The 55701-nt window shown below is 68.2% G+C and carries 56 protein-coding genes and 2 pseudogenes (1 of these 58 only partly in view); 40 read left to right on the plus strand and 18 right to left on the minus strand.

The genetic code is table 11. The annotated features are described in order from the left end of the window. The 3 genes and pseudogenes from ACFWN7_RS13690 to ACFWN7_RS13700 all read left to right on the plus strand — a co-directional run. Positions 1–635, plus strand: a pseudogene (locus tag ACFWN7_RS13690) (hypothetical protein); the annotation flags it as partial. Positions 636–638: 3 nt separating this feature from the next. Further along, positions 639–1235, plus strand: a complete 597-nt coding sequence (recR, locus tag ACFWN7_RS13695) for a recombination mediator RecR (RefSeq protein WP_376939374.1) — start codon at positions 639–641, stop codon at positions 1233–1235. 59 nt (positions 1236–1294) lie between these two features. Continuing rightward, the gene (locus ACFWN7_RS13700) at positions 1295–1651 is read left to right on the plus strand and encodes a nuclear transport factor 2 family protein (protein ID WP_376939376.1); all 357 of its coding nucleotides are present in this window, start codon (positions 1295–1297) and stop codon (positions 1649–1651) included. A 24-nt stretch (positions 1652–1675) separates the two neighbouring features. On the opposite strand, the gene ACFWN7_RS13705 is transcribed toward ACFWN7_RS13700, so the two are convergent. Beyond that, complete coding sequence (locus ACFWN7_RS13705; RefSeq protein ID WP_376939377.1) at positions 1676–2170, minus strand: hypothetical protein; 495 nt, start codon at positions 2168–2170, stop codon at positions 1676–1678. 168 nt (positions 2171–2338) lie between these two features. On the opposite strand from ACFWN7_RS13705, the gene ACFWN7_RS13710 reads away from it, so the two are divergent. From ACFWN7_RS13710 to ACFWN7_RS13720, 3 genes are all read left to right on the plus strand, one after another. Continuing rightward, positions 2339–3613: an aspartate kinase gene (locus ACFWN7_RS13710; protein WP_376939378.1), complete on the plus strand. Its 1275-nt coding sequence runs from the start codon at positions 2339–2341 to the stop codon at positions 3611–3613. 188 nt (positions 3614–3801) lie between these two features. After that, complete coding sequence (locus ACFWN7_RS13715; protein ID WP_376939379.1) at positions 3802–4881, plus strand: aspartate-semialdehyde dehydrogenase; 1080 nt, start codon at positions 3802–3804, stop codon at positions 4879–4881. Positions 4882–4895: 14 nt separating this feature from the next. Beyond that, positions 4896–5582 carry an SGNH/GDSL hydrolase family protein gene (locus ACFWN7_RS13720; protein ID WP_376939380.1) on the plus strand — a complete coding sequence of 229 codons (687 nt, stop codon included), beginning with the start codon at positions 4896–4898 and terminating at the stop codon, positions 5580–5582. A 67-nt stretch (positions 5583–5649) separates the two neighbouring features. On the opposite strand, the gene ACFWN7_RS13725 is transcribed toward ACFWN7_RS13720, so the two are convergent. Then, positions 5650–6264 carry a MerR family transcriptional regulator gene (locus ACFWN7_RS13725; RefSeq protein WP_376939381.1) on the minus strand — a complete coding sequence of 205 codons (615 nt, stop codon included), beginning with the start codon at positions 6262–6264 and terminating at the stop codon, positions 5650–5652. Positions 6265–6347: 83 nt separating this feature from the next. Between ACFWN7_RS13725 and ACFWN7_RS13730 the strand changes: the two genes are divergently transcribed. The 4 genes from ACFWN7_RS13730 to ACFWN7_RS13745 all read left to right on the plus strand — a co-directional run bounded on the left by ACFWN7_RS13730 (position 6348) and on the right by ACFWN7_RS13745 (position 10928). Then, the gene (locus tag ACFWN7_RS13730; protein WP_376939382.1) at positions 6348–6773 is read left to right on the plus strand and encodes a hypothetical protein; all 426 of its coding nucleotides are present in this window, start codon (positions 6348–6350) and stop codon (positions 6771–6773) included. 122 nt (positions 6774–6895) lie between these two features. Next, on the plus strand, positions 6896–7165 hold the full coding sequence (locus tag ACFWN7_RS13735; protein ID WP_376939383.1) for a hypothetical protein: 270 nt from the start codon (positions 6896–6898) through the stop codon (positions 7163–7165). 84 nt (positions 7166–7249) lie between these two features. Next, a complete protein-coding gene (locus ACFWN7_RS13740) occupies positions 7250–8728 on the plus strand; it encodes a malate:quinone oxidoreductase (RefSeq protein ID WP_376939384.1) in 1479 nt (492 codons plus the stop codon). 430 nt (positions 8729–9158) lie between these two features. Next, positions 9159–10928, plus strand: a complete 1770-nt coding sequence (locus ACFWN7_RS13745) for an ABC-F family ATP-binding cassette domain-containing protein (protein WP_376939385.1) — start codon at positions 9159–9161, stop codon at positions 10926–10928. A gap of 53 nt (positions 10929–10981) precedes the next feature. On the opposite strand, the gene ACFWN7_RS13750 is transcribed toward ACFWN7_RS13745, so the two are convergent. Both ACFWN7_RS13750 and ACFWN7_RS13755 read right to left on the minus strand, forming a co-directional pair. Beyond that, the gene (locus tag ACFWN7_RS13750; RefSeq protein ID WP_376939463.1) at positions 10982–11458 is read right to left on the minus strand and encodes a putative toxin-antitoxin system toxin component, PIN family; all 477 of its coding nucleotides are present in this window, start codon (positions 11456–11458) and stop codon (positions 10982–10984) included. Further along, on the minus strand, positions 11455–11730 hold the full coding sequence (locus ACFWN7_RS13755; protein ID WP_376939386.1) for a hypothetical protein: 276 nt from the start codon (positions 11728–11730) through the stop codon (positions 11455–11457). Before ACFWN7_RS13755 ends, ACFWN7_RS13750 begins: the two co-directional genes overlap by 4 nt. A 104-nt stretch (positions 11731–11834) precedes the next feature. On the opposite strand from ACFWN7_RS13755, the gene ACFWN7_RS13760 reads away from it, so the two are divergent. From ACFWN7_RS13760 to ACFWN7_RS13775, 4 genes are all read left to right on the plus strand, one after another. After that, entirely contained in the window at positions 11835–13538 is a 1704-nt protein-coding gene (locus ACFWN7_RS13760) for an Rv2578c family radical SAM protein (RefSeq protein WP_376939387.1), read from the plus strand. Between the two features lie 92 nt (positions 13539–13630). Next, positions 13631–14464 carry a response regulator gene (locus ACFWN7_RS13765; protein ID WP_376939388.1) on the plus strand — a complete coding sequence of 278 codons (834 nt, stop codon included), beginning with the start codon at positions 13631–13633 and terminating at the stop codon, positions 14462–14464. Continuing rightward, positions 14465–15118: a thymidine kinase gene (locus tag ACFWN7_RS13770; protein WP_376939389.1), complete on the plus strand. Its 654-nt coding sequence runs from the start codon at positions 14465–14467 to the stop codon at positions 15116–15118. Between the two features lie 13 nt (positions 15119–15131). Beyond that, complete coding sequence (locus tag ACFWN7_RS13775) at positions 15132–16235, plus strand: heparan-alpha-glucosaminide N-acetyltransferase domain-containing protein (RefSeq protein ID WP_376939390.1); 1104 nt, start codon at positions 15132–15134, stop codon at positions 16233–16235. A gap of 288 nt (positions 16236–16523) precedes the next feature. Here ACFWN7_RS13775 and ACFWN7_RS13780 read toward each other — a convergent pair whose 3' ends face one another. After that, the gene (locus ACFWN7_RS13780; RefSeq protein ID WP_376939391.1) at positions 16524–17921 is read right to left on the minus strand and encodes a DUF222 domain-containing protein; all 1398 of its coding nucleotides are present in this window, start codon (positions 17919–17921) and stop codon (positions 16524–16526) included. A 139-nt stretch (positions 17922–18060) separates the two neighbouring features. Here ACFWN7_RS13780 and ACFWN7_RS13785 point away from each other — a divergent pair. The 14 genes and pseudogenes from ACFWN7_RS13785 to ACFWN7_RS13850 all read left to right on the plus strand — a co-directional run bounded on the left by ACFWN7_RS13785 (position 18061) and on the right by ACFWN7_RS13850 (position 33596). Then, a pseudogene (locus tag ACFWN7_RS13785) lies at positions 18061–18476 on the plus strand (sugar transferase). A gap of 224 nt (positions 18477–18700) precedes the next feature. Next, positions 18701–20596 carry a DUF4012 domain-containing protein gene (locus ACFWN7_RS13790; protein ID WP_376939392.1) on the plus strand — a complete coding sequence of 632 codons (1896 nt, stop codon included), beginning with the start codon at positions 18701–18703 and terminating at the stop codon, positions 20594–20596. Between the two features lie 135 nt (positions 20597–20731). After that, a complete protein-coding gene (locus ACFWN7_RS13795; RefSeq protein ID WP_376939393.1) occupies positions 20732–22156 on the plus strand; it encodes a polysaccharide biosynthesis tyrosine autokinase in 1425 nt (474 codons plus the stop codon). Next, the gene (locus ACFWN7_RS13800) at positions 22153–22788 is read left to right on the plus strand and encodes a low molecular weight phosphatase family protein (RefSeq protein WP_376939394.1); all 636 of its coding nucleotides are present in this window, start codon (positions 22153–22155) and stop codon (positions 22786–22788) included. The genes ACFWN7_RS13795 and ACFWN7_RS13800 overlap by 4 nt, the downstream gene beginning before the upstream one ends. An 18-nt stretch (positions 22789–22806) precedes the next feature. Next, the gene (locus ACFWN7_RS13805) at positions 22807–23751 is read left to right on the plus strand and encodes a hypothetical protein (RefSeq protein ID WP_376939395.1); all 945 of its coding nucleotides are present in this window, start codon (positions 22807–22809) and stop codon (positions 23749–23751) included. A 101-nt stretch (positions 23752–23852) separates the two neighbouring features. Beyond that, positions 23853–25607: a polysaccharide biosynthesis protein gene (locus ACFWN7_RS13810; RefSeq protein WP_376939396.1), complete on the plus strand. Its 1755-nt coding sequence runs from the start codon at positions 23853–23855 to the stop codon at positions 25605–25607. Continuing rightward, on the plus strand, positions 25604–26740 hold the full coding sequence (locus tag ACFWN7_RS13815; RefSeq protein ID WP_376939397.1) for a DegT/DnrJ/EryC1/StrS family aminotransferase: 1137 nt from the start codon (positions 25604–25606) through the stop codon (positions 26738–26740). The genes ACFWN7_RS13810 and ACFWN7_RS13815 overlap by 4 nt, the downstream gene beginning before the upstream one ends. Further along, positions 26737–27357: a sugar transferase gene (locus ACFWN7_RS13820; protein ID WP_376939398.1), complete on the plus strand. Its 621-nt coding sequence runs from the start codon at positions 26737–26739 to the stop codon at positions 27355–27357. The genes ACFWN7_RS13815 and ACFWN7_RS13820 overlap by 4 nt, the downstream gene beginning before the upstream one ends. After that, positions 27344–28621, plus strand: coding sequence for a lipopolysaccharide biosynthesis protein (locus ACFWN7_RS13825; RefSeq protein ID WP_376939399.1), 1278 nt, complete (start codon positions 27344–27346; stop codon positions 28619–28621). Before ACFWN7_RS13820 ends, ACFWN7_RS13825 begins: the two co-directional genes overlap by 14 nt. Next, entirely contained in the window at positions 28618–29433 is an 816-nt protein-coding gene (locus ACFWN7_RS13830) for a glycosyltransferase family 2 protein (protein ID WP_376939401.1), read from the plus strand. The genes ACFWN7_RS13825 and ACFWN7_RS13830 overlap by 4 nt, the downstream gene beginning before the upstream one ends. Further along, positions 29430–30695 carry a hypothetical protein gene (locus tag ACFWN7_RS13835; RefSeq protein ID WP_376939402.1) on the plus strand — a complete coding sequence of 422 codons (1266 nt, stop codon included), beginning with the start codon at positions 29430–29432 and terminating at the stop codon, positions 30693–30695. The genes ACFWN7_RS13830 and ACFWN7_RS13835 overlap by 4 nt, the downstream gene beginning before the upstream one ends. Before the next feature lie 3 nt (positions 30696–30698). Then, the gene (locus tag ACFWN7_RS13840; protein WP_376939403.1) at positions 30699–31937 is read left to right on the plus strand and encodes a glycosyltransferase family 4 protein; all 1239 of its coding nucleotides are present in this window, start codon (positions 30699–30701) and stop codon (positions 31935–31937) included. Next, positions 31934–32962 (plus strand): ATP-grasp domain-containing protein, encoded by a 1029-nt coding sequence (locus ACFWN7_RS13845; RefSeq protein ID WP_376939404.1) that lies wholly within the window; start codon positions 31934–31936, stop codon positions 32960–32962. Before ACFWN7_RS13840 ends, ACFWN7_RS13845 begins: the two co-directional genes overlap by 4 nt. Beyond that, a complete protein-coding gene (locus ACFWN7_RS13850) occupies positions 32952–33596 on the plus strand; it encodes an HAD family hydrolase (protein WP_376939405.1) in 645 nt (214 codons plus the stop codon). Before ACFWN7_RS13845 ends, ACFWN7_RS13850 begins: the two co-directional genes overlap by 11 nt. Positions 33597–33626: 30 nt before the next feature. On the opposite strand, the gene ACFWN7_RS13855 is transcribed toward ACFWN7_RS13850, so the two are convergent. Next, the gene (locus ACFWN7_RS13855) at positions 33627–34499 is read right to left on the minus strand and encodes a VanZ family protein (RefSeq protein ID WP_376939406.1); all 873 of its coding nucleotides are present in this window, start codon (positions 34497–34499) and stop codon (positions 33627–33629) included. Positions 34500–34570: 71 nt separating this feature from the next. Here ACFWN7_RS13855 and ACFWN7_RS13860 point away from each other — a divergent pair, with 71 nt between their 5' ends. Next, positions 34571–34792, plus strand: a complete 222-nt coding sequence (locus tag ACFWN7_RS13860; RefSeq protein ID WP_376939407.1) for a TraY domain-containing protein — start codon at positions 34571–34573, stop codon at positions 34790–34792. Beyond that, a complete protein-coding gene (locus ACFWN7_RS13865) occupies positions 34789–35055 on the plus strand; it encodes a type II toxin-antitoxin system RelE/ParE family toxin (RefSeq protein WP_376939408.1) in 267 nt (88 codons plus the stop codon). Before ACFWN7_RS13860 ends, ACFWN7_RS13865 begins: the two co-directional genes overlap by 4 nt. A 108-nt stretch (positions 35056–35163) precedes the next feature. On the opposite strand, the gene ACFWN7_RS13870 is transcribed toward ACFWN7_RS13865, so the two are convergent. The 3 genes from ACFWN7_RS13870 to ACFWN7_RS13880 all read right to left on the minus strand — a co-directional run bounded on the left by ACFWN7_RS13870 (position 35164) and on the right by ACFWN7_RS13880 (position 36170). Continuing rightward, the gene (locus tag ACFWN7_RS13870; protein ID WP_376939409.1) at positions 35164–35469 is read right to left on the minus strand and encodes a hypothetical protein; all 306 of its coding nucleotides are present in this window, start codon (positions 35467–35469) and stop codon (positions 35164–35166) included. Next, the gene (locus tag ACFWN7_RS13875) at positions 35466–35765 is read right to left on the minus strand and encodes an AbrB/MazE/SpoVT family DNA-binding domain-containing protein (RefSeq protein ID WP_376939410.1); all 300 of its coding nucleotides are present in this window, start codon (positions 35763–35765) and stop codon (positions 35466–35468) included. Before ACFWN7_RS13875 ends, ACFWN7_RS13870 begins: the two co-directional genes overlap by 4 nt. A 180-nt stretch (positions 35766–35945) precedes the next feature. After that, on the minus strand, positions 35946–36170 hold the full coding sequence (locus ACFWN7_RS13880; protein ID WP_376939411.1) for a helix-turn-helix domain-containing protein: 225 nt from the start codon (positions 36168–36170) through the stop codon (positions 35946–35948). 397 nt (positions 36171–36567) lie between these two features. On the opposite strand from ACFWN7_RS13880, the gene ACFWN7_RS13885 reads away from it, so the two are divergent. Further along, the gene (locus tag ACFWN7_RS13885; RefSeq protein WP_376939412.1) at positions 36568–36777 is read left to right on the plus strand and encodes an antitoxin MazE5; all 210 of its coding nucleotides are present in this window, start codon (positions 36568–36570) and stop codon (positions 36775–36777) included. Further along, complete coding sequence (locus ACFWN7_RS13890) at positions 36774–37103, plus strand: type II toxin-antitoxin system PemK/MazF family toxin (RefSeq protein ID WP_376939413.1); 330 nt, start codon at positions 36774–36776, stop codon at positions 37101–37103. Before ACFWN7_RS13885 ends, ACFWN7_RS13890 begins: the two co-directional genes overlap by 4 nt. A gap of 46 nt (positions 37104–37149) precedes the next feature. Here ACFWN7_RS13890 and ACFWN7_RS13895 read toward each other — a convergent pair whose 3' ends face one another. Next, entirely contained in the window at positions 37150–37713 is a 564-nt protein-coding gene (locus ACFWN7_RS13895) for a VanZ family protein (protein WP_376939414.1), read from the minus strand. 175 nt (positions 37714–37888) lie between these two features. Here ACFWN7_RS13895 and ACFWN7_RS13900 point away from each other — a divergent pair, with 175 nt between their 5' ends. Further along, a complete protein-coding gene (locus ACFWN7_RS13900) occupies positions 37889–39172 on the plus strand; it encodes a hypothetical protein (RefSeq protein WP_376939415.1) in 1284 nt (427 codons plus the stop codon). A 34-nt stretch (positions 39173–39206) separates the two neighbouring features. Here ACFWN7_RS13900 and ACFWN7_RS13905 read toward each other — a convergent pair whose 3' ends face one another. From ACFWN7_RS13905 to ACFWN7_RS13925, 5 genes are read right to left on the minus strand one after another with little or no spacing between them, the layout of a single operon-like run. Continuing rightward, entirely contained in the window at positions 39207–40277 is a 1071-nt protein-coding gene (locus ACFWN7_RS13905; protein WP_376939416.1) for a glycosyltransferase family 4 protein, read from the minus strand. Then, on the minus strand, positions 40274–40804 hold the full coding sequence (locus ACFWN7_RS13910; RefSeq protein ID WP_376939417.1) for an acyltransferase: 531 nt from the start codon (positions 40802–40804) through the stop codon (positions 40274–40276). Before ACFWN7_RS13910 ends, ACFWN7_RS13905 begins: the two co-directional genes overlap by 4 nt. A 5-nt stretch (positions 40805–40809) precedes the next feature. Beyond that, a complete protein-coding gene (locus tag ACFWN7_RS13915; RefSeq protein WP_376939418.1) occupies positions 40810–42123 on the minus strand; it encodes a wax ester/triacylglycerol synthase domain-containing protein in 1314 nt (437 codons plus the stop codon). Continuing rightward, a complete protein-coding gene (locus ACFWN7_RS13920; RefSeq protein ID WP_376939419.1) occupies positions 42123–43058 on the minus strand; it encodes a glycosyltransferase family 2 protein in 936 nt (311 codons plus the stop codon). The genes ACFWN7_RS13915 and ACFWN7_RS13920 overlap by 1 nt, the downstream gene beginning before the upstream one ends. Continuing rightward, complete coding sequence (locus ACFWN7_RS13925; RefSeq protein WP_376939420.1) at positions 43042–44274, minus strand: glycosyltransferase family 4 protein; 1233 nt, start codon at positions 44272–44274, stop codon at positions 43042–43044. The genes ACFWN7_RS13920 and ACFWN7_RS13925 overlap by 17 nt, the downstream gene beginning before the upstream one ends. A gap of 269 nt (positions 44275–44543) precedes the next feature. Here ACFWN7_RS13925 and ACFWN7_RS13930 point away from each other — a divergent pair, with 269 nt between their 5' ends. From ACFWN7_RS13930 to ACFWN7_RS13960, 7 genes are read left to right on the plus strand one after another with little or no spacing between them, the layout of a single operon-like run. Next, entirely contained in the window at positions 44544–45383 is an 840-nt protein-coding gene (locus ACFWN7_RS13930; RefSeq protein WP_376939421.1) for a hypothetical protein, read from the plus strand. Between the two features lie 7 nt (positions 45384–45390). Continuing rightward, positions 45391–47019 carry an O-antigen ligase family protein gene (locus ACFWN7_RS13935; RefSeq protein ID WP_376939422.1) on the plus strand — a complete coding sequence of 543 codons (1629 nt, stop codon included), beginning with the start codon at positions 45391–45393 and terminating at the stop codon, positions 47017–47019. Beyond that, positions 47016–47876 (plus strand): glycosyltransferase, encoded by an 861-nt coding sequence (locus ACFWN7_RS13940; RefSeq protein ID WP_376939423.1) that lies wholly within the window; start codon positions 47016–47018, stop codon positions 47874–47876. Before ACFWN7_RS13935 ends, ACFWN7_RS13940 begins: the two co-directional genes overlap by 4 nt. Then, positions 47840–49435 carry a lipopolysaccharide biosynthesis protein gene (locus ACFWN7_RS13945; protein WP_376939424.1) on the plus strand — a complete coding sequence of 532 codons (1596 nt, stop codon included), beginning with the start codon at positions 47840–47842 and terminating at the stop codon, positions 49433–49435. Before ACFWN7_RS13940 ends, ACFWN7_RS13945 begins: the two co-directional genes overlap by 37 nt. Next, complete coding sequence (locus ACFWN7_RS13950) at positions 49435–50307, plus strand: SGNH/GDSL hydrolase family protein (protein ID WP_376939425.1); 873 nt, start codon at positions 49435–49437, stop codon at positions 50305–50307. Before ACFWN7_RS13945 ends, ACFWN7_RS13950 begins: the two co-directional genes overlap by 1 nt. 5 nt (positions 50308–50312) lie before the next feature. Beyond that, positions 50313–51236, plus strand: coding sequence for a glycosyltransferase (locus tag ACFWN7_RS13955; RefSeq protein WP_376939464.1), 924 nt, complete (start codon positions 50313–50315; stop codon positions 51234–51236). A gap of 50 nt (positions 51237–51286) precedes the next feature. Further along, on the plus strand, positions 51287–52240 hold the full coding sequence (locus ACFWN7_RS13960) for a glycosyltransferase family 2 protein (protein WP_376939426.1): 954 nt from the start codon (positions 51287–51289) through the stop codon (positions 52238–52240). Here the strand turns inward: ACFWN7_RS13960 and ACFWN7_RS13965 are convergent. The 3 genes from ACFWN7_RS13965 to ACFWN7_RS13975 form a co-directional block, all read right to left on the minus strand. Then, positions 52189–53352 carry a glycosyltransferase gene (locus tag ACFWN7_RS13965; protein WP_376939427.1) on the minus strand — a complete coding sequence of 388 codons (1164 nt, stop codon included), beginning with the start codon at positions 53350–53352 and terminating at the stop codon, positions 52189–52191. The genes ACFWN7_RS13960 and ACFWN7_RS13965 overlap by 52 nt on opposite strands. A gap of 25 nt (positions 53353–53377) precedes the next feature. Then, a complete protein-coding gene (locus tag ACFWN7_RS13970; protein WP_376939428.1) occupies positions 53378–54895 on the minus strand; it encodes a sugar transferase in 1518 nt (505 codons plus the stop codon). Positions 54896–55145: 250 nt separating this feature from the next. Next, positions 55146–55701, minus strand: partial view of a glycosyltransferase gene (locus ACFWN7_RS13975; protein WP_376939430.1) — the end only. Its footprint extends 641 nt past the window's final position; the window shows 556 of its 1197 coding nt (coding positions 642–1197); the start codon falls outside the window, past its right edge — the gene reads right to left on this strand; it ends in the stop codon at positions 55146–55148.

Consider the following 55701-nt stretch of genomic DNA (forward strand, 5'->3'; position numbering starts at 1 on the left):
GTTCCGCGGTGCCCGGAGCTCCGGCTCGCGATGGCGCACCGCGCCCGTCCGCGTCGAGGGGCGTACCCGCGTCGACCGCGTCCGTCGACACGTGGGCCACGGTCGCGATTCCCACCGACGATCCCGTCGCCGAATCGTCGGGCTCCTCGATGGGCGACTCTGGGCCGTCGTGGTCGGCCGGCGAGACTGGCGGCGCCGCGACGGCGACGGCCGTCGCCGCACCGCCCGTCGTGGCATCCGACCCGGTCGGCGACCTGCCCGTCGTGGCATCCGACCCGGTCGACGACCTGCCCGACGACGCCGACGCACCGCCCGAAGACCTCGAACCGCCGTTCGATCCCGGGCCGGCACCCGACGTCGTGGGATCAGCACCTGTGCCGACACCGAAGTCGGCATCCGCACCCGCACCCGCACCCGCGCCGCAATCGGAATCGGAATCGGCATCGGCCTCGGTACCCTCATCGGCATCGGCATCGGCATCCGCCGCGGCACCGGTGCGGCGAGGCGGATCGGGCGGCGCGTCCGCCGACGGCATCCAGCGCTACGGCGAGGCCGTCGTGCGCGAGGTGCTCGGGGCGACGTTCCTCGAGGAGGTCGAGGCGCCCGGCCGCCCCGGTTTCGGGGAGCGCGGGTAGCCGGTGTACGAGGGCATCGTCCAGGAACTGATCGACGAGCTCGGGCGCCTGCCCGGTATCGGTCCGAAGTCCGCGCAGCGCATCGCGTTCCACATCGTGCAGACCGAGCATTTCGACGTGACCCGTCTCGCCGAGATCCTGTCTGAGGTGCGCGACAAGGTGCGGTTCTGCGAGATCTGCGGCAACGTGTCCGAGCAGGAGACCTGCTCGATCTGCCGCGACCCGCGGCGCGATCCGAGCCTCATCTGCGTGGTGGAAGAAGCGAAAGACGTCGTGGCGATCGAGCGCACCCGCGAGTTCCGCGGGCTCTACCATGTGCTCGGCGGCGCCATCAGCCCGATCGACGGCATCGGCCCCGACGAGCTCCGCATCCGCCAACTCATGCAGCGCCTCGCCGACGGCACCGTCGTCGAGGTCATCATCGCCACCGACCCCAACCTCGAGGGCGAGGCCACGGCCACCTACCTCAGCCGGCTGCTGACGACGCTCGAGATCCGGGTCACCCGTCTCGCCTCTGGGCTGCCGGTCGGCGGCGACCTCGAGTACGCCGACGAGGTCACGCTCGGCCGGGCGTTCGAGGGCCGGCGCACCGTCGGCTGAGCGACCCGCGGCCCCATCCACCCTTGACGCTCCGGCGTCGCCCGCGTAGAACGGGAGCCATGGCGAGCGCAGGTGCGGAATGGGTCGCGGGGTACGTCGCGGCGTGGGAGTCGAACGATCCCGAGCAGATCGGGGCGCTGTTCACGGATGACGCGGTGTACGAGTACCGCCCCGACGATCCCGAGGCGGCCCGCGGGCGAGATGCGATCGTGGCGTCCTGGCTCGAGGGTCGCGACGAGCCGGGCTCCTGGAGCTTCGATTGGACGCTGCTCGTCGATGCATCCGACCTCGTGGTCGTACGGGGCGTGACGAGGTATCCGGCGACGAAGGACTACGACAACCTGTGGGTCGTCCGGCTCGACGCCGATGGCCGCGCGACGGCGTTCACCGAGTGGTACATGGAGCGCAAGCGCTGACAGCCGACGTGCGGCGAAGAACAGTCACCGCAACACCTCGACGAGCACGACCCACGCCATGAGCAGCGCCGCGACGATGCTGAGCACCGAGCCGATCGCCATCGCGATCAGGCCCGCCTCCACCGCGCCGGCGAGGACGAGTACCGCGCCCACGAGGAACCCGCCGATCGGGAGCAGCCCCACGATGCCCTTCGCGATCCGGTCTCGCGTGGAGACGCTGTCTTCGCGCATCACCACCCTGATCGCGTGCCACTGGAACAGGCCCGCGAGCACCGCCGCGACCAGCACCTCGATGCCGTAGGCCAGTACGGACTGCCCCGGTACCAGCCCGAACGCGCCGGCCGTGATCGCGAGCACGAGCGCCGCGATCGACGACGCCGCGCGCGGCGGCAGGGTCGGCGACTTCATGATCTCGGCGATGTTCACGGACATCGCCACGATCAGCAGGCCAGCCAGGGCCGCGGTCGCGCCGACCATGGCGACATTGAACTCCGACCACTGCTCGAGCGCCTCAGGCATGAGGGCACTCTACGGCGCGTCGGCGCGCAACCCGAGGGAGCCGCCCCGGGATTCGCGCAGCTTCACCCGTTCGTCACATTGCCGGAGCCGCATGAACGCCGCCGTATGATGGTGCTTCCGGCGCCGGGCGCACACCTCCCCGGCCGCAATCCTTTCGGGAGCGCCTACGTGAGCTTGATCGTGCAGAAGTTCGGCGGGTCATCCGTCGCCGACGCAGAGAGCATCAAGCGGGTCGCGAAGCGCATCGTCGAGACCCGCAAGGCCGGCAACGACGTCGTGGTCGCCGTCTCGGCGATGGGCGACACGACCGACGAACTGCTCGATCTCGCGAACGAGGTCACGCCGATCCAGGCGCCGCGCGAGCTCGACATGCTCCTCTCCGCCGGCGAGCGCATCTCGATGGCGCTCCTCGCGATGGCGATCAAGAGCATGGGCCACGAAGCGCGATCCTTCACCGGCAGCCAGGCCGGCATGATCACGGATGCCACGCACGGCGCCGCCCGCATCGTCGACGTCACCCCGGTGCGCCTCCGCGAGGCCCTCGACGACGGCGCCATCGTCATCGTCGCCGGATTCCAGGGCTTCAGCCGCGAATCGCGCGACATCACCACCCTCGGACGCGGCGGCAGCGATACGACGGCCGTCGCACTCGCCGCGGCGCTCGACGCCGACGTCTGCGAGATCTACAGCGATGTCGACGGGGTCTTCACGTCGGATCCGCGCATCGTGAAGAAGGCACGCAAGCTCGACCGCATCACCAGCGAGGAGATGCTCGAGCTCGCGGCATCCGGGGCCAAGGTCCTGCACATCAGGGCGGTCGAGTTCGCCCGGCGCCACGGCGTCACCCTGCACGTGCGTTCGTCGTTCAACAACAGCGAGGGGACCATCGTCTACGACCCCTCGCGTCTTCCCGAAGGAGCCGAAGTGGAAGAGTCCGTCATCGCTGGCGTCGCGGTCGACCTGACCGAGGCGAAGATCACGGTCGTCGGCGTGCCCGACGTGCCCGGTGTCGCCGCGAAGATCTTCAAGATCGTCGCGGGCACGAACGCCAACGTCGACATGATCGTGCAGAACGTCTCGGCTGCGTCGACGGGGCGCACCGACATCTCGTTCACCCTGCCGAAGTCCGACGGCGAGAAGGCCCTCCTGGCGCTCTCGCACGAGCAGGAGGCCGTCGGCTTCACGTCGCTGCAGTACGACGACCAGATCGGAAAGCTGTCGCTCGTCGGCAACGCCATGCGATCCGCCACGGGCGTGTCGGCGCGGCTCTTCGAGGCGCTGTACGAGGCCGGCATCAACATCGAGATGATCTCGACGAGCGAGATCCGCATCTCGGTGGTCACCCGTGCCGACAGCGTGCACGCCGCGGCCATCGCCGTGCATCGGGCGTTCGACCTCGACGGCGAGGAGGACGCCATCGTGCACGCGGGCACTGGTCGCTGAACGATTCCCTGCCGGTTTGCATGACATTCCCGCCTTCGTATGACGCTGCGCGCGCTCACGCGTCCTACAAACCCGCCGATGTCATGCAAACTGGATGAAGGCGCGCGATGCAGGAAGGCGCGCGACGCCGCATTGATTCGTGCGGGCGACGGCGCAAAGCGCCGAACCCGAGAAGTGAGGAACACGACATGGCAAGCAACGGAGTGAACATCGGCGTCGTCGGCGCGACCGGGCAGGTCGGCAAGGTCGTGCGGCGCCTCCTCGAGGAGCGCGACTTCCCGGTCGCGCAGATCCGCTACTTCGCGAGCGCGCGCTCGGCCGGCACGACCCTCCCGTGGAAGGGCGAGGACATCGTCATCGAGGATGCCTCGACGGCCGACCCGACGGGCCTCGACATCGCGATCTTCTCCGCAGGCGCCACGACCTCGAAGGTGCAGGCGCCGCGCTTCGCCGCGGCCGGCGTCACCGTCATCGACAACTCGAGCGGCTGGCGCATGGACCCCGACGTGCCGCTCGTGGTCAGCGAGGTCAATCCGCACGCGATCGACGAAGCGACCAAGGGCATCATCGCCAACCCGAACTGCACGACGATGGCCGCGATGCCCGTGCTGAAGGTGCTGCACGACGAGGCCGGGCTCGAGCGGCTCATGATCTCGACGTACCAGGCCGTGTCGGGCGCGGGCCTCGCGGGCGGCGAGGAGCTGCTCGAGCAGGCGCGGGCAGCGGTCGAGCAGGACACGATCGCGCTCGTGCACGACGGGGCATCCGTCGCCTTCCCCGAGCCGCAGAAGTTCCCTCGCACGATCGCGTTCGACGTGATCCCGCTCGCCGGCTCGATCGTCGACGACGGCGATCTCGAGACCGACGAAGAGAAGAAGCTGCGCAACGAGAGCCGCAAGATCCTCGAGCTGCCCGGCCTGCGCGTCGCGGGCACCTGCGTTCGTGTGCCGGTGTTCACCGGCCACTCGCTCTCGATCCACGCCGAGTTCGCGAACCCGATCACGCCCGAGCGGGCCACCGAGCTGCTGGCGGATGCCCCGGGCGTCGCGCTCTCCGACGTGCCCACGCCCCTGCAGGCCGCCGGCACCGACCCGAGCTACGTCGGACGCATCCGCCAGGACCAGAGCGCGCCCGACGGCACGGGCCTCGTGCTGTTCGTGTCGAACGACAACCTGCGCAAGGGCGCGGCGCTGAACGCGGTGCAGATCGCGGAACTCGTGGCGGGTCGGGTGGCGCAGCGTATCGAGACCTCGCCCGCGGCGGTGTAGGGGCCGCTCGAGCGGTGTCCCGTCGTGGCATCCGGCCGGGCGCGGCGGCGATCGTCGTCGCGGTCGGCTGCCTCGTGCTCGCCGCATGCTCCGGACCGGTGACCTCGGCGCCGGGGCAGGCGTCTTCGCCGTCGCCGGGCCAGGTCGTCGTCGCGTTCTACGGCGACTCCTACACGCGGGGGACCGGTGCGAGCTCGCCCGAACGGCGGTGGTCGACGATCATCGCCACGGAGCGCGGCTGGTGGGAGTTCAACCCGAGCGTCGACGGGCTCGGGTTCGTGAACAACCGCGGCCTCGGCGGTGACCTCATCGACCTGATCGTCGACCACGAGCCGCCGCCCGACATCGTCATCGTCACGATGGGGCTGAACGACAACTTCTCGATGCCGGCCGGGGCCGACGACATCGAGGCAGCAATCGGTTCCGATCTCGAGCGGCTGCGCGAGGAGCTGCCCGGCGCGCGCCTCATCGTGGTCGAGCCGTTCTGGTACACCGACGACCGGCCCGAGTCGGTCGACCGCATCGGCGGATGGGTCGAGACGGCCGCCGAGCGCGTGGGCGCCGACTACATCGACGGCGCGTCACGCTGGCTCGAGGGTCACCCCGAGTGGATGGCCGCCGACGTCATCCACCCGAACGACGACGGGTACGCCGAGATCGCGCGACGCATGGATGAGGAACTGCAGCGGCTCGGGCTGTGATCTCCTGCCGGGATCACTTGCCGTAGAGGAGGCCGCGAAGCGACCGTCTCGTGACCCCTGCGCGCCCTCAGCCGCCGAGCTCGCGCCGCGCCGCGACATCCTGATGCGCGAGCCGCCGCAGGGCGAGCAGCACCGGTTCGTAGAGCGCGGTGCCGAGCACCGTGTACTCGACCGCCGCGTGCGGCTCCGGCGGCATCCGCTCGAGGTCGAAGGCCGCGATCTCGCGCAGGTGGCGCCCGTACTCGAGCAGGCGTTCGTCGCTGATCGGCACCCCCGCCGCCTCGGCCGCCGCGAGCGCCGATTCGAGCTGGGCGACCGCGACGAAACCCGGGTCGTAGACCTGTCCGAGCGCCTCGAGCGCGGCGCGGGCGCGAGGGTAGGGGTCGTCGCCGGATGCCTCGTGCACCGCCGGCGGCAGGGCGCTCACCGCGCGACCGAGGGTGGCGTAGAGGTCATCGCCCGGATCGTCGACGAGCCCCAGGATCGTGCGGGCCTGCTGCACGCTGAGCCCCACCGCCCCCGTGAGCGCGCGGATGAGGCGGAGCCGCCGCACGTGCGACGCGTCGTAGCTCGCCTGCGTGGCCGACGTCGCGACGCCCGGATGCAGCAGTCCCTCGCGGAGGTAGAACTTCACGGTCGCCAGGGGAAGTCCCGCCTCGGCGGCGAGGGCCGAGATGCGCATGCCCGACTCCTTGCATTGGATAGTAGAACTCTCTATTATCGGAGAGTACCACTATCCAATCACACCGACCGGAAGGACCGCTCATGCCGTCCCCGAACGACATCATCCTCATCGGCATCCTCCTGCTCGCGCTCGTCACCGTCGAGAGCGGCGGCTACTTCCTGACCCGCGTGGTGCGCGGCCACGTCGAGGCGAACCGCCTGCAGCAGAACTTCTTCCGCGCCGGCCACGCGCACGCGGCCGTGCTCCTCGTGCTCTCCATCGCGATTCTCGCGGTGATCTCGTACGCGGCACTCGACGGATTCTGGATGTGGCTGGCTCGCACGGGCGTGCCGATCGCGGCCATCCTGATGCCCGCGGGTTTCTTCCTCTCGGTGCTCGGCAAGGACCCCCAGCGTCCGAATCGCCTCATCGTGTTGCTCTGGGCCGGCGTCGTCTCGCTCACCGCGGGCCTGATCGCGGCGGGCATCGGCCTCATCGCCGGGGGAGTGGCGGGTCTGGCGGGCTGACGTCCTCGAGCGCATCTCCGACCCCTGGTCCGGGGTTCCCTCTCCGGTCCGGCGGGTCGCGCCGTCTGCGGAGTGTTTCCGTATTCGCCATGCCAGTTCCCCCTCATTGAGGGGGAACTGGCATGACCAGATCGAAGACTGCCGCCGTCATTCGGCGGAATCCTGCACACCGGCGGCGCCTCGGGCAGAGCCAGTCGACGCACTCCGTCGAGGGCGCCACGTTCTTCGCGACGCCCGGCCCGATCATGGCGCTCTGGTCGAGCGCAGAGCTCGCGGTCGACGTCGGCAGGGCGAGCGCAGCGGATGCCCCATCGCCCCTGCGTTCCGAGCTGTCGCCCTCGCCGTCAAATTCGACTCGCGCGACGAGGTCGACGGCGGCGAGGTGGAGTTGAGTCGCGCCCTTGGCGCGGGCCGCGACGACGGCCGCGATCGGGCCCGGTCAGGGGCACCTTCGGAACGCACCTAGACTGGAATCCGTGAATTCCGAGGAAACCGTCGACGTCGTGCTCATCGGCGGGGGCATCATGAGCGCAACGCTCGGCTCCCTCATCTCCCAACTGGAGCCCGACTGGAGCATCCGCGTCTACGAGCGACTCGGAGAAGTCGCGCAGGAGTCCTCCAACGCGTGGAACAACGCCGGCACCGGCCACGCCGCACTCTGCGAGCTGAACTACATGCCCGAAGCGGCAGACGGCACGGTCGACGCGGCCAAGGCCGTGTCGATCAACGAGCAGTTCCAGGTGAGCCGGCAGTACTGGGCGTACCTCGTGTCCACGGGCGCGCTGCCCGAGCCGCACAACTTCATCAACTCGACGCCGCACATGACGTTCGTCAAGGGTGCGGCGAACGTCGAGTACCTGAAGAAGCGCGTCGAGGCGTTGAAGGGCCAGCCGCTCTTCCCCGACATGGAATACACCGAAGACCTCGAGCGCATCGCCGAGTGGACGCCGATGCTCGCGAAGAAGCGCAACCCCAAGCAGAAGGTGGCCGCGACCCGCATCGTCGCGGGCACCGACGTCGACTTCGGTGCGCTCACGCGGTATCTCTTCGCCGACATCGAGCGTCGCGGGGCGTCGGTGCAGACGAACCACCAGGTCACGTGGCTGCGGCGCCGGAAAGACGGCACGTGGAGGCTCCGCGTGCGCCACACCGTCGGACAGACGCCCAAGACGATCACGGCCAGGTTCGTGTTCGTGGGTGCGGGCGGCGGTGCCCTTGCGCTGCTCCAGCACTCCGGCATCCCCGAGATCAGGGGGTTCGGCGGTTTTCCGATCTCGGGCCAGTTCCTCCGCACGACGAATCCCAAGATCGTCTCCCAGCACCAGGCGAAGGTCTACGGCAAGGCGGCCGTCGGGGCGCCGCCGATGTCGGTGCCGCACCTCGACACCCGTGTGGTCGACGGCGAGACCGCGCTGCTGTTCGGGCCCTACGCGGGCTTCACCCCGAAGTTCCTGAAGATGAGCACCTGGTTCGACCTGCCGTTCTCGATCCGCGCGCACAACCTCGGCCCCATGCTGCAGGTCGCGTTCAAGAACTTCGACCTCATGAAGTACCTCGTCGGCGAACTGCTCGCCACGCGCGCCAAGAAGATGGCGGCCCTGCGCGAGTTCATGCCCACGGCGAAAGATCGCGACTGGGAGCTCATCACCGCCGGCCAGCGCGTGCAGGTCATGAAGAAGGACCCCGAGAAGGGCGGCATCCTGCAGTTCGGCACCGAGGTCATCACGGGTGCCGACGGCACGATCGCCGGACTCCTCGGCGCCTCGCCCGGCGCCTCGACCGCGGTGCCCATCATGCTCGACGTGCTCTCCCGCTGCTTCCCCGGCCGCTTCGCGGCGTGGGCGCCCAGGCTCCGCCAGATGATCCCGAGCTTCGGCACGACCCTCTCGAAGGATCCGGATGCCGCGACCGCCTCGCTCGCCCACACCGCCAACGCGCTCGAGCTCACCGCGTAGCTCCTCCATTCGCAGGGTGCTTTCCGGCCAACTCTGTCGGGGCGCCCCGGCCGGCGTGGCCGGAAAGCACCCCGAGAACGCGCCATGGCCTACCGAACCACCCGCGCGCACCAGGCGGGCGTATGGCGGCGGCGGCGGCCTTGGCAGGCCGGCGGATCTCTGCTACGGTCGATCCCGCTATGAAGTGAGCACATCCCATCGTCCCGCGCCTGAGGCGCCGTTGTCTCCGGGTGTGCTCGTTCCCTGATCGCGACAGTGTCGCGCGCACCCCTTCACGACGGCGAATGCCCGGCGGGATCCTCTCTCCGCTCCCGGGCCGCCGCCCGCGCCGCCGTGCCGCGTGCGTGCCGCTCGATGCATCGTTCGCGCGCGCCCGCCCTCGGCGGTGTCGGCCGGCGACCCGGGAGCCCTTCGCGAAGGGAAACCTCGCATGGCTGTACACGTCTTCCATTCCCTCCATCTCCGTGCCGAAGGGATCTCGGTCTCCTATCCCGACCGGCGCATCTTCACCGACCTCGGGTTCACCGTGGCGCCGGGCCGGCGGCTCGGCCTCATCGGCGAGAACGGCGTCGGCAAGTCGACGCTGCTCCGGCTCATCGCGAGCGGGTTCGAGCGAGCGGATGCCGCATCCGCCATCGGGTTCGAGCGAGCGGATGCCGCATCCGCCGCCGCCCTCGGGTACGCCGTCGTCGACGGGCGCATCGCCCGGCCTGTCCGCACGGGACTCCTCACCCAGGAGTTGCCGTTCGAGCCGCACGACCGGGTCGGCGACGTGCTCGAGACGGCGCTCGCCGAGGTGCGCGCGATCGAGCGCGAGCTGGACGCGGCGGCCGCCTCGCTCGCGCACGCCGTCGTCGAACGCGCGGCCGAGGCATCCGCTCGCTATGCCGACGCGCTCGACGCGGCCGAACGCGCCGCGGTGTGGTCGGCCGAAGCGCGCCGCGACGAGCTGCTCGAGGGGCTCGGCGTCGCCGGCCTCGGGATGGATCGGCGCATCGACGAGATCTCGGGCGGCCAGCGCAGCCGGTTCGCCCTCGCGGCGCTGCTGCTCAGGGCACCCGATGCGCTCCTGCTCGACGAGCCCACCAATCACCTGGATGACGATGCGGTGTCCTTCCTCGAGGATCATCTGCGTTCGTGGCGCGGTCCCGTGATCTTCGCGAGCCACGATCGCGAGTTCCTCGATCGGGTGGCCACCGGACTGCTCGACCTGGATCCGGTGCGGGCGGGTGCGACGCGCGACGACGTGCTCGCGGCATCCGGTGGCACCGTCTTCGGCGGCGGGTTCAGCGAGTTCCTCACCGTGAAGGCCGAGGAGCGCGAGCGCTGGCATCGCCAGTACGAGAGCGAGCAGGACGAGCTGAGGCGTCTTCGCCTCGCGGTGAACGAGACCGCTCGGCGAGTCGCCCCGCACCGCGGGCCGCGCGACAACGACAAGATGGCCTACGACTTCAAGGACGGCACGCATCAGCGGGCGGTCTCCCGCCGCATCCGCAACGCCGAGGTGCGCCTTGCGACCCTCGAGCGCGAGCAGGTGCGCAAGCCTCCCGCGCCGCTCGCGTTCGCCGGCATCCCGCCGGGGTCGCACGCGCTCGACGAGGCATCCGGTCTGCTCCTGCAGCTGACGGAGGTCGCGGTCGACGGCCGTCTCGAGGTCGACGCCCTGCAGGTGTCGCCGCTCACGCGGCTGCTCATCACCGGGGCGAACGGTGCGGGCAAGTCGACGCTCCTCAGCGTGCTCGCGGGCGTGCTCGGTGCCGACCGCGGCATCGTGCACCGGCGCAAGGGTCTTCGCGCGCAGCTCCTGGAGCAGGACGTGCGCTTCGCTGATCCGGATGCCTCGCCACGGCGTCTCTACGACCGCGTGCTGGGTGAGCGACGCGCCGAGCAGGTGCCGCTCGCGAGCCTCGGACTCCTCGCGCCGCGCGACGAGTCCCGTGCACTGGGATCGCTCTCGGTCGGGCAGCAACGCCGGCTCGCGCTCGCGCTCGTCATCGCCCGCCCGCCGCACGTGTTCCTGCTCGACGAGCCGACGAACCACCTCTCGCTCGGGCTCGCGACCGACCTCGAGGAGGCGCTCGGCACGTATCCGGGCGCCGTCGTGATCGCGAGCCATGACCGATGGCTGCGGCGCCGATGGGCGGGGGAGCGGCTCGAGCTCGCAGCGGGCCGCGCGGTGCGCGAGCCGGCGTCTCGCTGAGTAGCGCCATGCACCGCGCCGGCCCAGCGCCGCCAGTCGTGGAACGTGGTGACTTACCTGGAGTGTCGGCGTTCGCGCACCACCATTTGCACGAACTCATGCGGTCGAACGATCGGCACGCCGCGCCACGGACTGAGCGGGGTCAGATCTGTGTCGTCAGTGACGAGCAGGTCGGTCTCGGCGGCAACGACCAGATCGAGGATCAGGTTGTCCTCGTGATCACGGGAGTCGTGCGCCACTCGCGGTGGGTCGGTGACGGTGCCTCCTGAAACGGCCACCACGTCGGTGATCAATTCCAGGTAGTCCTCGATGGCGGCTGCAGACCATTTCTGGTCGCCGAGGATGCGCCTGATGTTCCGCAGGATGTGCGGAGACACGTGGAGTCGGTAGTCGCCGTCGAACGCGATCGACAGGCAATCCGCGGAGGGGTTGTCGCTGCTCGGCGGCACGGGATGGATACGTGGGTACTCGGAATCGGGTCCGACGACTGCGTTCACGTAGACGTGGACGTCGTAGACGATCGAGGTCAGCTTGTGACCTCCTCCTGTGCGATCTTGACGAGCTCTCGCACCTCATCGGGCGACAACACTCGACCGCCCATATCCTGGCGGCCGCGCTTCTGAATCTGCTGCATTCGCTCTGCGAACAGGTCCCGCTGCATGCGACGCATCGCAACCCTGAGGAACTCCGATCGGTTGCCATGCCCGAATCGCTCGACCAAGACGTCGAGCTGTGGGCGGTCCTCGTCCGCGACGGCGAATCCGATGGTGTGTGAAGGCATCTCACCCTCCTCCTCGGGCATATGCAACGCATATGCAATGTATCATCCTCCCGCCGACCTGGCCGCGCGCGGCGCGCTCGGGGCGTCCGCTTGCCTGAGATTCGAATGTGTGTTCGAATGGGGAGATGCGGTGGAGCGGTCAGGAACTCGGCGTCGAACAGTCGGGCACGCTGCCCGGGCTCGCGAGGCTGAACAACCTCGTGCGTTCGGTGCAGACGCCCGACTTCGCCGGCGTGACCTTCCACGAGGTGCTCGCGAAATCGGCGCTCAACAAGGTGCCGGGCCAGTCGGCGATGCCCTTCGGCTGGACGATCAACCCCTATCGGGGCTGCAGTCACGCATGCGCCTACTGCCTGGATCCCGACACCGAGATCACGCTCGCCGATGGCCGTTCGGCACCACTCTGGTCGGTGGAAGTCGGCCACAAGGTCCTCGGCACGCGCATCGTCGACGGCATGCGACGATACGTCGAGTCCAAGGTCGTGGCGAAATGGGCGACACGCAAGCCCGCCTACCGTGTCTCGCTTGCTGATGGTACGTCGATCATCGCGAGCAGCGACCATCGCTTCTTGACGAATCGAGGATGGAAGTACGTGACCGGTGCGATGTCGGGACCTGGTCAGCGGCCGTACCTCACCGTTTCCAACTCACTCATGGGGTTCGGTCGCGGGCTGCGCCCCGAGGGTCCGCCGCCGGCGGTGCTCGATCGCGATTACATGCGGGGCTACCTCACCGGCATGATCCGCGGCGACGTGCGCGTGCGCGGCGGGCTTCCCGCCCGTCAATCCTTCCTCAACGTCGCGCAACCCGCGATCACGCGCAAGCTGAGTAGTGCCGGCATGACGGTCACGACGCATGCCGATCTGCGAGTGGTCGCCGTCGAGGAACTCGGCGAGGTGATCGACATGTTCGACATCACGACCACCACCGGCGACTTCATCGCGAACGGTGTGGTCAGTCACAACTGCTTTGCGAGGCCGACGCACACATACCTCGACCTCGACGCCGGCGACGACTTCGACCGGCAGATCATCGTCAAGGTGAACGTGGGCGACGTGCTCCGCACCGAACTGGCGAAGCCGTCGTGGCGGCACGAACCGGTCGCGCTCGGCACGAACACCGACCCGTATCAGCGCGCCGAAGGCCGCTACGCCCTCATGCCCGGCATCATCGACGCCCTCGCCTCGAGCGGCACGCCGTTCAGCATCCTCACGAAGGGCACGTTGCTGCGGCGCGACCTGCCGCAGTTGGCGGATGCCGCGTCGCTCGTGCCGGTCGACCTCGCCATGTCGATCGCGGTGTACGACCACGAACTGCAGCAGTCCGTCGAGCCGGGCACGCCGAGCACGAAGGCGCGGCTCGCCACCGTCACCGCCGTGCGCGACGCCGGCCTCGACTGTGCGGTGTTCCTGATGCCGATCCTGCCCTACCTCACCGACACGAGGGCGCACCTCGACGAGGCCCTGCGCCAGGCGAAGGCGGCAGGCGCCACGAGCGTGCTCTACACCGCACTGCACCTGAAGGCGGGCGTCAAGTCGTGGTTCATGCAGTGGCTCGAACGCGAGCACCCCGAGCTGGTGCCGAGGTACCGCTCGATGTACTACGGCAACAACGCGTTCGCGCCGAAGGCGTATCGTCGTTGGCTCGCAGAGCGGATCCGGCCGCTGATCAGGGCGCACGGTCTCGAGCGCGGCCGCGAGGATCCCGTCACGGGCGGCGTGCGGTCGACCGCGCCGGCAGCCCGCTCCGCACCTCGTGCGGCGCCCCGTGCCGAGCCGCATCTTCCCGATGCCCTCGGTCTGCCGCCCGACCCCGCGGCACTGTTCTGAGTCGCCCGACCGCTTCGCCGCGGTTGCCCGCGCCGTGGACATGCAACCACGAATGACGCTGACGCGAGAGAATGTCAGGGTGGAGTTGAGTCATGTCCCCGAATGAGCGCGGCACGCCGGGCACGGCGGGCACGCCGGGCCGGCCGGGCACGCCGGGCGGGCCGGGCAGGCCGGGCAAGCCGAGCACCCCGGGCAGGCCGGGCACGCCGCCCAAGCCGGCCACCCCGGGCAAGCCGGCCACGCCGCCCAAGCCGTCTGCCGGCGGCCGGGTGCGTCTCGCCCTGCTCGACGACCACGGACTCATCGTCGACAGCCTCGCCACCTGGTTCACCGACCACGCCCCCGACTTCGAGGTCGTCGTGCGCGCCACGAGGTGGATGGACCTCATCCGCGACCGGGCATTCCCCGTCGACCTCGTGCTGATGGACCTCCAACTCGGCGACGGCGTCTCGATCGAGTCGCGCATCCGCGCCTGCCGCGCCGCCGGCGCGAAGGTGCTCGTCGTCAGCGGGGTCGACGACGAGGCATCCCGTGGCCGCTGCCTCGCGGCCGGCGCGGCGGGCCTCGTCCCCAAGACCCTCGCCGCCGAGGAGCTCGTCGACCTCGCACGGCGCGCGGCCCGAGGGGAGCGGTTGCGGCGGCATCCGACGGCTCAGGGTCGACAGCACAGCTCGGCGGGCGGCCTGGCGGGCGGCACGGCTGCCGTCACGTCGCCGGCCAATCTGAGCGCTGCCGAGGAGCGCGCCCTGCGGCTGTACGTCCAGGGGTTGAGCACCGTCGAGGTGGCCCAGCGCATGACCGTGGGCTACGAGACGGCGAAGACCTACCTGCGGCGGGTGCGCGAGAAGTACGCGCGCGCGGGCCGGCCCGCGAGCCGCAAGTCCGAGCTGATCCGCCGCGCGGCGGAAGACGGGCTGCTCGAGTAGATGGCGAAGCTGTACTTCCGCTACGGCGCGATGAACTCCGGCAAGTCGACCGCACTGCTCCAGGCGGCGTTCAACTACGAGGAGCGCGGCCATCAGGTGCTGCTCGCCAAGCCCGCGGTCGACACGAAGGGCGACCGCAGCGTCGTATCGCGGCTCGGCATGGTGCGCGAGGTGGACTTCACCATCGAGCCTGACACCGACGTGCTCGGCAGGTTCCAACAGCACCGCACCCGGGTCATCGAGGAGCACGGCCGCGACGTGAGCTGCCTCCTCATCGACGAGGCGCAGTTCCTCACCTCCGACCAGGTCGACGACCTGCTGCGCATCGCGCTCATCGACGCCGTCCCGGTGCTCGCCTACGGCATCCGCACCGATTTCCAGACGGTCGCGTTCCCCGGCAGCCGGCGCCTCCTCGAGGTCGCGCACAGTCTCGAGGAGCTGAAGACGATCTGCCGCTGCGGCCGCAAGGCGATCTTCAACGGGCGCCGCGTCGGCGGCCGGTTCGTCTTCGACGGCGACCAGGTGGCGATCGACACGTCGACCGAGCCCGACGCATCCGGCGATCAGGTCACCCAAGAGGTCGCCTACGAGTCGCTCTGCGGCGTCTGCTACCTGCAGGAGAGCGGCGGAGTGCTGAACGGCCGCCATCGCTGAGCGGATGCCGCAGATGACCGACGCGCACGACACGTCCCGTGGCGTCGGCATGCCCCGGCGAGTCGACGGTGTCGACGCCGCCCGCGGGCTCGCGCTCATCGGCATGTTCGTCGCGCACGTGTCGCCGCCGGTGGATGCTCTCGAGGCGGCCCAGTTCATCGCGCTCGCCGACGATCGTCCGCGCCTGCTCTTCGCGCTCACGGCCGGCCTCGGCCTCGGCTTCATCTCGGGCGGCACGCGTCCGATCGGCGAAGGGCGAACCGAGGGGCGCGGCGAGCTGCGCCGCCAGATCGCGATCCGCGCGGTCATCCTCATAGCGCTGGGCATGATCATCTGGGCCACGCTGCATCCGCTCGTGTTCATCATCCTCGACGTGTACGGGGTCGCGTTCCTCGTGATGCTTCCCCTGATGTTCCTCCCATGGCGTGCCGCGCTGTTCCTCGGCATCAGCCTCCTCGCCGTCACGCCCGCGCTCGCCGAGATCGGCGCCCGCACCGAGTTCGTCGACGCCGTGCGCGAGACGCCGCTGAAGTTCCTCTCCGACTGGGCCGTCGGCGGCGCGTATCCCGTCATCGTCTGGGTGCCGGTGATGCTCATCGGGCTCGCCATCGCGCGGCTGGACCTCGGCTCGCCCCGGGTGGTCGGCGTCACCGCCCTCGCCGGCGCGGTCGCGGCATCCGTCTTCCTCCCGATCGCATCGCGACTGCCGCCGCCCGAGCTGATCAGCCAGGCCGAGTGGTCGGTGCCGCTGCGCGCCTCGATCGAGGCGCTCGGCAACGTCGGCGTCTGCGCCCTGATCGTCGCCGCGATGCTGACGCTCACCGCGCTCGCCCGCCCCGGGGTGCGCCGCGTCGCCGGCGCGATCCTGTCGCCGGTGGTCGCGATGGGCGCCATGCCGCTCAGCATCTACACGATCCACCTCGTGGTGATCGCGCTGGCGATCAGGCGGGAGGGCGACGTCGCGACCGACGACTCGTGGCCGCTGCTCATCGGCCTCGTCGTCGGGTCGATGGCGTTCGCGTGGCTCTGGCGGCGGTACGTCGGTCGAGGGCCGCTCGAGCGGCTGCTGCGCGCGGTGAGCGGTCGCGATCGGGCGGATGCCGCGTCGACCCGGTGAGCGGTCGCGATCGGGCGATCGTCGCGGTGACCCGGTGACCTGGCGTGCGTTCGCAATCGGGCGATCGCCGCGGCGACCCGGTGAGCGGTCACGATCGGGCGGATGCCGCGGTGACCCGGTGAGCGTTCGCGATCGGGCGGATGCCGCGGTGACCCGGCAAGTGGTCGCGATCGGGCGGATGCCGCGGTGACCCGGCGTACGTTCGCAATCGAGCGATCGTCGCGTCGACCCGCTGAACGGAACGCAATCCGCCCATGCCAGACCGCACGCTGCGGCATCTACGCGCGTTCATGCGGCCCGAGTCGACCCGAGTTCGAAGCGGGCTCGGCCGCCGAGCCTGGGTCTTTGATCGGGATCGACGTGTGGGGGCGGAATGAACCAGACCTCGTTCGGGGTGGCGTTGATCTGCCAGCCCTCGCGGTGCATCGCGTGGTGGCAGAAGCTGCAGAGCATGACTCCGTTCGACACGTTCGTCGGGCCGGCATCTCGCTCCCACCAATCGATATGGTGCGCCTCGACATAGCCGATGTTCTGGCCGCAACTCGCGCAGCCGCCGTCGCGTTCGGCGAGTGCGATGCGTTGGGCCCGGGTGAACAGCCGGGCGCCGCGACCGAGGTCGAGCGGAACGCTGCGACGGCCGAGCACGACCGGGATGAGTTCGGCATCGGCGGCCATGCGGCGGGCGGTGCCGGCGCAGATGGGCTGGTCGATGCCGTCGATCTCGGCCAGGCCGAGGCCGGTCTTCAAAGCATCGAGGTCCATTCGCACGACGACGGTGGTCTTGACGACGGGGGCGGGGGCATCGGTGCAGCCCAGGCAGTGGCGAGCGAGGTCGGCAAGTGCGTCGGCCTGAATCTGCGGAATCGTGCGCGTGTCGGACACCACCGCACCAAAATGAGACGGATGGGTGTCGTCGCCGCGGGCGCGATGGAGTGCGTCGGTGACGATCGCCTCGAGGGCTGCCTTCACGGGTGCGGCAGTGGCCGGATCGAGTCGGGCGCTCAGATGGATCATGCCGTGCCGGTCTTCACGGATCGTCAGCGATCGCTCCTGCCGCAGTTCGTCGTCGCGCCGCTCGACGCCGTCGCGATCGAGCTGGGGCACTGCGAGTTTCACCTGTCGGATCACCAACTCGAGGCCGTTGTGCGCGGCGAACTGCACCAGCCCGGATTCGCACCGACCGGCCTGCCCGGGATCGACACGTGACCACACCTTGTCGAGCATGCCGGTGATCACGGCGGCGGCATCGACACTGATGTCGCCGCGCTCGAGGGCGTCGGCGACTGCGGGATGCTTCGATGGGAGCCGCTCGCCGGTGAGCGACGACCGCGACCTCGTCGATGTGCCGACCGCGATGAGTTTCGCGGCCTCACCCGTCGTGCCGCCGGTGGAGGCGGCCAGCAGACGCACTGAGTTGTGGAAACCCTGCTGCTTCGCCAGCCCATCGGCACCGAACTCGGGGCTCGAGCGCTGGGCGACCTCGGCCGCCAGCTTGGCGAGCAGCACATCGGCGTCACGACGGAGTTGCGTGATCGCGTGAGTGACGGCGATAACACCGGTGTCGCTCATCTGCTCGATCTCGACCTGCGCGTCGCGGTTGACCCCATCGAATGTCGGGAGTGCGTCGACCCACGCTGCCTGGACGCTCTCGAGCGCTTGCTCGAGGGGCCGCAGCGGTTTCGTCATGCGTCGAGTCTTGCAGCACCCTCTGACATTCGGAGGGCGACAGTTTCCATAGCTGATCAGTGATTTCCCCTGTGGAGAACTTCGGCTCGGGGCATCCTGTCGAGAACGAGTCACAGGGCTGCGACATCGCCGCGCCGCGATGGTCGTCGATGCCGAGGCCCAGCTGCCGACGTTGCTCGACCGCTCCGACGGCAACGGCGTGCTCTTCGAGCTGCGCTCCGACCCGCGCATCACCCGGGTGGGCGCGGCGCTGCGCCGTTACAGCCTCGAAGAGCTTCCGCAGCTGGTGAACGTGCTCCTCGGTCACACATCGGTCGTCGGCCCGCGCCCGCCGCGCGCGTCGGAGGTCGAGCGCTACGACGAGTGGGCGCGCCGTCGCCTGCTCGTGCGGCCGGGCATCACGGGGCTCGGCAGACCCAGGGCCGCGCGCGGCTCAGCTGGGAGGACAGCGTGCGCCTCGACCTCTACTACGTCGAGAACTGGTCGCTGACGGGCGACATCATCATCCTGTACCGTACGGTGCGCTCGGTGGTGCGTGCCGACGGTGCCTACTGACCCGCGCCCGCCCGTATCGAGGTCCCCGATTGTAGGACTTCATGCGGTTTGTAGGACGCTCGCTGCGGAAACGTCCTACAAAGCGTCCGAAGTCCTACAAACCCGCGGGGATGTCGCGCCTGCGCCGATCGAGAAGGACCGAAGACCCCGCGCCCCCGGGTGATCGAGTGGCCGCGAAGCCCGTATCGAGAGCTCCGGAGCATCGGCGTCTAGGCTAGGACCTCGTGACCCAGCCCGAGCTCACCTTCGACCACGACCCCGCCGCCGCCCGCCGCGAGGGCCGCGACGGCGACCGCGATCGCGACGGCGACGGCCACCGCGACGGCGACGAGCGCGGCACGCGCACCGCCCGGAAGCGTCGCTCGCGCCGGTGGATCCACGCGATCGTGTGGCCGGCGCTGGCGCTCCTCCTCCTCATCGGCGGCGCCATCGCCGCCTGGGTGCTCTACCACGACGCGATGTCGGTGCGTGCCGACCTCGACGAGGCGCGCACGGTGGTCGTCGAGTTCCAGGATGCCGCGACCGCCCGCGAGCTCGACCAGCTGCAGCCGATCGCAGACCGGCTCGCGGCATCCACTCGGTCGGCCGTGGAGCCGACCCAGGGGCCGCTCTGGCGCGTCGCCGAGGTGGTGCCCGTGGTGGGCGAGAACTTCCGCGCGGTGCGGGTGATCGCCGAGGGTGTCGACGAGATCTCGACCGAGGTCGTGAACCCGGCCGCGGGGCTGGTCGCCGACTTCGGCCTGCGGCGCGACCCGGCGACGGGCGGTTTCGACCTCGCACCGTTGCGCGAGGCATCCGACATCGTGGCAACCGCCGACACGCTGGTCACCGACCTGCACCGCGAGGTGCAGGGCATCGACACGGATGCCACGATCGGCCAGGTCTCGGCCGGCGTCGAGCAGTTCGACGAGATGCTCGGCACGGCCGAAGCGGCGATTCCGCAGCTGAGCGGTGCGCTCGCCGGGGTGGGTGCGCTGCTCGGCATCGACGGCCCGAAGAACGTGGTGCTCGCGTTCCTCAACAATGCCGAGGCTGCGGCGCTCGGCGGCGGGCCGGCGGCGCAGACGCTGCTGCAGGTCGACAACGGCACGGTCACGGTGGCCAGGCAGGTCTCGAGCTCGGATTTCCCGTACGCGGTTCCGGTCGACGTGCCCGTCGATGACAGCGCGCGACAGCTCTACGACTCCATCCTCACCGACAACATCAATGCGGCGACGAGCCGGCCCGACTTTCCGACGAGTGCGCAGATCATCTCCGCGTACTGGCAGCGCTTCATGGGCGTCACCCCCGATGTCGTCGTGTCGATCGACCCGATCGCGCTGTCGCGGCTGCTGCAGGTCACCGGCCCGGTCACGCTGGCCGACGGTGAGCAGCTCACCAGCGACAACGTGGTGACGAAGCTCCTGAACGAGGCGTACTTCCGCTTTCCCAGGGGCGCTGACTCCGACGTCTATTTCGCGGCAGCGTCATCCGCGGTCTTCGACCGCATCATGTCGGCCGACTACGACGCGTGGACCATGGCCGACGCGGTCATCGACGCGGCCAACACGGGCACCCTCATGATGTGGAGCGCCGACCCTGCCACCCAGGCGCTCCTCGACGGTACGCGCCTGCAGGGCACCCTGCCCGCCGGCAACGACGGGTCGACCGTGCTCGGCGTGTACTTCCGCGATCGCTCGTCGTCGAAGATCGACTACTACCTGCACACCGAGGCGACCGTCACGACCAATACGTGCACGCCGGATGCCCCGAGCTACACCGTCGAGGTGCGCCTGCGTTTCGACATCCCCGACGACGTCGAGCTGCCCGGCTACGTCGACAGCAACCTCTACGATTTCTACCGCACCGAGGTGTTCCTCTACGGCCCGGTGGGTGGAACCACGACCGCGGTCGAGGTGCCCGAGGCGGGCCTCGAGACGGTCACCGGCCCGTCGGTGGTCGACCTCGGGCGCCCGGCCGAGAAGTTCACCGTCGACCTCGTGAACGGCCAGTCGGCCGTGGTGCGCGCGACGTTCGCGGGTGCGCCGGGCACAGCTGGCGAGTACGGGCCGACCGACGTGCGCAGGACGCCGATGATCAACGCCACCGCGGTCAGGATGGCCGAGGCGCCCTGCGGCTGAGGCGGCTCGCGCCCCGGTCAGCACCAAAGCCCCCCGAACGGGGGACGCGCCCGCGACGAGAGCACATGCGGGCGTATGGAAGAATAATGCGGGTTGCGCCCACGGGGAGTCGCACCATTCGGAAGGGATTCATCCGTGGAGTTACGCGACTACGTGCGCATTCTGCACAAGAGCTGGGTGCTCATTCTCGCGTGCCTGCTCGCCGGCCTCGGTGTGGCCGCGCTCTATTCCCTCGTGGTGTCGCCGAAGTACGAGGCTTCGACTGAGCTCTACGTCTCGGTGCGGTCGGGCGATTCCGCGGCCACCGGCGACCTCGTGCAGGGAACGAACTTCGCCCGCCAGGCGGTGACGAGCTACGTCGACGTGGTCGACAGCGCGATCGTGCTCGACCGTGTGATCGAGAAGCTCGGGCTCGACACGACGAGCGACGAGCTCGCCGAGCAGGTCGAGGCGACCTCGCCGCTGAACACGGTGCTGATCGAGATCGTCGTCACCGACGACGACCCCGAGCTCGCCGCCGAGATTGCGAACGCCGTGGGCGACAACTTCGCCGACGTCGTCGTCAACGACCTCGAGAAGCCCGAGGGTGAGGTCGCCAGCCTGGTGAAGATCGAGACGATCCAGCCGGCAACGGTGCCGGCGGCCGCTTCGAGCCCGAACGTGCCGCTCAACCTCGTGCTCGGCGCGCTCGTCGGCCTCGCGCTCGGCATCGGCATCGCGGTGCTGCGCAGCGTGCTCGACACGCGCATCCACTCGCTGCACGACATCTCGCAGATCACCGACAAGCCGCTGCTCGGCGGCATCGCGCTCGATCCCGACGCCAGAACGCGCCCGCTCATCGTGCACGCCGACCCACGCAACCCGCGGGCGGAGTCGTTCCGAAGCCTGCGCACGAACCTGCAGTTCGTCAACATTGAGGGCGGCCCGCGCAGCTTCGTCGTCTCGAGCGCCGGCCCCGGCGAGGGCAAGTCCACGACCACCGCCAACCTCGCCATCTCGCTGGCCGAGACGGGCGCGAGCGTCGCCCTCATCGACGGCGATCTGCGTCTGCCGAAGGTCGCCGAGTACCTCTCGATCGAGGGCGGCGTGGGCCTCACCGACGTGCTCATCGGCCGCGCCGAGCTCGCCGACGTGCTGCAGAAGTGGGGTCGCGGGCGCCTGTTCGTGCTTCCCTCCGGCCGCGTTCCACCGAACCCGAGCGAGCTGCTCGGATCGGCCGCGATGGCCACCCTGCTCGCCACGCTCACCGAGCGGTTCGACTACGTGCTCATCGACGCGCCGCCGCTCCTGCTGGTCACGGATGCCGCGGTGGTCTCGAAGCTCGCCGGCGGTGCGATTCTCGTGGCTGCGTCGGGCTCGACGAAGAAGCAGGAGCTCGCCGGCGCCGTGCGCGCCCTCGAGGCGATCGGCAGCCGTCTGCTCGGCATCGTGGTCACCATGCTGCCGACGAAGGGGCCCGACAGCTACGGGTACGGCAACTACACCTACGGCATGACCCACGACCTCGACGAGGTGTTCGACACCGCCGACACTCGCGAACGGGCTCGGAGGCGAGCATGAGCTTCTCGATCCTCACGGTGTGCTCGGGCAACATCTGCCGCTCACCGCTCGCCGAACAACTGCTGCGCGTCGGCCTCGCCGGCGTCGATGGCATCTCCGTCGGCAGCGCCGGAACCATCGCCATGGTCGGTGACGGAATGCCTGCTGAGGCGCAGGCCCTCTCGGAGCGGTTCGGAGCGACGGATGCCGCGGCGCACGTCGCGCGCCAGCTCGACGAGCAGCTCATCCGCGACGCCGACCTCGTGCTCGCCCTTTCACGCGAACACCGACGCGCGGTGGTGGAGCTCGTGCCGGCCGCGACGCGCCGCACCTTCACGCTGCGGGAGTTCGCGCACCTCGCGGCATCCGTCACCGACGCCGACCTCGACGACGCCGCCCCGTTCCCTGAGCTTGTCGAAGGGAACTCCTCGTTCCCTGGGCCTGTCGAAGGGAACTCCGCCTCCCTCCGCGCTGCAGTACTCGCCGCCGCTTCCCTGCGCGGCGTCGTCCCCCCGTTCGATTCCCCCGACGACGCGGACGTCGTCGACCCTTACCGTCAGTCCGCCGCCGTCTACGAGACGTCGGCCGAGCAGCTCGTGCCCGCCGTGCAGGCGACGGTCGCGCTGCTTGCGCGCGCGGCGCAGCGGTCGTAGAGAGTCGGGGTCAGGGCAGTGAGTCGGCGATCAGGCGCGAGCCGTTCCGCGTTCAAGGTGTGGACCGGCGTCGGCGTGAGTCTGCTCGCCGTCATCGTGGTCGCACTCTCGCTCCTCGCCCTGACCCAGAATCGCTCGGTGGAAGCGGCTGGTTCGACCCCGGGCGCAGCGGATCCCGACGCCACGGTCGCACAGGCCACCGATCCGGCGGAGGTACCCGCGCCCATAGCCCAAACCGTTGCCGTGCCGACTCGCGTGCTGACAGCCATCGACGCCGACTCGGCGGTGCGCGCGGCAGTGACGGCGTGCCCGGCGCCGTCGACGGTCGAGGTCACCGACGACGCCGGTGCGAGCTGGGAGCCCTTCGAGGCCGAAGGCGTGTCGGCCGTGCAGCAGATCACGGCCGATTCCGACGGGTTCGTGGCGCTGATCGGCCTCGCCTCCGAGGATTGCGCACCCTCCTACGAGCGCTCGTTCACCGATGGAGCCGACTGGCAGACCGCACCCGATGAACTCTCTGCATCGTGGTTCGTCGACCCGGCCAACAGGGCCGCCGTGCACGCGCCCTCCGGCGACCGCCCCGCACCGTGCGGTGCCGTGGTGCAGCTAACCGTGATCGACGAGAACTCGGCGGCGCTGCTCTGCGACGACGCCACGGTGCACGCCACCGTCGACGCGGGCGGAACCTGGCTGCCGCCGGTCGCGGTGCCGGGCGCAGCCGCAATCAGCGCAGGCGCTGACGGTTATCGGGTGGCCGTCATCAACCAGAACGGATGCGTCGGGGCGCAGGTGGCGGGTGTGACGATCACCGACGCCCGCCTGCAGGCGGATGCCGCCGGCGTCTGCCTCGACGCGACGATCGCCCCCGGCGAGGCCGCGCTGGCTGTGGGCGACGACGCGACCTGGCTCTGGGCGGGCAATGCCCTCGCACGATCGGAAGACGGGGGAGCGACATGGCTCTGACGGGCAGAGACGAGGGAATTCTCGAGCGCGGGTATCGGGTGCCGCCAGTTCGATTCGGCACGCAGTTCGGGCTCGACGCCGTGTCGTGGGCTCTCGCGATCATGCTTGCCGAAGTCCTCCGCTACGAGTTCGACGTGACACGCATCGCCCTTCTGCCGATGGCGCTCCTCATCGCCTCTGCGGTCGTGCTCCAGCTCGTCGTGGGCTGGCTCTTCAATCTGTATCAAGGGCGGTTCACCTACGGCACATTCGACGAAGTGCTGTCTTTGGCGGGCGCGGTGCTCGTCGTGGCAGTGACCCTCTCGGTGCCGGTGGGGCTCTTCGGTACCGCTTTCGGTGTGCCTCGGAGCGTGGTCTTGATCGCGGTGCCCATTGGACTGCTCTTCATGTTCGCGGTGCGCTACCTCAAGCGCTTGTACGTCGAACACAAGTACCGCCCCGGAGCCGACGCTGAACGGGTGCTGGTCTTCGGCGCGGGATACCTAGGCGCAACGATTGTGCGGCGTATGATGACCGACCCCGAGTCGCAGTTCCTCCCAGTCGGACTGATAGACGACAACCCGGCGTATCGCAATCTGCGGCACAGCAATGTTCAGGTGCGCGGAACGCTCGACGATCTCGAGCGCATTGCTCAAGAAACCGGGGCAACAGTGCTGATCGTGGCCATCGCGCGTGCCGATGCGGAGCTCTTGACCCGAGTGAACGATGGGGGCAGTCGGCTGGGTCTGCACGTCAAAGTGCTTCCGCGCCTCGATGAGATCCTTGCCGGAAAGACCGGCCTGGCCGAGGTGCGTGACATCTCGATCGAGGATCTCATCGGCAGGCATCCTGTCGACACCGAGGTCGAGTCGATCGCGGGGTACCTCACGGGAAAGCGTGTGCTCGTTACCGGCGCCGGCGGGTCCATCGGCTCCGAACTCTGTCGGCAGATCGTGAAGTTCGAGCCCGCTGAGCTCATCATGCTCGACCGTGACGAGACCGGCCTGCAACTGGCACAGCTCGGCACCTCGGGTCATGGGCTGCTGCACACGCGCGATGTGGTGCTCGCAGACATCCGCGATGCTGATGCGCTTCAGGCCGTCTTCGACGACCGCAAGCCCGAGGTGGTCTTCCACGCGGCAGCGCTCAAGCACCTGCCGATGCTCGAGCAGTACCCCGACGAGGCTTGGAAGACCAACGTGCTGGGCACGCTCAACGTGCTGGACGCGGCTCGCAACGCGTCGGTGGACACCTTCGTGAACATCTCGACCGACAAGGCCGCGAACCCCACGAGTGTGCTCGGACACTCGAAGCGCGTGGCCGAGAAGCTCACGGCGTGGATGGCAACCGAAACCGACGCGCGCTACCTTTCAGTTCGATTCGGCAACGTGATCGGTAGTCGCGGCTCGATGCTGCCGACCTTCAAAGAGCTCATTCGAAAGGGCGGCCCGCTGACGGTCACCCATCCCGACGTGACTCGCTTCTTCATGACGATTCCCGAGGCTTGCCAACTCGTGGTTCAGGCAGGCGGCATCGGGGACCCGGGCGAAGTGCTCATTCTCGATATGGGTGAGCCGGTCAAGATCCTCGATGTCGCCAAACGCATGATCGAGATGTCGGGAAAGAACATCGAGATCGTCTTCACCGGCCTTCGAAACGGCGAGAAGCTGCACGAAGAGCTCGTCGGCACTCGGGAATCGACAAAGCGTCGACGGCATCCCAAGATCTCACACGCAGAGGTCGACACGATCTCGCCCGACCGGCTCGACAAAGCGGGATGGGAAGCACGAATGCAGAGCACGCCTCGCGACAACGAGACGATGACTTTTCACATCGATCGTGGCGCGCTCGCCAGCGGAACTGGGGGTGCGGCATGACCGACAGAATCTACATGTCGTCGCCCGACGTGGGTGAGCTTGAGGAACAGTACGTCATCGCCGCGTTGCGGTCGGGCTGGGTCGCCCCGCTGGGGCCAGACGTCGACGCATTCGAGCGCGAACTCGCAGAACGTGTGGGTGTCAGCCACGGAGTTGCGCTCAGTTCAGGAACCGCCGCCCTCCACCTTGGGCTATTGACGCTCGGCGTCGGCCCCGGCGATATCGTCATCACCTCGACGATGACGTTCGCCGCGACGGCAAATGCGATCGTCTATAGCGGTGCCGAGCCGTACTTCATCGATGCCCTGCCCGACACCGGCAACATGGATCCGGCCCTGCTCCATGAAGCCCTTACCAAGCTTCGTTCCGCCGGAGAACGTGTGGCGGCAATCGTGCCAGTCGATCTCTTGGGCAAGGCGGTCGACTACACGAGCATTCTCGCCATCGCCGACGAGTTCGAGGTGCCTGTGCTCGCCGACGCCGCTGAGTCCCTCGGTGCAACACACGCAGGAAGGGCTGCGGGCAGCTTCGGCCGTGCATCTATCGTGTCGTTCAACGGGAACAAGATCATGACGACTTCGGGCGGCGGAATGCTGCTGACCGACGACGAGTCGTTCGCGACACACGTTCGCTACTTGGCCACGCAGGCGCGGCAGCCCGTCGTTCATTACGAACACACGGACGTCGGCTTCAACTACCGCATGAGCAACCTGCTCGCGGCCCTCGGCCGGGCGCAACTCAGAAGGCTCGATGAGATGATTGCTCGTCGTCGAGTTCTTCGTGCTTCCTACCAGACGCTCTTTACCGACATTCAGGGTGTGAAGATCTTTGGGGCGGTCGATGACTCAGCGGATAATGCATGGCTGACCGCCATCCTGGTAAACCCTGAGCTAACGGGCTGGTCGGCCGAAATGCTTCGAGAATCACTTGCAACCGTTAACATAGAGAGTCGTCCGCTGTGGAAGCCAATGCACTTGCAACCAGTGTTTTCGGGAGGCCGCGGGACTCTTGACGGCACTTCAGAGTCGCTGTTCCAACGTGGGCTATCCCTCCCAAGCGGGTCTGCACTCTCCACTGCAGATCAAGAGCGGGTTCTCGTCGCAATTGCCAGCTTCATGGATGCCCAGCGGTGAACTCTCGTTTGCTCTACCGGCCGATCAAGCGCTCGCTCGACTTCGTGTTTGCGTTGGCCATCCTCATCTTCCTCCTACCGCTTCTTGGACTGATCTGTGGATTGGTGGCGCTCCAGCTCGGGCGTCCAGTGCTCTTCCGTCAGGAACGGCCGGGCAGACATGGGCGGACGTTTAGCCTCTACAAGTTTCGGACGATGATTCCCGTCGACCCGGGCTCGGGGCTCATCGAAGATGCGGATCGCTTGACAGCGTTCGGGGTTTGGCTTCGAACGACCAGCCTCGACGAGCTTCCCTCACTGTGGAATGTCGTGCGTGGCGACATGAGTTTCATCGGGCCGCGTCCGCTGCTTGTTCGCTACCTTCCTCTGTACACTCGCGAGCAGGCGCGTCGCCATGAGGTTAGGCCAGGCGTGACTGGACTTGCCCAAGTGAATGGGCGCAATGCACTGCAATGGGACCAGAAGTTCAGGCTGGATGTTCTGTACGTGGATCGATACAGCTTCCTTCTCGACCTACGCATCGCCTTGGCTACGGTCGGCTCGGTTGTGCGGCGGTCGGGAATCTCTGCGGAAGGCCATGTGACTGCCCCCGAGTTCAACGGCAATGAAGATCAGTAGCCGTCTGGTGCCGACTCGGTACACCCGAGGGTTGGCCGCTGGCGCTTGGTACTCCGCAGCGAAGATAGTACCTGGCGTCCTCATGCTGCTCATGGTGCCGCTCTGGATCAGGCTCTTTGGCGATGCGGCATACGGTCTCTACTCAATCGCTTGGACGGCGGCGATCTTGTCCGGCTCGCTATGCGTCGGATGGCTACGTCAGAGTCTCCTTCGCTATGCAGGAGACGAGGCACGTGCACTCGAGTCTGTGCCGCGCTTCGTGCTGATGCTCGCGATCGGAGCGAGCGCGTTACCGGCAGTCGGACTGACATTGCCGCAACTCTTCGAGTCCCGGGGCAACACGAACCTCCAGTTGAGTGTCATTGCCGTCATTCTCTTCACCATCTCAAACTCGGCATACTTGATCGCTCAGGCGAACCTCCAACGCGAAGAACGCGCCAGATCGTATGCAACCTTCGAATCGCTCCGCGTGGGCGTCGCGCTTGTCGCAAGCCTTGCTTGCTCCCTCTTGCCCTCGGCCCCGGGTGACGTTGTGATGCTGAGCTCGTTCGTGTTCTCTACTCTGCTCGTGCTCGGAGTATTGCGCACCGGCCGTAGGCACCGGCGCAAGCCCCCGCAAACGCTGGAAGTCGCCCGATCGATGTGGGCCTACGGTTGGCCGATGAGTATCTGGCTCGCCCTTTCGAGTGCACTCTTGTTCTTTGACCGCCTGATTATCGGCTTCTTCCTTGGAACAAGCGATGCGGGACAGTACGCCGCAGTAAGTGACTTGGTAGTGCGTGGCGTGGGCATGGTGCTCTTCCCGATCACGATGATCGCACACCCACGCATTATGAGAGCGTGGAACGAGGGTGGTTCTGATGCTGTGGGAGGGGCTCTTCGAAGCTATACACGCGCGATGGCGGGAACGGCTGTGGTGGTCATCATCGGCGCTGCGACCGGAGGTACTTGGATCGTGGAATTGGTTCTCGGATTTCAGGTGCAAGACGGCGCGCTCGTTCCCGCCTTGGCAGCTGGAGCAGCTCTCTGGCAAGTCGCGCTTCTGGCTCACAAATCGCTCGAGATCAAGAATCGGACGCTTGTCATGGCCGTGATATTGGGGGCCGTGACCGCCGTTTCCATCTTCGCCAACGTCATCCTCGTTCCGCGGATTGGCATGCTGGCACCACCGATCGTCCTCATCATGTCAGCAACGATGTATATCGTTGCGGTGAGGATCTTGGGCTCACGACTTGCCGCGGCGCAATCTGGAGGGACTCGATGACTCCTCGTGTTCGCGTGATCGCTGTTTCGTACTTTGGCGCGAACGATGCCAAGAAGCTCCTCCGTTCGCTTCAGTCGCAGACAATGGGCGACTGGGAGTTCGTCCTCGTCGAGAACTCGGTCGATGCAACTCAGCGAACCAGTCTCCAAACAATCGGGGGCGACGACCCTCGCGTTCGTGTTCTGACGCCGGACGAGAATCTCGGCTACCTGGGAGCGGCACGGTTCGCGCGGGAGCACTCACAGGGCACGGCTGAGTGGACCGTAATCGCCAACGTCGACATCGAGTTGCCTGATTCCGACTCGCTGCTTCGTCTGAGCGAGTTCAGTGAGGCAGGCGTTGCGGTCGTCGCGCCGGGTATTATCTCGTCGCGTAGCGGTCGTGATCAGAATCCGTTCCTGGTTCATCGGCCCACCGCTCAGCAGATGCGACGCCGTGCTGCGCGCATGCGCACCCCTGCTCAGGCACAATTGACCGCGGTCGCCTCCAAACTGAAACGGATGGCACTTCCGTCCTCCGCAACTCAGGCTGCAGGGCGGATCTACGCTCCGCATGGATCTTTCATGGCGATTGCCCGAGAGTACTTCGAGAACGGCGGGACGCTCGAGCATCCGATTTTCCTGTTCGCCGAGGAGCTGACGCTCGCCGAGCGCGTTCGCGCTCTGGGTATGACGGTGGCCTATCTGCCCTCAATCCAGGTGAGCCACGTCGAGCACGGCCAAATGGGTGTGATCCGATCGGGATTCGTGCTGCGTGAGATGGTGCGTGCGGCGCGGTACGGTGCCACGCTCATCGAGGATGAATCAGGATGAGCATGGAAGTGGCCCTTGTCGTGTTCGCACTCTTGTGCGTGCTGGCGTCGAGGTACATGCATGGGACGTACTTTCACCCGGTGGGAGTACTTGCGATAGTCGTCGCCTTTGCGATGTTCGGAAAGCTTACTCTCACGTCCTTCTCGAGCGCTGATAGCTTCGCGCAGTACTGCATCGTAATCCTTCTCGCAGCGTGCGTGCTATTGCCGCTCGGGAGTCTTGCACCGCCGCGTAGCTTCGGGTTGGAAACAGGCCTCACTCGATTGGGCACGGCCATCGTCGCTGCCAGCGCATTCCTCGGAGCGTTCGCCGGGCTTGCAGTCCAGATCGCTGCCGGGCGCTCTGTCAGCCTTGACTTGGCGTCACTGATGGAAGGCGCCGAACAGGCGAGCGTGGTTCGGTACTCGTCGGGGACATCCGCTGCTGCGCTCGTTTCGATTTCGTTCGCGGGGGTGTTCTTGGCGGCGATGTTGGCACCGTACGCGGCAAGCATGCGGAATCCGATAGTGCGGTCGCTGCTACTGGCCTCTCCGATCATCGGCGCCGTGCTGTACGCGATGCTGACGACCGCGCGGGCACCCTTTACCATCGCAGTTGCGCTGCTTGCGGCGAGCTGGATGGGGCGTGAGCTCTTGAAGCATGGCAACCGGGCACGCGTACCACCACGCACCGCCCTAATGGTGATTCTGATTTCAGCCGGGGTGGTCATCATCTTCGCGGGTGCATCATTCATCCGCTACGGCGGTGTCACGCCACAGACCACGGAAATCGTGCGCGCGCGACTCGGAACGTACGCATTTGGCGCACTGCCAGCATTCGACCAGTGGCTTCTCGGGGCGGATGTGCCACCGATCGGCACTGGCGTCGCGTGGATTCCGTCGGCGCCATCTCCGTCGAGCGCGATTGCACAATTCGCACAGATCGGCAATGGTGTGTCAACGAATGTATATACGGCACTGCGAACGTTCATCGAGGGCTGGGGTTCGATCGGCGGAGCAATTGCAGTTCTTGTTTTCCTGACCTTGGCCATATTTGCATACCGACGGGTCATCGAGCACGGTCAGGTTCGTGCTGGCATGCTCTTTGCCTGCCTCACGGGGTTTCTCCTCTACTTCTGTTATGCGCCCGTCTTTGAGTTCAGCAATTATGCCGCCGCCGCCGTCGTGGGAGTCGCCTTCGCGCCCGCCCTCGTCCTAACACGGCGCCTCGACACACGTCCGGCAATCGATGCGCAACGGTTGCCCAACCATGAAAGGCACTAGTTCTTGCGAATCGTATATCTCCACCAGTACTTCAACCCGCTCACGTCGGCAGCGGGAAGCCGATCCTATGAATTCGCACGACGATTCGTGTCCGCCGGTCACGAAGTTCACGTTGTCACATCTGATTCCACTTCAGCTTCCGGAACGAGATGGCGCGAGGAAGTCATCGATGGGATCAATGTTCACTGGGTCGGCGTTCCATATGCCAATGCAATGGGGAAGGCAAAGCGTATCCGTGCGTTTCTCCGGTTCGCCGCATTGTCCGCAACGCGCGCTCGAGGGCTTCGAGGGGACGTAGTATTCGCGACGAGTACCCCACTGACCATCGCATTGCCGGGTCGATTTGCCACACTGTTCCGCTCGACGCCGATGGTGTTCGAGGTGCGTGATCTTTGGCCTGAGATGCCGATCGCTGTCGGCGCGCTGAAAGGAGTGCTGGCGAAGTGGGCTGCACGATCGCTGGAGCGATTCGCGTACCAAAACTCCACTGAGATCGTTGCGCTATCCGATGGAATGAAGGCAGGAGTCCTTGCGACGGGTTACCCGGCGTCGCTCGTGACGGTTGCCACGAACGCATCGGACGTCGAGATGTTCGATGTCGACGATTCACGTGCGGCAGCATGGAGAGCAACAGTGCCTGGTCTTGGCACCCGCCAGATTGTCCTCTACTGCGGCACTCTCGGGTTGGTCAATCGGGTCGGCTACCTCGTGGATTTGGCGGTGCAGCTACGCAATGTGAATCCGAGCGTGGCGTTCGTTGTCGTGGGACAAGGGGCTGAGTTCGAACTCATTCGACAGCGCGCCGTGGCGTCAGAGGTGCTCAACGAGAACTTCTTCCTGCTGGGCAGCGTACCCAAGCGGGATGTGCCGGCGATCTTCCGCGCAGCGACGATCGTGACAAGTCTCTTTGCCCCTATTCGTGAGATGGAAGCGAACAGTGCGAACAAGTTCTTCGACGGCCTTGCGGCGGGGAAGCCAATCGCGATCAACTATGGCGGTTGGCAAGAGGAGGTGCTTGCCGAGTCGGGAGCAGGCATTCGTCTCCATCCGTCCGACCAGGCGGCGAACGGTCAGACGCTGAGTGCGCTTCTGAAGGATGACGTGCGACTTCGAGAGATGGGCTTGGCCGCGCGAGGCCTCGCCTTGGATCGCTACTCGCGGGATGCTGTGACGTCGAAGGTTCTCGCGGTCTTGGAACGGGTTGCCGACGCAGGCCGCTCGAACGCCGGGCAATCGTCATGACCGGGGCGGCGAGCGGGCCTGTAGGAAACCGGGTCAGTGATCGTGTCACCGCGGCCCGAGTCAACGTGCTCATCACGTCGGCCGGGCAGCGCGTATCCCTCGTGCGCGCGTTCAAGAAAGAAGTCAGTGCGTTCGACGACCGCAATCGTGTCTACACTGTCGATCTGAACCCCGCGCTCGCACCGGCGTGCCATGTGTCCGACGGCTTCAGCGCTGTTCCGTCTGTGACAGACCCGGGCTATCCTTCCGATCTCTTGGCGCTTTGCTTGGCGTGGCGCATCGGAATCGTCGTGCCGACGATTGACACCGAACTCGCGGTACTCGCCAAAAGCCGATCACGTTTCGAAGAACACGGGATCCACATCGTCGTTTCAGCGTCGGACTTCATCGAGAAGTGCCGCGACAAGCGGATCATTGCTGACTTCTTTTCAGAACACGACATTGATGTGCCGAAGACGATTGATCGCGCCAACCCGGACTTCCCCCTCTTCGTAAAACCATTCGACGGGTCCAGGAGCGAAGGCGCTCGTCATGTGAGAGATGCTTCTGAGTTGCATGACCATGATCTTGAGAATCCCAAGCTCATGTTCATGGAGTACATCGACCATGCACAGTATGAAGAGTTCACTGTTGACGCGTACTACGGGCGAGATGGCAGGCTGAAATGCGCGGTCCCGCGCAAGCGCATACATGTGCGTGCCGGAGAGATCAACAAGGGGGTGACTCGCAAGAACGAAATCGTGGGTCATCTGCGCGAGAGGCTGCACTTGATCCCCGGCGCAGCCGGTTGCCTCACCATGCAGTTCTTCTTCCACCCGACCACCAAGCGTGTCGTAGGCATAGAGGTCAATCCACGATTTGGTGGAGGGTACCCACTCAGCTATCTCGCGGGAGCGAACTTTCCCCGATGGATCGTTGACGAGTATGTGAATGGCCAAGACATCCCGTACTTCGAAGCATGGGAGGACGGATTGTTGATGCTCCGCTATGACGACGAGGTAGTAGTCAGAGGCTATGAAGAGTAAGTTCGTCGTCTTTGACCTCGATGACACGTTGGTATCGGAGGTCACGTTTCTTGAATCCGCTTACCTCGAGATCGCGAGGCACCTAAATCCGACGAACCCCCATCAGCTCTTCAAGGAGATGGTCGCGTGGTGGTCCACCGGTGAGAACACATTTGAGAACCTCACGATGCGGTTCCGCGAGACGTCGATGGACGACTTGCTTGCGCGCTACCGCAACCATCAACCCGACATTCACTTGGTCAATGGTGCGGCAGATGTCCTCGACTACGTGAAACGGCGGGGCTACGGGTTGGGCCTGGTTACCGATGGGCGTTCAGCTACCCAGCGAAACAAGCTGAGGGCACTGGGCATCGAGCACCTGTTCGACCGGATCGTGATCTCTGAGGAGCTTGGTTCATCAAAGCCCGCGACACAGAACTTTAGGTTGTTCACGGCGGACTGGGCCGGACAATGCTTCTACATCGGCGACAACCCCGCCAAAGATTTCCTTGCTCCAAACGCTCTGGGGTGGACCACCATCATGGTCTCAGACACAGGTCGGAACATCCATAGTCAGGAGATTGCAGTGCCGCACTCACACCGGCCCAGCGTGATTGTGGCGTCGCTGTATGACGTTATCGACCACCTTCGATGACTCTATAGGTGCCCGTAAGGCGAGGTGCGTTTAGCGGGAAGCAGTCCTCAGCTCGACGACTGAACTGCTCGCGGCCGTCCGCCACCAGAGCACGACGAGGCATCCGATCGTCGTACCGGCGGTGTTGGCGATCACGTCGGAGACGGTCGCGAAGCGGGAGGGGATGCCGAGCTGGATGAGTTCGATGATGATGCTGGCGAGGCATCCGCTCGCAATGATCAGCCAGGGTGACCAGCGCGGGGCCGCCACCGCCAGGAGTGCGCCGAACGGCACGAACAGGGCGACGTTCGCGAGGAACTCGAAGACGATCGCCGCGGGTTCGCGGGGGATGCCCCAGAGGGCGACGAGGTCGGCGGCCCATCCGACGATGCCGGTGACGCGGCCGGCGTCGCGTGCGGGGAGGAAGACGATCAGCGCGAGGGCGACGAGGTAGGGCGCGAGGATCGTTCGGGCGGCGAGGTGGGCCGAGCCTGCGCGGTCGTCCGGGGATCGGCGGGGTGCCGCCCAGAAGCCGATCGCGGCGCCGGCGAGGGCGCCACTGACGTTGAGGGTCAGGTCGAGCGGCATCCACGGATGCGATGAGCCCAGCGACGGGGCGAGCTCGACGACGGCGCTGACGGTCAGGATGGCGAGCGTGGCGAGCCACGCCAGCTGCCGGCCCGTGGCGACCACCGCGAGGATTCCGAGCGGGATGAACAGCACCGCATGCAAGGCGTACTCGACGAAGTCGTAGCTGACCCAGCCACTCAGGCCGTGCCGGTGCAGGGTGGCGAGTACGCTGCGGATCCACGGCGTCAGGCCCTGATCGATGGGCCGGGGCACGGTCATGAGCAGCCCGAGGAGCGTCGCGCAGATCGCGAGCACGAGCAGCGCCCAGGGGCGCGCTCGGTCGGGCGGAGTCATGAGGGCAAGCCTAGGAGGAGGGTGGGGGAGGGTTGGCGTACAATACGTGTATTGCAGGAGGAGGTGACTCTATGCCGCTCTCAGTGAGGCTGACGCCAGATGAGGAGGCGCGGCTCGACGCGCTCGCCGCGCGAACGGGTCGGTCGAAGACGTTCTACGTGCGCGAAGCCATCCACTCCCACCTCGACGAACTCGAGGAGAAGTACTGGGCCGACGAGGTCGTGCGTCACTGGGAGGCGTCGGGAAAGAAGTCGCGGCCCGCATCTGAACTCTGGGATGAGTTGGGCGTGTGACGCGCTGGGAACTCGAAACCTCCGCACAGTTCGATAAAGCAGCACGCAAACTCGACCGACCGGTGTTGCGACGCATCAAGGCGTACCTCGACGAGGTCTGCGAACTCGACGATCCGCGCGCGCGTGGCAAAGGGCTCACCGGCGATCTCGCGGGCTATTGGCGTTATCGAATCGGGGACTCTCGCGTCATCGTGGAAATCAGAGACAGTGTGCTCGTGATCGTCGCAATCGGTCTCGGTCATCGCGCCGACATCTACGGCTGAAATACCCGGTCCCGAGCAGCCATACACGACGATCGGCACGAGCGGAGCGGCATCCGCTACTCGACCGGCGGGGGCGGCCGGCTTCGGTGCGGGTCTCGATACGCTTCGCTACTCGACCGGCTTCGGATCGCCGACTCGCCGCCACCGCACGCGCAACTCGCCGGCCACCGTCACAAGTTCGAACGTGGCTCGCCCGTCGGGCGACGCGAACGACCATGTCATCTCGAGGATGCCCGGCGCCGAGTGCACTGACTTCACACGCAGCGATGCGGGCCATGAAGTTGCCGGGTCTGCGGCGAACGCGTCGCACGCGGGCATGAACTTCTCCCTGATCACCTTGCGGAACTCCGCCAAGTGCTCAGGCTTCAGGCGCCGGACGTCGGAGTCGAGGGACGGCGTCGTCTCGAACTTCACAGCGTATCGAGGTGGGCAAGGAAGTCGTCATCGTTCTCGTGGACTGTGACGCGGCCCGCCTTGACGTGCTCATCGACCTCGCGCTCGCGTTCCTGCCATCGCTCGGTCCAGAACCACGCCTGGTCGGCCGAGACCGGCAACGACGGGCGCAGCTCCACCACGCCGTCCGGGCGCTCGGTGACCTCGAGCTGTGCACCGGGCTCGTCGAGGTGAAGACGGCGGCGCAGCTCTGTGGGCAGCGCGATCAGGCCACGGCGCTGAACGCCGACGTACCCATGGAACTCCGCGTTGGACATGTACCTAGTATCCCCGCATTGCCGTGGAACTGCAAAGCAGCAATGCTGCTGGGTTGGCCGGCCAGGCTGAATCGGCCGACGCTGTCGAAGTCTGGAACGCCCTCGACATACTCGGCGACCACGCGACAGCATCCCGGCGACGTCATCGTCGGAGAGGATAGACGTCGAGGTGTCGGTGTCTCACCAGCGCACCTCATGCGTCGACAGGTCGCGGAGCGCGATCTCGTGACCGAGCGCTTGGAAGAGATCGAAGAGCTTGCCTGCTTCGATGGTGGCCTTGCCCGCCTCGACGTCGGCGACGAACGAGCGCGACACCAGGGAGTGTTTCGCGAGGTCGTGCTGCGTCCACCCTCGCGCCTCGCGCAGTTCGCGAACCACTGCGGCTGCTTCTCGCATTGTGAGCATGTGCGTCGGCCTCCTCCCGCGTGCTCGCCTACCGTTGTAGCCGTACGGCGACAGCGTACGTTGTCGCCGTACGGCAACGGAAGGCGTTGTCGCCGTATGGCGACGTGTCCGTGACGCGGGTACGGAGTTCGATGGCGGTGCGGTGCCGGTTGGCCACCGTGAGGTGGGCGCGGCGGCGCATACTCCGCCACCGGGGCAGCCCGCGGCATCCGCCACCAGACCACGACGAGGCATCCGATCTTTGGGATGAGTGGTCGTGTGGTGTGGCAAGGTATCCGATTGTTGCGCCGACAGTGAGTGGGTCTCGATACGCTTCTTCATTCGCGGCATCCACCCCACCTCCATCTGCGCTGCGTAGCATACTTGTGGCATGGGTCGAACACGGCTGAGCACGACGGTGGACGAGGAGCTTCTCGAGACCGCTCGAGCGGTGCTGCGGCGAACCACGGATGCGGCGATGATCGATGAGGCGCTGCGGGCGTTGCTTGCGCGTCACCGCGCGGCCGAGGTCGACGCCGGCTATGCCGCGTACGATGAACACCCGCTTGACGAACCCGATGCCTGGGGCGACCTGGCGTCGTTTCGCGAAGCGGTCGCACGGTCATGACCGCGCTGCCTGCGCGCGGCGAGGTGTGGTGGTGCGAGCTCGCCGGGATCGGCCGGCGCCCCGTCGTCGTGCTGTCGCGCGACGCGGTGATCCCACGACACCGGCGCGCGCTCGTCGCACCATGCACGACGACGATTCGCGGACTGGTCAGCGAGGTCGGTCTCGAACCGGGCGAGGACCCGATCCCACTCCGTTCAGCGGTCAACCTGGATTCCGTGGAGAGCGTGTCGATCGCGCTCCTCGTCGAACGCATCGGTCGCCTGGCTGACGAGCGGATGCGACAGATCTGCGCAGCCCTCGCCGTCGCGGTCGACTGCGAGGGGTGAACTGAATGCGGGCGACGACGCGCAGAACGTGACGGTCATGTCGCAATCACGTCGGAGGCTGTGGCGAAGCGTTCACCGCATCTCGGTGGGTAGGTCTCGAGACGGTCGGGTGCACGACGCTGTTCGAGGGTGCGGAACGGCGCCGCTGCACGGCACGCACCGTCACGACCGCGATGAGCGCACCGAGCGCCGCACCTGCGGTGTTCGCGACGATGTCTCGCGCGTCGGTCGTGCGGTCGGCGATGGCGAGGAATTGCAGTGCCTCGGCGCCGATGCTGACCGCTGCGCCGATCAGGGCGGCGGTCGCGATGCCCCGATAGCGAAGACGCCGCGCCGCGGCCGCCCAGAGCACGCCGAGCGGCGCGAACAGCACCATATTGGCGGCGAACTCCACCCACTGGTACGCAGCCCAGGCGGGGGCGCCGAGAAGGCCCAGCGCGTCGACGATGAGATCGAAACGCACGAAACCGCCCTCGCCGTCGACGTGGGTGGGCCAGAACAGCACGACCCCGAGCGCGAGCGCGTACAGGCCGCCGAACAGGGTGAGCCAGAACCGACGTCGGTGCGTGAGCGGCCGCAGCGGTGGAACGGCGCGGTCGGACGGCTGCATCACGCCAGCGTAGAGAGTTTCACGTCGTCGTGCAGCCGCCATGCCTGGTGGGCGCATTCAGGCTAGGTTGGAAAGGTCGCGATCCGGGGGGCGACGCGCAATCACGCGTGGCAGGCAGGCGTCCGCATCCCGCAAGACGTGCATCATCACTGATCACCGACCACGGAGGTTCCGCATGACACGCCAGGTCTCCCGACGCTCGCTCCTGCTCGCCGCTGCCGCGGTGCCCTCGCTCGCCTGGCCGCCCGAGCTCGCCGCCTGGTGGGAGAGCCTCTTCGGGGGCACCCCGACTCCCTCCCCGACCCCGTCGCCCGACCCCACGGAAACCCCCACGGCGATCCCGACCGAGGCGCCGGCCGACGCCGGGGGTTCCCTGGGCTCCTACGGCCCAGACGGGCGGCATTGGCCGGCGAACACCCCGAAGCTCGGCAGCACCTTCGGCACGGTCATCGATGTGGCGTGCACCTGGGCCTCGATCGGCAAGGCCATCGCGTCGGTCACCGACGCCGAGATCGAGGCCGGCGTGCACATCCGCGTCGCGCCCGGCACCCTGCCCGGGTTCGGCGCCTCGTCGGGTTCGCGTGGCGTGCTGAAGAATCTCGGGCGCGGCACCGCCTCCACGAACATCCTCGTGTCGCCGAAGGACGGCTGGGGAACGGTCAGCATCGCCGACTCCTCGCGATTCGTCGGCGTGAAGGGCGTCACGTTCGCACGCATCAACGCGCGCTTCATGCTGCTCAGCGACTGCTCCCGCACCAACTGGGTGCAGTCCAAGGTCTCCTACGGCTTCCGCATGACCGCCTCGAACGGGGTCGTTCGGGAGTGCAACGCCTACGAGGTGGTGATGGCCGACGCCAAGATCGACATCGCCGACCCGTTCGGCTACGCGGCCGGCAAGAATTCGATGATCGCCGACTCGGTCTGGGAGGGATGCTACTGTGCCCCGGTCTTCCGGCCCGACGGTGCATCCGACCACATCGACTCGCTGCAGATGTACGGCAACGGTGCATACCGGGGTCTCACGATCCGCGACTCGACGATCTTCGGCGGCCTCAACAGCGCGATTCAGCTCGGCGGTCCGAAATCGCGTGACCCCGAACTCGGAACGCCGTTCTTCACCGTCGAGCACTCCATCCTCACGGCGCAGGTGGTCGCCGCCAGCGTGCGCTACCCGGCTCCGTCGGGCGCCTACGTGCCGACGATGGGGCAGGCGATCAACGGCAGCGGCGAGTCCGGCCAGCTCTTCGCCCGCGATTCGTTCGTGTTCGGCTCGATGTACACCACCAAGTGGGGCGAGGTGGCGAACAGCTTCTGTTCCTACGACAAGGCGCCCGCGAACAACCCGTCACTGGTGGGCGGCTGGCAGTACGACGCCGGATTGTCGGATGCCGACGCCGCGTGGTTCGACGCGCAGACCCCGATCCCCACCGACGACTACCTGCGACGCATCTGGGCCTGAGCACGGGCGGCATGCGGTCAACGGCTCGGCGGCGTCACGGCGTTCCACGCCGCACGTCGCGGTAGAACGCGAGCGTGGCGTCGGAGATGACGGTCCAGTCCAGTCGATCGAGCGGGGCGCGCTCCGGTCGCGGGCTCTGCGCCCAGCGGATGCTCCGCTCGAGCTCGTCGGCATCGAACTCGCCGTCGTAGCAGCGCACCCAGTCGTCGCCGACGATCGCCTGGAGCTCGCTCATCGCGCCGAGCCTGGGCACCACGACGGGCCGATCGGCCGACAGGGCGAGGATCGCCGATCCGGAGTTCTGGATCGCCCGGTAGGGCAGCACCACGAGGTCGGCCGCACGCAGCCACGCCGACATGGCGGTGTCGGACTGGAATCCGAGGTCGAGCACCACGCGCGGGTCGCCGGCCGCGGCGGAGCGGATCTCGGCGGCGAGCGCGTCGCCCGCGGGCTTGCCGGCGACGGCCAGCACGAGCGACGGGTCGTCGGCCCGGGCGACCGTGCGCACGAGGTCGGGGATGTTCTTGTAGGTGCGGATCATGCCGACCGACACGACGAGGGTGGCGTCGGTGCGGATGCCGCGCTCCTCGCGTGCGGCGTCCCTGGACGCCGAGAAGTCGTAGTCGTCGCGGTAGTGGCCGTGCGGAGTGACCGCACCCGGCACGTCGGCCAGTTCGGGATAGGCGGCGCGGGCGGCGGCGAGCCCCCCTTCGGTGAGGGCGAGCAGGCCGTCGACCTCCTCGGTGAGCAGTCGGCGGTGCATCGCCCGGAGCGCGGGGGTGGCCCGCCGTTCGTGGGAGGCGACGTTGTGCACCGTCCACACGAGCTTCGTCCCGTTGCGCCATCGTGCGATCCGCAGGCCCGCGCGGAAGAGCAGCATGCGCGCGAGCATGCGCCACGACCGTCCGGTGAGGAATGTCAGCTCGGGCCAGTGCAGATGCACGACGTCGACGCGGCTGGTGAAGAGCCGCACGTAGCTCAGGTCGTGCACGCGGCATCCGTCAGCCGCCATCGTGACGTAGAGCCGGGCGTTGTACGGGTTCGCGTGCGCGGTGCGGAACGCCGGCTCCGCCTCGACGACCAAGGGCCGGGACGCGCCGCTCATGCGTCGGCCGTCGGCCGCTCGCCGATCACCTTCGCGGGCACGCCGCCGGCGATGGCGTTCGCCGGCACGTCTCTGGTGACGACGGCGCCGGCCGCGATCACGGCCCCCTCGCCGACGGTGACCCCGGCGAGCACGACGACGTTCGCACCGAGCCACGCGCCGTCGCCGATGACGATGTCGCGTTCGATCTTGGGCTGGTCCATGATCGCCACCTCGCCCTGGACGATCCCGTAGTTCGATGCCGTGATCGTCACATTCGGGGCGAACAGGCACTTCTCGCCGATCACGATGCGCCCGGTGCTGTTTCCAGCCCAGATCACCGAGTGCTCCCCGATGTGCGTTCCCGCGCCGATCTCGATGCGCTCGGCGTTGCGGAACGACACGTTCGGAGCCATCGAGACGCCCGGTCCGAGCCGGAGCCGGCGCACCTGCCGCACGTGCGAATAGCTCGAGAAGTGCGCCAGGCGAAGCGCGTGCAGGTAGGTGCGCAGGTCGAGCATCGACCTCGCCGGTCCGGACAGACGCACCGGGGTCACCGCGCGACCACGGGCTCGGGCACCGAGAACGATTCGGCGATCGAGGCCATCACCGCATCGATGTCGGTCGTCGCGCGGCTCGTCACCGAGATCGTGAGCCGGGTTTCGTAGGAGCACGACAGGCACGCGATGTCGTCGCGCGGGTCGCCCGCGGGCCATCCGGTCACCGTCTCGATCGGCGCGTCGCCGAAGAACCGGCGTTCACGGCCCCACGTCACGAACGTGGCATAGCCGCTCCAGTCCCGCGCGCCGAGGTCGCGACGCGACGGATCCTCCACCGCGGCCTGCACCTGCGCGCGCACGGCCGGCACCACGGCCTCGATCGGGTCGCCGGCGGGCACGGTCACCTTGACCACGCTGATGTGATTACGCACGTTCGCGTCGGCCTTGGTGCGGCGCGAGATGGGCACGAGCAGCGAGACGGTCTCGCGCTCGGGGTGAAGGGCGGCCACGGCGCGCAGGGTGGCGGCGACCGTGAGGTCGTGGATCGTGCCGCCCATGCGGTAGGCGAGCTTCACTGCCGGCGCGAGTTCCACGTCGAGGTAGCGCGAGTGCCGCGGCACGAGCACCCGCGCCGTCTCGCCGGAACGCTCGATGACGGCGTTCTTGACGGGCCGGATGACGCGCCCGGCCCACCGGCGAAGGCGCCTGACGAACGGCTTGCGCCAGTACTCGCGCCAGGCGTCGCGCGGGCCGCGCTGCTGCCGCCACCAGGCGCGCCACGCGATGGCGAGGATGCCGAAGCCGGTGCGGGGGGCCACGCCCACAGCGGCGCGGTCGGCGCCGGAGACGGCGGGCACGAGCGATGAGGCCTCGGTGCCCGCGACCACGTCGCCGATCTTCAGGCCGAACAGCGCGTCGCCGATCACGTGCTGGTAGCGCGCGACGATCGCCACGCGACCGGAGTCCAGCTCGACGACCCGGAAGTCCCAGAGCGGACGCGACGGGTCCATCGGCCCGTTCAGGCGGCCGGTGAGGATCTCGACCGCGGCGGGATCGTCGGGCTCGATCGTCGGGTGCAGGGTCACATGGCGGGTGAGGTCGAGCTCCGACACCGGCACCCACGCGGGCGTGGTCATGCGCAACGGCGTGTGCACGAGGCGCTGTCGCATCGCCGGCACGTGCCACGTGAGCGCGTCGAGCCGCTCCCGGATCGCGTCCATGTCGATCGCGCCGTCGTCACGGCGCAGCCGCTCGCCGTCGAGGATGAGGGCGGCGGCGGCGATCATGGCGTCGAATGCGATGGAGTTCGCCACGTACTTCTCGTCGAGCGTGCGGATCAGCTCCGCCCTCGGCTCGGCTCCGTCCATCAGATCCTCCCGGTGTCCCGGTCGGCGGGGGCGCCGATCGGAGTCGATGCGGGCGGATGCTCGTCGATGAACGTCGTTCCCGTGAGTCGCATTCGGGCGCCGATGAAGAAGCCCTGCCGGATGCCGCGGAGCATCGCGCGGTCGGCACTGCCCTTGCGCGAGTCCTTGAGGTGGTGGAGTGCGCGACCGCCGGTGCGCTTCAGGAGCACCGCGACGAGCCCGGCACCGACCGAGAAGCGAAGGCGGACGAACTTGTTCGCGAGTGCGCCGAGGCCGAGGCCGTACCCGAGGTGCAGCCGGGTGTACAAGTCGCCCTCGCGCGTGTTCATGTGATGGATGACGCAGGCAGGGTCGTGCACGATCGCGTGCCCGGCGTCGAGGATGCGGCAGAACATGTCGAGGTCCTCGGCTCCGGCGAGGTGCCGACCGGCGCCCAGCACCTCGTCGAACCCGCCGAGGCCGAGCACGAGCTCGCGACGGAACGCCATCACGGCGCCGTGTCCGGCGTCCAGGCCCTGGAGCGCGCGCGTGAACCGCCGCACGGGCGCGTCGGCGGCGGGCGCACCGATGAGCGTGTGATCGAGCATGCGGCCGGTCACCGACCCCACCGTCGGATCCCCGAATCGCTCGAGGATCGGATCGATCCACCCGTCGACGGCAATGCAGTCGTCATCAGTGAAGAGCACGAGGGGCCGGTCGGTGCCGCGCAGGCCGAGATTCCTCGCGATCGACAGCCCGCGGATGTCGCTGCGCAGGTACACCGCCCCGGCGGATGCCGCGACATCCCGGGTCTCGGTCGTCTCGGAGGCCGAGTCGACCACGATGACCTCGACGCCCGCGGGGACGGCGCGGGTGATGGACTCGAGGGCGTCGGCGAGCATCGAAGCACGGTTGCGCGTGCAGACGATGACGGCGAGGTCATGAGGAGCCGGCACGCAGTGTCCCATCCGTGATGAGGGCCGTGGAGTGACCGTAGGCGGAGAGCAGGCTCTGCGCGGCCGCCGCCCAGCTCAGTTCGGGCGCGTGCGCCATGGCCGCGGCCCGGAGCCGGTCGAGAGCGGTCGGGTCGGCGTCGAGCCGGTCGAGCTGCGAGGTGAGGGTGGCGACGTCGCCGGCCTCGTGCAGCAACCCGTGCACGTCGTGTTCGAGCAGGGCGCCGGCCGCGGTCGACACGAGCGGGACGCATCCGGCGACCTGGGCCTCGTAGGTGACGAGGGCGCTGCCCTCCTCGAGGCTCGGCAGCAGGAGCACGTCGGCGCGGGCCAGTTCGTCGATCGGCGCGCCGGTGACGCCGCGCACGTCGACGCTCGGGTGTGCGAGACGGTCGGCGAGCACGGCCCGGTAGTCGTCGTCGACGGCGCCGAAGACGAGCAGCCGTCCGTGCCGGCTGGCCGTCGAGGCGATCCAGGCGTCGAGGGCGTGGTGCAGGCCCTTGCGCGGCTCCACCCGGCCGAGGAAGACCGCCGTCAGCCCGGGCCGCGTGTCGCCCGGCCGTCGTGTGTCGTCTTGCCGGACGACGGGCGCGGCGGGCGTGCAGCCGTAGCGGTGCCGACGGAGTCGCGACGCATCGAACCCGCGCTCGAGGAAGGTCGCAGCGACCGCGTCGGACGGCACGAGCAACGCCGTCGCGGCGGCCCACTCGCGCTCTTCGGTGGCGAGCCGCCGCGGGTCGGCGGTGTGCGACGCACCTGCCCTCGGTGTGAGTCCGAGGGCGGCGGACTCGCGCGCGATGACCTCGTACGCGTTCGCGGTGTGCGTGTTCGGCACCTCGCGGAACGCCGGGATGCCATGGCGCCGGGCGGCCTCGATGGTGCGTGTCGCCGAGAGCGGCCACACGTGCACGACGTCGGGCGAGCGCCGGGGCACGCGGCGCGCGGCGAACCGATCGTGCCAGGCGAGGGCGCGGTCGCGGCCCATGACCCGGTGGGGGATCCGCCGGCCGGCGACGGAGAGCGAGGTGGCGACCGAGGCGAGCCCGGGAACGGGCCTGGCGATGCTCGCGGCGACCAGGTGCACGTCGTGACCCGCCCGCACGAGTTCGTTGACCTGATTCCATGCGGTCCACCCGATTCCGGGCGCACCGAAGGCGTGCGGGAAGCTGTACAGGACCGAGATCCGTTCGCCGCCCTTCGCCGATCCCGCCGAAGCCATAGAGCTACCCCCGTGACGCAGAGTGTCCTTCATACCTTCGTCCGAATCGGGCGACGGATGCAACTCGGGTCATTTTCGTGACGCGCCGAGTTCACATGCGCGCAACAGAATGCCACGATTCTGTCAATAATCTCGACCCACCATACACTTGGCCGAGTACTCCTCCATCTCGCGCTCGATGACGCACGGGGACCGAGCGATCGGAGCGGGGGAGTTCGCCATGGAACGGCCACAGATCCGGGCCGGATGAACGAAAGCAGGGGGACTCCGTGGAAACTCCGAAATACCTCCAAACGCTGTGGAGCTACAAATGGCTCCTGGCATTCGGCCTCGTGGTCGCCGTCGTCGCCGGGTTCTTCGCCGGCTTCACCATCGTCAACGGGCAGCTCGAGTCGCGTGCCGTGAAGTCGTTCACGGCGGGAACGACGGTGCTGGTCACCAGCCCGAGCGACACGCTGTACCAGGCCCAGGTTCCCGAGCGGGCGATTCAGGAGGGGGTCGTTCCCCCCGAACCGCTCGACCTCGCCGCGTCCACCCAGATCTACGCCTACCTCGTCACGGGTGCGGGGATTCGCGGAGCCGTCGAGACGGCCGTCGGTCCACTCGACGAGGACACCGAGTCCATCAGCGCGATCCGGCGCACCACCCAACCGGCAGGCGACGAGCGATTCCCGGGGTCGCTCAAGCTCCCCGTGCTCGAGATCTTCGCCACGGCCGCGACCGAGCCGCGCGCCGAGGAGATCACCGCCGCGGCCACCGAGGCGTTCCTCGGATACGTGACCGCGCAGCAGGACGCGCAGGCGATCCCCGTGGAGAACCGCGTGCAGCTCGCGGTGCTCACCGAGGGCCAGGCCGTCGAGGCCGAGACGAGCAACCCAGCGATCCCCATCGTGGTGACGGGGTTCTCGGTCTTCCTCGGATTCGTCGCACTCGCGTTCATCATCGCCGGCATCCGCTCCGACCGGGCGAAGCGCCGGAAGGGCGCGCGTCGCCGCAACGGCGAGCGCATGTCGTCGTCGAACGGCCAGGGGCCCACGGCTTCGGAGACGTCCCCGGTGATCGACGACGCGGACGAGGTGCTCGTGGGCGCCGGCATCCGCACGAACTGAGGGCGACGTGACCGTCGCCGACGGTGTGCCGGAGGTCGCCGACGCGACTCCCGACCACCGCACCGACGCACGGCACCCGGGTGGGGCGCACCGCGAGCGCCCCACCCGAGTCAGCCGCACCCGCGTCGTCATCGCGGCCCTCCTGCTGGTGATCTTCTCGATCGCGGCCGTCGTGCTCCTGCCTCCGCTCATCGCCGCGGCCGCGCTGATCACGGTGTCGCTGCTCGTGATCTTCAGGCACCTGGTCTTCACGTGGAGCGCGATGATCGTCGCGCTGGCGGCCGTGATCATGTTCGTGCCGGCCCGGAGATACGCGATCCCGATCCCGCTGCCGTTCCAGCTCGAGCCCTACCGCCTCGTGCTCGCGATCGTGATCGTGACCCTGGTCGTCGTGCTGCTGCTCAAGAACAACGACGTGCGCTGGCGGCCCGTCGCCTTCGGATGGCCGGTCGGCATCTTCCTGGCCACCGTGCTGGTGTCGTTGATCGCCAACGGAATGCGGCTCGTCAACGACGGCCTCGCCGTCACCGCGATCGGCGGTTTCAGCCAGCTGCTGCTGATGCTCGCGGTGTTCTACTGCTTCCGGCAGCTGTTCCGGTCGGAACGCGACGTGCTGCTGCTCCTCACGTTCATCACGTGGGCCGGGGTGATCGTGTCGTTCTTCGCGGTGATCGAGCGCTTCAGCCGCCAGAACGTGTTCCTCATGCTCGGCAACGTCCTCCCGCTCACCCTGCTGCGCGAGAGCGGCGATGTGAGCCGGGCGGGGGTGGCGCGGGCATTCGGCTCCGCGCAGCATCCGATCGCCCTCGCGGTCGCGCTCTGCATCCTCATCCCGCTGGCGATCTACCTCGCGAAGTACGCCGCGTGGCCGGTCAACTCGATCAACCGCAAGATCGTCTACGCGGGCGCGACGGTCATGCTCTTCGGCGGCGTGGTCTCGGCGATCTCGCGCACCGCGGTCGTGGTGCTCGGCGTGATGTTCCTCGTCGCCCTGATCTTCCATCCGAGGGTGGCCGGGGCGCTGTTCGCGCTGGCGTTCCCCCTGATACTGCTCTCGGCCGCGGTGGTGCCGAACGTCTTCGAATCGATGGTGCTGTCGTTCCTCGACCTGGACTCGCTCGTGGAGTCGCAGTACGCGTCGGCGGGCTTCCGGGGCGCGGGGCGTCTCGCCGACCTCGAACCGGCGATGCGCGAGGTCGCCCAGTATCCCTTCTTCGGCAGCGGATACGGCGGCCGCATCGTGATCGGCGAGGCGCGCAACGCGTTCATCCTCGACAATCAATTCCTCGGCACCCTCATGGAGACCGGGGCGCTCGGCGTCGCCGGACTCGCGGTGTTCCTGCTCGTGCCGCCGATCCTGCTGCTGCGCTTCGCGTTCACCCGGGCGGCCGAGGTGCGCCACTCCAACCTGGCGATCGCGATCACCGTGGCCGTCTCTGGCTACATCGCTGCGATCTTCTTCTACGACGCCTTCGGCTTCTTCCAGACGTTCTTCATCCTCTGCATGCTCCTCGCCGCGGGTGCATGGCTGCTCACCGAAGCACCCCGTCGCCCGGCGAAGGGCACCGGAGCAGTGGCGCACGACGACGGCGCACCGGCCGAGGCGACTCCCGAGATGCGCGGGGCCGAGCGATGACCGCGCGGATGTCGGTGGTGATCCCGGCCCACGACGAGGCCGCCGTGATCGGCCGACTGCTCGACCGGCTCGTGACCGACCCGCGGGCGGGCGAGCTCGAGATCGTCGTCGTGGCCAACGGATGCAGTGACGCCACCGCCTCCGTGGCCCGCTCCTTCGGCACTCCCGTGCGGGTGGTCGAGATCGAGGAGGCCTCGAAGATCGCCGCCCTGGACGCCGGCGACGACGACGCGACCGTGTTTCCCCGGGCGTACGTCGACGCCGATGTGACCGTCGACGTGGCGACCCTGCTCGCGCTCGCCGACGCACTGGAGGAACCCGGGGGTCCGCTCGTGGCGTCGCCGCGGCTCGAGATCGACACGAGCGACGCCTCGTGGCTCGTGCGCCAGCACTACCGCATCTGGGAGCTGACCGACTACCGCAGCCACGGCCACATCGGGTCCGGCATCTACGCGCTGTCGGCCGACGGCCGGGCGCGCTTCGCCCGCTGGCCGCGGGTGATCGCCGACGACCGCTTCGTGCAGCAGCTGTTCCTCCCCGCCGAGCGACGCACCGTCGACGGCCATGCCTTCACGGTGCGGAGCGCGCGCACGATCTCCGCGCACCTCCGCCGGTCGACGCGGATCGCGCGGGGCAATCTCGAACTGCCGCCCGAGACGCAGCTGGCAGCGGAAGCGCCGGCCACCGACCGCGCGGCCAACCTCGTGCGACGGGTGGCCGTGCGGCCCGGCCTCTGGCCCGCGTTCGCGGTCTATTCCGTGACGTCGACCATGCCGAAACGGCGGGCGAGACGACTCATCGCCGACCGGAAGGAGCCGGAATGGGCACGCGACGACACGACCCGGACCACCGCATGACCGCGCCCACGACCGACCGACTCGCGCACACCTCATCCCGCGGTGTCTTCGTCACGATGGGCGGCTTCGGCGGCAAGACCCTGATCCAAGTGGGGTCGACCGTCGTCCTGGCGCGGCTGCTGAGCCCGGCCGACTTCGGCCTCGTCGCCATGGTCACCGCGATCGTCGGCATCGCCGACCTCGTGCGCGACTTCGGGCTCACCGGCGCGATCATCCAGGCCAAGAAGCTGAGCGAGCGCACCTGGATGAGCGTCATGTGGCTCTCGGTCGCGCTCGGGGTCGGCCTCACGCTCCTCATCGCCGCGTGCGCGCCGCTCATCGCACTGCTCTACGACGAGCAGCAGCTCGTGGTGCTCACCCTCGCCATCGCCCCGATCCTGCTCATCAACGGACTCTCGATGCCGATGCAGGCCCGCGTGCAGCGCGACCTCCGATTCGGCACGCTCGCGAGCATCGACATCGTGTCGATGCTCTGCGGCGTCGGCCTCGGGATCATCGCCGCGGTGCTCGGCTGGGGCGTGTGGTCGCTGGTCGTGATGTCGGGTGCCGGGCAGCTCTACCGACTCATCGCGCTCTGGGTGGCGGCGAAGCCGCGGTTCGGACGTCCGCACATCGACCGGGAGGTGCTTCCGCTCGTCTCCACCGGCGGCAGCATCTTCGGGGTCCAGCTGCTGAACTACGCCGCGAAGAACTTCGACAACGTCATCATCGGCCAGCAGATGGGACCGGCGGCCCTCGGCCAGTACTCGCGGGCGTACGCGTTGTACCTCCTGCCGATGCAGCAGCTCAACGGCACGCTCGGCCGAGTCGCCCTGCCCGTGCTGAGCAAGCTGCAGGACGACGGCGAGCGGTACCGACGGTACGTCCGCGGCGCCCTCATGATCATCGGCTACCTCACCATTCCGGTGTATGCCGTCGCCGCCGCGGTCTCCTCACCGCTGATCGCGTTGCTGCTCGGACCCGGCTGGGAGCAGGCCGCGACGCTGTTCAGCCTGCTCGCGATCGCCGGGATCGCGCAGTCGATCGGCAGTGTGCTCGGATGGCTCTACATCACCCTCGGCCGGGCGCATCGCCAGCTCGTCTACTACCTGGTGACCCGGCCGATGGTCATCGGGGGATACCTCCTCGGCATCTGGTGGGCGGGCGTCGAGGGCCTGGCCCTCGTCTACGGACTGCTCACCCTCGTGCTGCTCGTGCCGGGCTTCTATTTCGCCACCGTCGGCACGTTCGTGCGCATCGGGGACATCCTCCGCCCGATCCTACGGCCCGTGCTCCTCGCCCCGCTCTGCTTCGGCGCGGCGTCCTGGGTGCAGGTCGTCGCGGACGGCCTGCCGGCGATCGTGCAGCTGGTGCTCGGCGCGGCAGCCGGGGTGGTGCCGTTGGCGGTCTGCCTGCTCATCCCGGCCTATCGGCGCGACCTGGCGCAGATCGTCGGATTCGTGAAGCAGGCTCGCAAGCCGGCGGCGCGGGGCGCAACGCCGAAGGCGGCGCCGACCGATGTCGATGAGGTCGTGCCGGACGACGTCATCGCAGTTCGTGAACGGAAAGGAAAGTCTTGATGCGCAAATCGACGGGGGCGCGACTCGCCCGAACCGCCATCGGCGTGCTCGCCGTGGGTATGCTCGCGGGGTGCGCCTCCGCCGCTCCGGCGGCGCCCGACCTGGAGGGGCTCGAGCCGCCGGCGGCGGCCTCCTCGGTGGAGACGCTGGGCATCCTGGGCGACTCGGTCTCGCTGGGTGTCAACGCGTGCGCCGAGCCCGGGCAGTGCGCGAAGGCGTCGTGGTCGGGCGGGTCCGAGCCTGAGGTGGGATCCATCGCCGGACGGCTCGCCGCGGCATCCGGAGTCGTGCCCGCCGTCGTCAACGCCGCGAAGGACGGCGGCGACGTTCAGGACGCCCTCGGTCTCGTCGACGAGGTGCTGCAGGCCGACCCGCAGCTCGTGACCGTGCTGCTCGGCGGCAACGACGCGTGCGCGCCCACGCTGAACGAGATGACCTCCGCCGCCGACTTCGAGGCGCGACTGACCGCGCTGTTCGCGCGGCTCAACGCGGAAGCGCCCGACGCGACCATCCTCGCGCTCTCGGTGCCGAACCTCGGCCACCTCTGGGAGATCGGCCACGCGGACGAGAGGGCCGTGCAGACGTGGAACAGCAGCCCGTCGTGCAAGAACCTGCTCGGCTCGGCCGACGACGCGTCCGCCGAGGCCACCGCGCGACGCGATGCGGTGTCCGCCCGGGTCGACGAGTACAACGCGGCGATCGGTCGGGTCTGCGCCGCAGCCGAGCGATGCATCGACGACGGCGGTGCCGTGCACGCCTACGAGTTCACAGCCGAGGAGATCTCGGCGATCGACTTCTTCCACCCGTCGATCGCGGGGCAGCGTGTGATCGCGGGCCTGGCCTGGGACTCGCTCGAACGGGGAACCGCGTGACGACGATGCTCGTGGCGATCTCTGGCGGGCACCTCGCGCAGCTGCACATGCTCGCGCCCCGCATCGTTCCCGACGACGAGATCGTCTGGATGACCGACGACACCGCGCAGAGTCGCTCGCTGCTGGCAGGCGAGCGCGTCTACCACGTGCCCACCCGGCCCCCGCGCGACACGATCGGGGTGCTCCGCGACACCCGGGTCGCCGGGCGGGCGTTCGCCGAGCACGACATCGACCGCGTCGTCAGCTCGGGAGCCCAGATCGCGATCTCGGCGCTGATCCCCGCCCTGATGCGGCGGGTGCCGTTCAGCTACGTCGAGAGCGCCACCCGGGTCACCGACCTGTCGACCACGGGCAAGCTCGTCGAACGGATCCCGTCGGTGCGGCGGTACGTGCAGTACCCGAATCGAGCGTCGGCGCGGTGGTCGTACGCACTCTCGGTGTTCGACGGGTTCCGGGTCGAACCGGCAGAGGAGGTTCCGATCCGGCGTGCGGTGGTCACGGTCGGCGGCAACGGCGACTACGGATTCCGCAGGCTGGTCGAGTCTGCCGCACGTGCGCTGCCCGGCGACGCCCGCGTGCTGTGGCAGACCGGGTCGACCGATGCCTCCGGGCTGGGCATCGACGCGGTGCCCTCCGTTTCCTCCGCCGTGCTCTCCGCCGAGCTCGCCGCGGCCGACGTCGTCATCGGGCACGCAGGCACCGGCACGGCGCTCGCCGCGCTCAGCGCAGGCAAGGTGCCGGTGCTGGCACCGCGTTCGGTGGCGCACGGCGAGCACGTCGACTCGCACCAGGACGACCTGGCCGCGTTCCTCGCCGAGCGCGGCCTCGCGGTGATCCGACCGGCGGACGAGATCAACGTCGACGATCTTCGCGAGGCGTCGCGGTGGCGCGTCACCCGGCGGGATGACCTCGAGCCGGTCGCGATCTGACGCTCGCTGCGCGACCGTTCCCGCATCCTGCCGACGGAAGGACCGATCCCGTGCCCGATCTCAGTGTCGTCGTGGTCAACTACAACACGAGGGAGCAGACCTCGGAAGGCCTCGCCTCGGTGCTCGAGGCGTCGCCAGGCATCGACGTCGAGCTGATCGTGGTCGACAACGGGTCGGCCGATGGGAGTGTCGCGGCGTTCCGCGAGCGATTCCCCGCGGCGACCGTGATCGACGCGGGCGAGAACCTCGGGTTCGCACGGGGCGTGAACCTCGGCGCCCGCGAGGCGAGCTCTGAGTGGATCCTGCTCCTCAATCCCGACACCGTCACGCTCCCGGGGTCTCTCCGGGCGCTGCTGGACTTCGCCCGGGCGCACCCCGAGTACGGCGTCTTCGGCGGGCGCACGCTTCGCCCCGACGGCACGGTCGATCCGAGTTCCTGCTGGGGCGCGCCGTCGCTCTGGTCGTTGACGATGTTCGCCACGATGCTGTCCACGGCATTCAGGCGCTCAGCGGTCTTCGATCCCGAGTCGCTCGGCCGGTGGCAGCGCGATTCGGTGCGAGAGGTGCCGATCATCACCGGATGCCTCCTGCTGGTGCGCACCGACGACTGGCGCCGCCTCGACGGCATGGACGAGGACTACTTCCTCTACGGCGAAGACGCGGAGTTCAGCATGCGCGCCGACCGCGCCGGCCTGCGACGTGTGGTCGTGCCGGATGCGGTCATCGTGCACGAGGTCGGCGGATCGAGCGATGCGGGCGGTGCGAAGGGGTGCATGGTGATGGCGGGCAAGGTCACCCACCTGCGCAAGACCTGGTCACCCGTTCGAGCGGCCGTGGGCGTTCGGCTGCTGCTCGCGGGCGTGGGCGTCCGCGCCGCCCTCGAACGCGCCACGCGGCGATCGCGGGCGCCGTGGAGCACGGTGTGGCGCCGGCGCCGCGACTGGCTGGACGGCTACCCTGCCGCCGAGGCGACGCTGTTCGGCCGCGATCTCGCCTCGGCCTGAACCTCGGCGCCGAGCACCCAGTCGCGCACCTCGCGCACGAATCTCTCGGTGTCGAACTCGAGCGCGCGTGCGCGGGCCGCGTCCCGGCGCACGGCACTCGCCGCGTCGACCGCAGCCGCGTACCCCGCCGCGTCGTCGGGGTCGAAGTGCACACCCGTGAGGCGGTCGAGCACGGACTCGGATGCGCCGCCGACGCGGTTCACGATCACGGGGCATCCGGCGGCCATCGCCTCGACCGGGATGATGCCGAAGTCCTCGACCGGTGGGAAGACGAATGCCAGCGCCCGTTGGAACAGGGCCCGCATGAGCTCGTCGGAGACACGGCCCAGCATGTGCACCGGCACGTCGGCAGCGTCGGCGAGTGCGGTGAGCCGCTCGTGCTCGGGGCCGGATCCCGCCACCACGACGGGGATTCCGAGCGCCTCGCCCATGCGGATGGCGACATCGTGGCGCTTGTAGGGCACCAGGCGTGACGCGGCCATGAGGAAGCCGCGGTCGGGGAGGGTTTCGAGGAGGTCCCGCTCGCCGGGGCTGACGCGCTCGGCCCAGTCGACGACCGACGCGATCGCCACGGCGTCCACGGGCGGATGGATGACGCGGGCGTCACGATCCCAGGCGTGCTGGATGCGCTCGCGAACGAATCCGCTGTTCGCGGCCAGCGACCCCGACCACGCCGCCGCGCGGCGGTCCACCCCGCGAAGGTACTGGCGGGCCAGCCCGGCCAGCGGGATCGCGGTGCGGGCGTCGAGGTCGGGCTCCCAGAGGTATCGCGCAGGGGTGTGCACGTACGAGAACTTCGGCACGCCCTGGCGGGTGCCGAATCCGGCGTGGTGCGCGAAGACGTAGCTGCTCGTGACCACCCATTCGGGTTCGAACTCGCCCCATCCCCGCCGCCACGTTCCCGACATGAACGGGAGAGCGAGTGCCTTCCGGCCACGCAGCGGCGTTCGCGCCAGCCACGACTCGTCGACCGTCTCGGGGGTGAATCGGTCGCGGTCGTCGTTCCACAGGCACGCGACCCGTGAGTCGGGAAGGGCGATCCTCAGGGCATCGAGCACCTGTTCGGCGCCGCCGGATTGCTCGATCCACTCCTGCACGATCATTCCAGCCATGTCCTGCGGCTCCGTTCGGGGTTCGCTAGTAGGCACCGTGCTTGCCGACCACGGCGCGCACGGTCTTGAGGAGGATCACCAGGTCTCCGGTGATGGACCAGTTCTCGACGTAGTAGAGGTCGATCTTCACGCTCTCCTCCCAGGAGAGGTTCGACCGGCCGCTGACCTGCCACAGGCCGGTGATCCCGGGCTTCGTGAGCAGGCGCCTGGTGACATCCTGCTCGTACCGGTCGACCTCGCTGGGCAGCGGCGGTCGGGGGCCGACGAGGCTCATGTCACCGACGAGCACGTTCCACAGCTGGGGAAGCTCGTCGAGCGAGTATCGGCGCAGCGTGCGACCCAGTGGCGTCACGCGCGGATCGTCCTTCATCTTGAACAGCACGCCGTTGCCCTCGTTGTGCGCCCGCAGTTCGAGAAGGCGTGCCTCGGCGTCGGTCACCATCGATCGGAACTTCAGCATGGTGAAGCGCGCGCCGTGCACCCCGACGCGCTCCTGCCGGAAGAAGACCGGCCCGTCGCTGGAGAGGCGCACGCCCACCGCGATGGCCGCGATCGCCGGGCTGAGCACGACGACGGCGATGCCGGCGACGACGACATCGAAGACCCGTTTCACGACGTGGTTGAATCCCGTGTACTGGGGCAGGTCGACATGCACCATCGGGAGCCCGTTGATGGGGCGCAGGTGGATCCGCGGCCCGGCCACATCGGTCAGGCGGGAGACGAGGATCAGCTCGGTGTCGGAGTTCTCGAGGTCCCATCCGAGGCGACGGATGGCGGCGCTGCCGCCGGGCACTTCGCCCGCCACGATCACCGCGCGCGTCCTCGTGCGCTTCGACGTGGCAGCGAGCTCGTCGAAGTCGACCGTCGGCAGGTCGATCCGGTGCGGCTTCGACATGTGATCGGCCCCCGTGAACGAGGCCCCGATCGCACGGTAGCCCACGCGATACTGCCGCCGCATTTCGCCGACCACCCGTGCGACGTCGTCGGGTCGGCCCACGATGATCGACCCGGTCGTGCAACGCCCGTTGCGGCGCATCGCGTGCAGGATGTAGCGCCAGGTGATGCGGCCGGCGAGGAGCAGCGCCAGTCCGAGCGGCAGCGCGACGGCGAGGAACCCGCGCGCGATCTCGAGCTGCACGAGGAACGCCACCACCGCGAGCGTTCCGAACGTGATGAGCGTCGCGTTCACGACGTACTGGTACTCGATCGTGCCGGTGCCGATGTTGCGGATGAGTCGCGACCTCGTGGCCGACAGGGCGACCAGCCACACGGCGGCGATCGCGGCGCTGAGCGAGAGGTAGGCGACATCCGACTGCGGCGTGGAGGCGCCGAGGCCGCTGGTCTGGAATCGAACGAGCTGGGCGACCACGAGCGCGATGACGATGGCCACGGAGTCGGTGATCGTGAGCACCGCCACCAGCCGGTTGCGCCAGCCGAGCTTCCGCGGCTGTGCCGCGACCCGGTGGCCGACCGCCGAGGCACGTTCGCGCAATCGATCCGCCGAACCGCCGATGAGCGTGATCGGTTCTGCTTCGCTCGTCAACGTTCGTCCCCCTCGGACGTCAGCGGATCGGCTGGATCAGAGGGGTCAGGCGTTGCCGCGACCTACCTGCCTGGCCGAATCGATCATGGTCAGGCGGTCATTGCCTGGAGTACTGCGGTTGGAGCGATCGACGAGCGCCGTGATCCGGGATTCGGATCGGACGTGTCGATGCCGCACTCCCCAATCGTAGTGGGGCGGTGTCGCGTCGCGGGTGGAGCGATTCACCCCAGGTCGGGGGGCACACATCGCATCACGCGCGTGCGAGCGCGAAGACCTGCTCGTGCCGGGCCGCCCACGAGTTGTGTGCGATGAACTCCAGCCGGTGAGCCTCGGCCGAACTCCCGAGGGCGAGGGCGCCCGGCACCGCGTCTGCGAAGTCGGCGACGGAGTCGACGAGCAGCACTCGGCCATCGATGTTGCGCACCGGTGGCAGATCGACGGAGATGACGGGTGCGCCTGCGGCAAGGTACTCGTAGATCTTCAGCGGGCTCATCGCCTCCGTGAGCGGGGTGCGACGGTGGGCGAGCAGGCACAGCTCGGCATTGCGGAGGGTCGCGACGAGTTCGGCGCGTGCGACGCTCGGATGCAGGTGGATGTTGCCGAGCGGGCGCAGGTCGGCCACGTAGTCGGGATCCGGGAGGGGGCCGAGCAGCACCACGTGAAGGTCGGGGCGGCGGGAGGCGAGGTCGATGATTCCCGGCACGTCGAGGCGGGAGTCGAGCGTGCCGACGTAGACCGCGCGGGGACCCGGGATCGCGGCGAACCACTCGGGCGGGGCCGGCTGCGGGCCGAGCCACTCCGACGGT

Source organism: Agromyces sp. NPDC058484, assembly GCF_042720415.1.
Lineage (GTDB): Bacteria > Actinomycetota > Actinomycetes > Actinomycetales > Microbacteriaceae > Agromyces.

Bases quoted from the DNA above. Each gene is read 5' to 3' on its own strand.
- ACFWN7_RS13860 (WP_376939407.1), top strand. From the start codon at position 34,571: ATGCCGCTCTCAGTGAGGCTGACGCCAGATGAGGAGGCGCGGCTCGAC.
- ACFWN7_RS13775 (WP_376939390.1), top strand. From the start codon at position 15,132: ATGACCGACGCGCACGACACGTCCCGTGGCGTCGGCATGCCCCGGCGA.
- ACFWN7_RS13925 (WP_376939420.1), bottom strand. From the start codon at position 44,274: ATGGCTTCGGCGGGATCGGCGAAGGGCGGCGAACGGATCTCGGTCCTG.
- ACFWN7_RS13845 (WP_376939404.1), top strand. From the start codon at position 31,934: ATGACCGGGGCGGCGAGCGGGCCTGTAGGAAACCGGGTCAGTGATCGT.
- ACFWN7_RS13905 (WP_376939416.1), bottom strand. From the start codon at position 40,277: ATGAGCGGCGCGTCCCGGCCCTTGGTCGTCGAGGCGGAGCCGGCGTTC.
- ACFWN7_RS13725 (WP_376939381.1), bottom strand. From the start codon at position 6,264: ATGCGCATCTCGGCCCTCGCCGCCGAGGCGGGACTTCCCCTGGCGACC.
- ACFWN7_RS13745 (WP_376939385.1), top strand. From the start codon at position 9,159: ATGGCTGTACACGTCTTCCATTCCCTCCATCTCCGTGCCGAAGGGATC.
- ACFWN7_RS13890 (WP_376939413.1), top strand. From the start codon at position 36,774: ATGACCGCGCTGCCTGCGCGCGGCGAGGTGTGGTGGTGCGAGCTCGCC.
- ACFWN7_RS13965 (WP_376939427.1), bottom strand. From the start codon at position 53,352: ATGGCTGGAATGATCGTGCAGGAGTGGATCGAGCAATCCGGCGGCGCC.
- ACFWN7_RS13855 (WP_376939406.1), bottom strand. From the start codon at position 34,499: ATGACTCCGCCCGACCGAGCGCGCCCCTGGGCGCTGCTCGTGCTCGCG.
- ACFWN7_RS13765 (WP_376939388.1), top strand. From the start codon at position 13,631: ATGTCCCCGAATGAGCGCGGCACGCCGGGCACGGCGGGCACGCCGGGC.
- ACFWN7_RS13780 (WP_376939391.1), bottom strand. From the start codon at position 17,921: ATGACGAAACCGCTGCGGCCCCTCGAGCAAGCGCTCGAGAGCGTCCAG.
- ACFWN7_RS13755 (WP_376939386.1), bottom strand. From the start codon at position 11,730: ATGCCCGAGGAGGAGGGTGAGATGCCTTCACACACCATCGGATTCGCC.
- ACFWN7_RS13850 (WP_376939405.1), top strand. From the start codon at position 32,952: ATGAAGAGTAAGTTCGTCGTCTTTGACCTCGATGACACGTTGGTATCG.
- ACFWN7_RS13950 (WP_376939425.1), top strand. From the start codon at position 49,435: ATGCGCAAATCGACGGGGGCGCGACTCGCCCGAACCGCCATCGGCGTG.
- ACFWN7_RS13895 (WP_376939414.1), bottom strand. From the start codon at position 37,713: ATGCAGCCGTCCGACCGCGCCGTTCCACCGCTGCGGCCGCTCACGCAC.
- ACFWN7_RS13945 (WP_376939424.1), top strand. From the start codon at position 47,840: ATGGGCACGCGACGACACGACCCGGACCACCGCATGACCGCGCCCACG.
- ACFWN7_RS13735 (WP_376939383.1), top strand. From the start codon at position 6,896: ATGACCAGATCGAAGACTGCCGCCGTCATTCGGCGGAATCCTGCACAC.
- ACFWN7_RS13915 (WP_376939418.1), bottom strand. From the start codon at position 42,123: ATGGACGGAGCCGAGCCGAGGGCGGAGCTGATCCGCACGCTCGACGAG.
- ACFWN7_RS13705 (WP_376939377.1), bottom strand. From the start codon at position 2,170: ATGCCTGAGGCGCTCGAGCAGTGGTCGGAGTTCAATGTCGCCATGGTC.
- ACFWN7_RS13770 (WP_376939389.1), top strand. From the start codon at position 14,465: ATGGCGAAGCTGTACTTCCGCTACGGCGCGATGAACTCCGGCAAGTCG.
- ACFWN7_RS13700 (WP_376939376.1), top strand. From the start codon at position 1,295: ATGGCGAGCGCAGGTGCGGAATGGGTCGCGGGGTACGTCGCGGCGTGG.
- ACFWN7_RS13825 (WP_376939399.1), top strand. From the start codon at position 27,344: ATGAAGATCAGTAGCCGTCTGGTGCCGACTCGGTACACCCGAGGGTTG.
- ACFWN7_RS13900 (WP_376939415.1), top strand. From the start codon at position 37,889: ATGACACGCCAGGTCTCCCGACGCTCGCTCCTGCTCGCCGCTGCCGCG.
- ACFWN7_RS13875 (WP_376939410.1), bottom strand. From the start codon at position 35,765: ATGTCCAACGCGGAGTTCCATGGGTACGTCGGCGTTCAGCGCCGTGGC.
- ACFWN7_RS13800 (WP_376939394.1), top strand. From the start codon at position 22,153: ATGAGCTTCTCGATCCTCACGGTGTGCTCGGGCAACATCTGCCGCTCA.
- ACFWN7_RS13730 (WP_376939382.1), top strand. From the start codon at position 6,348: ATGCCGTCCCCGAACGACATCATCCTCATCGGCATCCTCCTGCTCGCG.
- ACFWN7_RS13760 (WP_376939387.1), top strand. From the start codon at position 11,835: ATGCGGTGGAGCGGTCAGGAACTCGGCGTCGAACAGTCGGGCACGCTG.
- ACFWN7_RS13955 (WP_376939464.1), top strand. From the start codon at position 50,313: ATGCTCGTGGCGATCTCTGGCGGGCACCTCGCGCAGCTGCACATGCTC.
- ACFWN7_RS13810 (WP_376939396.1), top strand. From the start codon at position 23,853: ATGCTTGCCGAAGTCCTCCGCTACGAGTTCGACGTGACACGCATCGCC.
- ACFWN7_RS13830 (WP_376939401.1), top strand. From the start codon at position 28,618: ATGACTCCTCGTGTTCGCGTGATCGCTGTTTCGTACTTTGGCGCGAAC.
- ACFWN7_RS13815 (WP_376939397.1), top strand. From the start codon at position 25,604: ATGACCGACAGAATCTACATGTCGTCGCCCGACGTGGGTGAGCTTGAG.
- ACFWN7_RS13940 (WP_376939423.1), top strand. From the start codon at position 47,016: ATGACCGCGCGGATGTCGGTGGTGATCCCGGCCCACGACGAGGCCGCC.
- ACFWN7_RS13880 (WP_376939411.1), bottom strand. From the start codon at position 36,170: ATGCTCACAATGCGAGAAGCAGCCGCAGTGGTTCGCGAACTGCGCGAG.
- ACFWN7_RS13715 (WP_376939379.1), top strand. From the start codon at position 3,802: ATGGCAAGCAACGGAGTGAACATCGGCGTCGTCGGCGCGACCGGGCAG.
- ACFWN7_RS13835 (WP_376939402.1), top strand. From the start codon at position 29,430: ATGAGCATGGAAGTGGCCCTTGTCGTGTTCGCACTCTTGTGCGTGCTG.